Source organism: Clostridium sp. CTA-19, assembly GCF_054767855.1.
The window spans coordinates 115,343-173,013 of the sequence record NZ_BAAABH010000001.1 but is presented as its reverse complement, the minus strand read 5'-3'; the positions used below and the strand labels follow the sequence as shown (position 1 = coordinate 173,013).

The window sequence follows — 57,671 nt, the reverse complement described above, 5'->3', positions numbered from 1 at the left end:
TCTATATCCATAATTTCGTCCTTTATAGCCCCAGTAAAAGCTAAATCAAGCCCTACAGTTTCATCCTCAAATTTAGGCCATAACACCCCTGGAGTGTCCATAAGCTCTATACCTATTTTAGTTTTTATCCATTGCTTATTTCTAGTCACTCCTGGTTTATCTCCTGTTTTAGCTATATTATTTTTAGCTAATTTATTTATAAATGTAGATTTTCCTACATTTGGGATTCCAACCACCATTACTCTAGTAACTATATTAACTACACCTTTACTTCTTAAATTATCATGCTTTTCCTTTAACATTTCATCTAACGCAGGTTTTATATTTTTAAGTCCTAATCCTTTTAAACAATTTACACTTAAAACTTTTGTATGTTCATTAGACAATTCCTTAACCCATTGCTTTGTCACTTTTTCTTCACTTAAATCACTTTTATTTAACAAAATTATTCTAGGCTTATTTTGACAAATATCTTCTATATCCGGATTAGCGCTAGATTTCACTATTCTAGCATCTCTTATTTCAATTACTGCATCAACAAGTTTTAAATTTTCTTTTATTTGTCTTCTTGTTTTAGCCATATGTCCTGGGAACCAGTTTATACTCATAAATACACCTTCTTTATCTAATATTGTATTAAAATTTATTTTATCTTTTATAGATTTATAAACTTAAAATGTAATTTATACCAACCAAATAATTTTTATGAAAATAGCTAGTAGTAACTATTACTCTTATTTTGTAAGCTCTCCTTTACATATAAGTCAAATCTAAAATGTTTCTATAATAATAATCTATAATTTTTATAATAAAAAAAGGGACACTAACGCCCCATTTTTTTACAAAATTATCTTATTAATTCTTTAACCTTAGCAGCTTTTCCTACTCTGTCTCTTAAGTAGAATAATTTAGCTCTTCTTACTTTACCTCTTCTTACAACATCAACTTTCTCTATTACAGGAGAGTTAACTGGGAAAGTTTTTTCAACTCCTACACCAGAAGCTACTCTTCTTACTGTGAAAGTTTCTCTTGCTCCACCGTTTTGTCTTTTAAGAACTGTTCCTTCGAAAACTTGGATTCTTTCCTTGTTTCCTTCACTTATTCTGATGTGAACTTTAACAGTATCTCCTACATTGAATTCTGGTAAATCAGTTCTGATTTGTTCTGCTTCGATTTGTTTTATTATGTCTAACATTGTGCGTTACCTCCTAAAATTTATTTGACGTTCTTAATCATATGTAAATGACAGAGGACCGCCCAGCACAAAAATGATTTTATCATATAAATTTAATGTTATCAACTTATTTTTTAGTTTTGTAGTGATTTTCTAACATTTTTTTATCTTCTTTTGTAAGTTCAATATTTCTATATAAGTCATTTCTTTGCTTTTTTGTTATTAATAATGATTGTAGTCTTCTATACTTTCGTATATTTTCATGATGTCCTGAAATTAATATTTCTGGAACTTTTTTTTCTTCAAATTCAAAAGGTCGTGTGTATTGAGGATATTCTAAGAGTCCATCATAAAAAGATTCATCCATAAAACTTTCGTCACAGGATAATACATTAGGTATCATTCTACTTATACTGTCAACAATAGGGATGCATGCCATTTCGCCACCAGTTAATACAAAATCCCCTAATGATACTTCCATATCTATATAATCATAAATTCTTTCATCAATCCCTTCATAGTGACCACAAAGGAATATTATTTCTTTTTCTTTACTAAGATCCTTAGCCATTTCCTGATTAAAAGTCTTTCCTCTTGGTCCCAAAAACACCACTTTACCATTATTAACTTTTTTAACATCTTTTATGCAATCAACTATTGGTTGTGGCATCATCACCATTCCAGCACCACCACCATATGGATAATCATCAACTTTTTTATGCTTATTATTTGTATAGTCTCTTATATTTACACATTCTATATTTAAAATACCTTCCTTTTGTGCCCTTCCTAAAATACTGTGATTCAATACATCAAACATTTCTGGGAAAAGAGTCAATATATGTATTTTCATTATTCACTCCAAACCTTCACAGGTTTTATTACAATTTCACTTTTTTCAATATTAATACTAACTATTATTTCTTTTAATGCAGGTATTAAAACTTCCTCTTTTCCACCTTTTACCCAATATACATCATTGCTACCTGTTTCTAAAACATCATACACTCTGCCAAGCTCTATTCCATCAGTATCAAAAACCTTGCAATCTATCAAATCAGCAACATAGTAGCTATCTTCTTCAAGCTGTTTTGCATCACTTCTATGAATTTTTAAATATTTATTTCTATATTCTTCTGCTTCATTCATAGAGCCTATACCTTCAATTTTTAATATTGCTCTATCACTTTGTAGTTTACATGATGTTATTTTTCTTTCAACACCATCTATATAAACTTTTTCTAACTCTCTAAATTCCTCTAAACTATCTGTAAGCGAAAAAACTTTAACCTCACCTCTAACTCCATGAGGTTTAGTTATTTGTCCTATACTCATAAACTCCTTCATTCTAAGAGCCTCCTAATAATATATTTGGGATACTTTATAAGAATTAACGTCATTAACTTAGTTGTATCCCCTAACGATCTGATTTTCAATTGTCAATTTATATATTAAATTATGTTTTTATTATTATCAACAAAAATATAATTTATTTAATTTTAATCTATATTTTAACTTTCTAAGTTAAAATTCAACACTGCATTTTGTATAAAAACATTTTAAAGTTATTGAATAAATCTAAATTGAAGCTTCTTTCCATATATTAATAAAAATTTATATTAAAATAAGAGTTAGGCTAACCTAACTCTTATGATTCTATTATTTCTACAACAACTCTCTTGTTTTCCTTAACAGCTGCTGCTTTTACAACAGTTCTAATAGCTTTAGCTATTCTTCCCTGTTTTCCAATTACTTTCCCCATATCAGCTTTATCAACTTTTAATTCCAAAATAATTGAATGATCACTTGAAACTTCATTTATTGACACTGCCTCTGGGTTATCAACTAAAGATTTAGCAAGTACCTCTAGTAATGTTTTCATGGAATGCGCCTCCATTCAATTCAACAAGAATTATTTTATTCCAGCATTGTTGAAAAGTCTTTTTACAGTCTCTGTTGGTTGTGCTCCATTTTGAACCCATTTGTTTGCTTTTTCTTCATCGATCTTAACTGTAATTGGTTCAGTTGTTGGATTGTAGTATCCTATTTCATCGATAAATCTTCCATCTCTTGGAGATCTTGAATCAGCTACGATTATTCTATAGAAAGGAGCTTTTTTAGCACCCATTCTTTTTAATCTTATTTTTACTGCCATGTGTATTTCACCTCCTTAAAAAATAAATTGTATGTTAAAAAGGTAATTTTCCAAATAACCCTTTTTTCATCTGTCTTTGCGTATTTTTTTGCATACCCTTCATATTCTTCATCATCTTTTTCATTGTTTCATAGTGCTTTAGCAATTTATTAACTTCTTGTATAGTTGTACCTGCACCATTTGCTATTCTTTTCTTTCTTGATGGTGAAGATGCTATTAAACTTGGTTTTCTTCTTTCACTTAATGTCATGGAATTTATCATTGATTCTATCTTTGACATTTCTTTTTCACCTTGTGACAAATCTAAGTCTTTTAATTCTTTAGTATTTGCACCTGGTAACATTTCTACAATTTTTCCTAAAGGTCCAAGTTTTTTCATTTGATGAAGCATATCTAAGAAATCTTCAAAGTTAAATTCTTGACTTAACATTTTATTTCCTAGTTCTTGTGCTTTTTCTTCATCTATTGCAGCTTGTGCCTTCTCTATTAAAGAAAGCATATCTCCCATTCCCAATATTCTAGATGACATTCTTTCAGGATGGAAAATTTCAAGATCTGACATTTTCTCTCCCATACCAACATATTTAATTGGCTTTCCTGTCATTGCTTTTATAGAAAGCGCTGCTCCACCTCTAGTGTCTCCATCTAATTTAGTAAGAATAACACCTGTTACATCTAACTGCGAGTTGAAACTCTCTGCTACATTAACAGCATCCTGACCAGTCATAGAATCTACAACCAAAAGTATTTCATTTGGGACTATATTTTCTTTTATGTCTTTAAGCTCATTCATAAGCTCTTCATCTATATGAAGTCTTCCAGCTGTATCTATTATAACTATATTACATCCTTCGTTTTTTGCATGTTCAATAGATGCTTTTGCTATATCAACCGGACTTGTTTTATCTCCCATAGTAAAGACTGGTATGTCTATTGACTTACCTACTACCTGCAATTGTTTTATTGCAGCTGGTCTATAAACATCACAAGCTACTAAAAGAGGTTTTTTATTATTTTTTCTAAGGTTAAGCGCAAGTTTACCCGCCATTGTAGTTTTACCAGCACCTTGTAATCCAACAAGCATAATCACAGATATTCCATTAGGATTTAACTCTAATTTACTTTCTGTATTTCCCATAAGTTTTGTTAATTCATCATTAACAATTTTAATAACTTGTTGTCCTGGAGTTAAGCTTTCTAAAACTTCATTCCCTAGGCATTTTTCACTAACATCCTTTACAAAGTTTTTTACAACCTTATAGTTAACATCAGCTTCTAACAAGGCTAATTTTACTTCTCTCATGGCTTCTTTTATATCTTTTTCTGAAAGTTTGCCCTTACCTTTTAACTTCTTAATGGTTTCTTGTAATTTAGAAGCTAATCCTTCAAAAGCCATAGCAGACCTCCTAAATTTCGATAATATTTTTTATAATATCACCTATTAATATAGAATTTTTTTCACTATCTATTTTTACATTCTTTAGTTCTTTTATAATCTTTTGCTTAATACTCTCACTTTTCATACTCTTTTCTAAAAGGTTAAGCTTTTCCTCATACTCTACCAAAAGATTTTCACACCTTTTAATTATATCATGAATTGCCTGCCTACTAGTTTTTGTAATTTCTGATATTTCCTTTAAAGATAAATCCTCATTAAAGTAAAGATCCATTACATTTTTTTGTTTTTCCGTAAGCAATGGTCCATAAAAATCTAAGAGTAAAGATAATTCAAATCTCTTTTCCATAAAATCACCTAACTCACAAATGATATATTAGCAAAAAGATTTATGCCTGTCAAGTATTTTTACTTAACATCTAATTATAAAATTAATATTTTACTTTTCAAAATTTTTTAAAATAATGCCTCAACAAATTCTTTTGAATTAAATTCTTGAAGATCATCAATCCCTTCACCTACACCTATAAATTTTACAGGTATGTTTAATTGATTTTTTATAGATATTACAACCCCACCTTTTGCTGTACCATCTAATTTGGTAAGTATTATACCATCAATAGGACAAACCTCCATAAATTGTTTTGCTTGTATAACTGCATTTTGTCCTGTAGTAGCATCTAATACTAATAATGTTTCTCTGTGAGCTTCACCAAATTCTCTATCAATGACTCTATTAATCTTTGAAAGTTCATCCATTAAATTCTTTTTATTATGAAGTCTTCCTGCCGTATCACATATTAATACATCTACATTCCTAGCTTTAGCAGCCTGCACTGCATCATAAATTACCGCTGCCGGATCAGAACCTTCCTGATGTTTTACTATATCTACTTTTGCTCTTTTACTCCAAATCTCTAATTGATCTATAGCTGCTGCTCTAAAAGTATCTGCTGCAGCTAATAAAACTTTATAATTTTCATTTTTTATTTTTGTTGCTAATTTACCAATAGATGTAGTTTTACCTACCCCGTTAACTCCTATTACAAGCTTAATTTCTGGAGTTTTTTCAGGTGATATAGTACTAACTTCCTCACCCATCATTTCTATTATTACTTCTTTCATACATGGTTTTACCATAGCTACATCTTTTATTTTTTCTTCTTTTATTTTTTCTTTCAATCTTTCTATTATTTCTACAGATGTTTCTACTCCTATATCACTTATTATTAACGCTTCCTCAAGTTCTTCGTATAAATCATCATCTATAGTTACAGCTAGATTTAAAACATCTGATACAGCAGAACTTATACTATCCCTTGTTTTTGTTAATCCTTCTTTTAATTTATCAAAAAATTTTCCAAACATGGTTAATTACCTCCATTAATTTTATCTTGTAAAGTCAACTGATACAACTTTAGATACACCTTTTTCTTCCATGGTTACTCCATACAACATATCACTTGCTTCCATTGTACCTTTTCTATGTGTTATTACTATGAACTGTATATTAGTTGAAAACTTCTTTAAAAATTCTGCATATCTTATTACATTAGCATCATCAAGAGCTGCCTCTATCTCATCCAATATACAGAATGGGGTAGGTTTCATTTTTAATATAGCAAATAATAGTGCTATTGCAGATAAGACTTTTTCTCCACCGGATAACAAATTTATATTTTGTAATTTTTTACCTGGTGGTTCCACATTAATTTCAATTTTAGATGTTAATTCATCTCCATCTTTTAAAATTAGATCTGCACTTCCACCCTTAAACAATTGCTTAAAAGTCTCATTAAAATTTTTTCTAAGCTTTATAAAGTTTTCTTTAAAAACTTCTCTCATTTTAGCTGTCATTTCATCAATTACTTTTATAAGTTCATTTTTAGCATCAACTAAATCTTCCTTTTGAGATACCATAAATGTATATTTCTCTTTTACTTCCTTATATTCTTCAATAGATCCTACATTTACAGTTCCTAAATTTCTAATTTCTTCTTTTATAAATAGTGCTTCTTCCTTCACTTTAGATATATTTGTTATAGGTTCTTTAAAATCTAAAGCTTCTGCATAAGTCAAATTAAATTCTTCATTTAATTTTGAAAGAAGATTTTCTTTCTCTGTTTCTATTTTAGCTAATGTTACTTGATATTTATGTAATTCTTTTTCTGTATTTTCAAGTTCTAAACTTATATCTTCTTCTTGTGATCTTATTTTATTAATTTCATCTTTAATTTTTATTTTTTCTAACTGACTATCTTCTATAAATTTTTCCATGTTTTCTATTTCAGTTATTATATCTTTTACACTATGTTTATTATTTTTTAAAATTTCTTCATAGTTTTTCTTGTTAATTTGTAATGATATTACTTCCTTTTGTACATTTTCTTGTTTTTCTCTTAATACATTTATTTCATTTTTTATTCTTTTAATATCATTTTCTCTATTTATAACAATTTCATCTATTTTTGCTTTTTTAATTTTCAGTTCTGTTAAAATATCTTTATATTTTTCCACTGAAGCTTCACTTTCTGTTATTTTTTCTCTCAAGCTATTTTCTTCAATTTCTAATTTATTAATTTCACTATCCATAGATTTAAAATTTTCTTCTAAAATTTTAATTTCTTCTACCAATTTTTTTCTTTCTACTTCTTTTGCACCTAAATTCTTTTCATTTTCATTTAAACTACTTTTCAATTTAATTGTATCATCTTTTAAAGAATTAATTTTTTCATTTATCTTTGTCTTCTCTATATTTTCAAAATGCACATAATCTCTTAAATTTAAATTTTCTTCATCTAATTCTTTTATCTGTTCATTTAAACTTTTTAATAATATATTTTTCTCTTTAACTTCTTTATTTAATACATCAAATCTAATTTTCAACTCTTCTATCTCTCTTTTTCTACCTATAATATTATTAGATTTATTGTAAATACTACCACCTGTCAATGCTCCTCCAGGATTTATAACCTCTCCAGATAAAGTAACTATTTTTTGTCTATAGTTAAGTGCTCTTGCTATTTTTATTGCATTATCCATATTATCGCATATTACAGTTCTACCTAAAGCATAATCTATTATACCCTTAAATTTACTATCATAACTTAAAATTTCGCTAGCTATCCCAATAAAGCCATTCATGGATTTTATATTGTTTCCGAGTTCTATAACTCTACCTTTCACTGTATTTAAAGGTAAAAATGTTGCTCTACCCAAAGAATGTTTTTTTAAATATTCTATAAGAATTTTAGCTCCATTTTCATCTTCAGTTATTATATTAGATAAACTAGAACCCAATGCTATTTCCATAGATGTTTCAAATTTTTTATCTACTTTTATAATTTCACCCAAAATATAACATTTGCCTTTAAAACTACCTACTCTATTATTATCTATGTGCTGCATTAAAGTTTTCACTGATTTATTATAACCTTCATACTGCTTTTCTAAATTTATAAGCATATTTAAATTAGCATCAACTTTATTAGATGTAGCTAAAAGTTCTCTTAGCTTTTTCTCTTCTAATGTTTGATTATGTCTTAATTTTCCTATGCTTATTTTGTTTTCTTTTATTTCATTGTTATAATCATCAATCTTTTTTAGTATTTTAATGCCTTCTTCATTAAGTACAGCTTTAGTAGTTTCATTTATTTTCACGGAATTACGTATTCCTTCTATTTCGGTTTTAATGCTTTCTAATTTTTGTTCTATTCCATCTATATTATTATTTAAAATAATAATATTATTACCTTCATCATTTTTTTTCATATGTAATGAATTTTTTATGTTTTCAATTTCTTTTAATCTAGAGTTTTCTTTTAAATTATTATTGTAAATTTCTTCAACCAGTTTTTCATTTGATTTAATTTTTTCCTTTAAATCCTCATGAGAATTTAAAAAATCTTTTAATGCAATTTCAAGCTCTTTTATATTTTCTTCTAAATTTCTTACTTTATCTATTAAAGTTAACTTTTCATCATCAATTTTAGAAATAGAACTCTTTATAATTTCTATTCTTTCTTCTAAAATTTTAATTTCAGATAAAACTTGTTGGTGTTTAGACTTATTATCATAAAACTTTTGCTTATCTTTAGATATCTTACTTTCAAATTCTTCTAGTTTTAAACTATTTTCTTCTAACTTAGTTTTTAATATTCTTCTTTTGTTTATCTTACCTTGTAGTTCTTTGTTTATAATTTCACATTGAGACTTATAACTAGAAATTTTTATGTAGTTCTTTTCTATGAAATCAATTATAATATTTATTTCATTTGCTTTTAACTGCTTAGAAAGTTCTAAAAATTTATTTGCCTTATCGCTTTCGCTTTTTAAAGGTTCTAATCTCTCCTCATATGTACCTAATATATCATCTATTCTTATTAAATTCTGATTAGTATTTTCTAGTTTTCGTTCTGATTCTTCTTTTCTTGTTTTATACTTTACAATCCCAGCAGCTTCCTCTAGTAACTTTCTTCTTTCTTCTGGCTTTCCGCTTAATATTGCGTCAATTTTACCTTGTCCTATTATAGAATATCCTTCTTTTCCTATTCCCGTATCCATAAAAAGATTTTGAACATCTTTAAGCCTACATATTGTGTTATTTATTAAATATTCACTTTCTCCAGATCTATATAATCTTCTTGATATAACTACTTCTGAATATTCAACATCTAGCTCTGCATCAGAATTATCTAAGATTAGAGAAACCTGTGCAAGTCCAACAGGCTTCCTAAATTGAGTTCCCGCAAATATTACGTCCTCCATTTTATCTCCTCTTAGAGTTTTAACACTTTGTTCTCCTAAAACCCATCTTACAGCATCAGATATATTACTTTTACCGCTACCATTAGGACCAACTACTGCAGTTATACCTTTTTTAAACATAAGCTCTGTCTTATCTGCAAAGGATTTAAAACCTCTTATTTCAATAGATTTTAAAAACATCCATTCACTCTCCTACTATCTTATAATAAGTGGCAATACTATACCTAAAACCATAAATACAGATATACATATTGCTAGTATTTTTGTTAATTTATCTCTTTGTTTTTTATTCATAAAAAACACCTCTCTTTTTATTTATATTAATATAATTAACTCCATTTTTACCGTAGTTCACTAATGTAAGTTTATATTATTTTTATATAAAATTCAAACCATAATTTATTTTCATATTATCATCTTAAACCATTAAAAACCGTGAAATCACGGTTTTTAATATTTTTGTAAATATTCATTTATACAGATTTTTATTGTCTCATAATTAAATTGTAAATTAATATTACCTCTATCTAAATTACTATCTTGATAAACTTTTATTTTTTTAATCCCTAACACTGATAACGCTTCTTTGAAATACATTTTTTTATTAGCATATAATTTAGATATATCCTTAGGATTTATAGATAAACTTTTTATTTCACCTTTTTTATTAAAATATTCAATTAGTATATCTTTATATATAGAACCTTCAACAAGCTCCCTAAACGCAGGATGGAATGGCCCCTCAACAAATTCTTTACCATAATTTATTTCCTCTGTTGGTTGCAATCCAATTCTTATTACATTTATTCCACTTGCAGTATACATACCATATAAAACTTTACTTGTTTCAACAGCTTCCTCTAAAGTATATGGCCTATATTCTTTTCTCTCTAAAAGCTGTTCCATAGGAGTTTCTCTTATAACAAGTGCTGGATACAATCTACATATATCAGGATTCATCTCTATGCTCTTTCTAGCTGTTTCAATATCCTTCTCCATTGTGTCACCTGGAAGTCCTAACATTATTTGATGTCCTAATGTTATTCCATATTTTTTTATAAGCTGTGAGGCCTTTTTAACAGATTCTGCATCATGCCCCCTACCAGATTTTAAAAGAACTTCTTCATCTAAAGATTGAACTCCTAATTCTATTATATCAGCATCATACCTTTTTAAATTTGTAAGAATAAAATCATCTATATAATCTGGCCTAGTTGACATTCTTATATAATCTATTTTTCCTAAATCTTTAAATTCTTTCGCTACTGCCAATAATTCTTTTTGCTTTTCAATATCTATAGCTGTAAATGTACCTCCAAAAAAAGATACTTCTACTATAGCATTTTCTCTATTTATTGTTTCTAAATATTCCTCTATAGTATTTCTAACAAAGTTACCATCAATTTTAAAACAACTTCCTGTAATACTGTTTTGATTACAAAATACACATGTATGCGGACATCCCTCATGAGGAACAAAAATAGGTATTATGTAATGAGACTTATCCATTATTCTTCTCCTTAACTAATACAACTTCTTTAGCTGCATTTTGTTCTGCTTCTTTTTTGCTATATCCTATACCATTTCCTTTTGAAACCCCATTTACAAGAACTTCTACAAAAAACTGTCTTCTATGTGGCGGTCCTTCAAATTTTACTAAATTATATACTATACTTACCTCACCATTTTTCTGAAGTGTTTCTTGTAATTTAGTTTTATAATCTATAATAATCTCATTTCTTAATGCTTTTTCTATTACAGTTTCAAAATTACCCAGTATAAATTTTTCTGCAATCTCTAATCCTTGATCTAAATATATAGCTGCTATTATAGCCTCTACTGCATCAGATAGTATAGAAACCCTTGTTCTTCCTCCCGTAAGTTCTTCTCCTCTACTCATTGTTAAGTAGCTTCCTAAATCCCACTTCTTAGCTATTTCATATAAAGAATTTTCGCATACAATTAGTGATCTAACTCTAGTTAAATATCCTTCACCTTTTTTTCTGCAACTATTATATAAATACTGTGATATTACAAGTTGTAATACAGAGTCTCCTAAAAACTCTAAAGTTTCATTATACTCAACACCTTTTTTTTGATTAGCATAAGAACTATGGGTAATTGCTGTTTGAAGTAATTTTATATCTTTTATATCCACATTAAGTTTTTCTTTTAATTCAATAGTAGTATTTCTTATTTTCATAATTCAGCTCCTTCTTAGGAGTGTATTCCTCAGCTTATTATAATTAATAGGCTTAATTTAATAAGTTGAGGAAAAAACTCCAATTATTAATATTTATTTAATTTAAATAAAGTTCCGCATAGATGCGGAACTTTTATTATTCATCTACACGTGTTTTTATGTATTCAACTACATCGCCAACTGTAGATATTTTTTCTGCATCTTCATCTGGAATTTCAATATCAAATTCCTCTTCTAAAGCCATAATTAACTCAACTATATCCAATGAGTCCGCTCCTAAATCATCTATAAAAGAAGATTCTAATGTAATATCATCCTCATCCAAGCTTAATTGTTCTGATATTCTTTTTCTAACTTTTTCAAACATATATTCCAGCCTCCTATAAATAAATCATATGATAATAATATTATATTAATAGTATTATCAAAAGTAATCAACATATATTTTAAATATTTAATTCTTTTTAATAATATACTTAAATTTATTAATTTTATACACTGTTTACAATTTATTTTTATTTTCTGTTGTCTTTTCTATTTCTTCCATTATTTTCTCTATGATGTTATTATCATAAACCTTTTTTGCCTGTCTTATTGCATTTTTAAAAGCTTTAGCATTAGAGCTACCATGTGCTTTTATGCATATACCTTTTACCCCTAAAAATGCTGCTCCACCATATTCAGTATAGTCAAATTCTTTCTTTATTTTTTTAAAGGCAGGTTTTGACATAGCTGCACCTATTTTTGTTGTTAATGATGACATTAAATTCTTTTTAATCATAGAAAATAAGTTAGATGCTACACCTTCATACATCTTTAAAACTGTATTTCCGACAAATCCATCACATACTAAAACTTGAACATCCCCATCAGTAACTTCTCTTGGCTCAACATTTCCTATAAAGTTTTTATTAGACTCTTTTAAAAGTTTATGAACACTTTTAGTAAGTTCATTTCCTTTTTCTTCCTCAGAACCAATATTTATTAATCCAACTTTCGGATTTTCATGCTTTAATACACTTTCAAAATATATTTTACCCATAAGTGCAAATTGTTCTAAATAATGTGGTTTACAATCAACATTCGCACCTGCATCTATAACCATAAATGGACCATTTAGTCCTGGCATTATAGGTGCCAACGCTGGTCTATCTATTCCCTTTATTCTACCAACTATTAGTGTACATCCAGCTAAAAAGGCACCAGTACTTCCAGCAGATACTATTCCATCTACTTCTTTTTGCTTAACTAACTGCAAAGCTTTATTTATGCTGGAATCTTTCTTTTTCTTAATAGCCATTACAGGGTGTTCATTAGTACTTATGACCTCAGTTGCATCTAGTATGGTTATCTTTCCTTTTTCATACTGATATTTATCTAATTCATCCTGTATAGCCTGTTGTGGTCCTGTAATAACAAGTTCTATATCACTAAAATCATTTACAGCCATAACAGCACCTTCTACAACTGCTGAAGGTGAATTATCTCCACCCATTCCGTCTACCACAAATCTCATTATCAGACCCTCGCTTATTTTTATAAATTACTTTTTCTTAAGTCAATGATTATTTTGTGTAAACTTTTATAATTTACACATCACTTAATATTATATCTATTTTGCATTAAAAATACTATCATATTTTTTTATGTTATGTGAAAATATTATATAAAAAATAAAAGAAAGTCAAGTGACTTTCTTTTATTATTTCTCAGTTGAAACAACTTCTCTATTTTTGTAGTATCCACAGCTTTTACAAACTCTGTGTGCAAGTTTCATTTCATGGCACTGAGGGCACTCAACTATTCCTGGTAAACCAAGTTTAAATGTTTGCGCTCTTCTTGAATCTCTTCTAGCTTTAGAAGACTTTCTAGCAGGATTTCCCATAATTACACCTCCTTACGAGTTAGAAAATAATTCTTTTAATTTTGCCAACCTCGGATCAACTTCATTCTCATTGCAATTACAACAAGATTGGTTTAAATTCGTTCCACATTGTTGGCATAACCCCTTACAATTTTCATTGCAAAGTCTTTTTATAGGAAACTCTATTCCTATATTATTTTCTATAATTTGATAAATATCTAATTTATTACTATCAAGTGAGATAATTTCTCCATCAATATCCTCAACAGTATGCGAAAATTTCTCTTTTATATCAAACGATATATCATAAGCAAAATCTTCACTACATCTTGAACATGCTAATAATACTTTAGTGATAACTTTCCCAGTTAAATAATAAACATCATCAACTAGTCTTAACGTTCCATTAAAATTTATCGGCTTAAGAAATTTGACCACTTCACCGTTATCATTAAAACTTTCCTTAGATATTTCTAAGTTTAATTCTTTACGTCCATAATTCTTGTTTTTTAATTCCGAAAGGTCTATGTACATATTATATACTCTGGAAGTTTTTTCCTCATATGGACGAATCCATACATAATGTGACATAAATCACATAGCTTGAGTAAAAGCTGCTACACCCCTCCTTATTTTCATTCAAGACTCTACTATTTCAAACATTAATTATTATATAAATTATGCTATTAAAAGTCAAGAACAATTTATTATTTTAAAACAACATTTCAGAAGGATATAGCAGTTTTATAGTTTTATACTATTTTGCAGTTAAAGTTTTAGTATCTCTAGCTATCATTAATTCTTCGTTTGTCGGAACAACAAATACTTTAACTGTAGCATCAGTAGCACTTACTTCAACAGCTTTTCCTCTTACATTGTTCTTTTCTGAATCAATTTTAATTCCCATGAATTGTAATCCTTCACAGATTGCTTCTCTTGTTGTTGGAGAATTTTCACCAAGACCAGCTGTAAATACAACTGCATCTACTCCGCCCATAGCTGCTGCATAAGCACCTATCATTTCTCTTACTCTGAAGTTGTAAACATCTAGTGAAAGCTCTGCTCTAGCATTTCCTTCTTTAGCAGCGTTTTCTATATCTCTAAAGTCACTACTTACTCCTGAAATTCCTAAAACACCTGATTTTTTGTTGAATAAGTTATCAACATCATCAGCTGTCATGTTTTCTTCTCTCATTAAGAACATAGCTATAGCTGGATCTATGTTACCACATCTTGTTCCCATTGCTATTCCTTCAAGTGGAGTGAATCCCATACTTGTATCAACAACTTTTCCACCTTTAACTGCAGCTAAACTAGCACCATTTCCTAAGTGACAAGTTATTATGTTAACATCTTCTATATTTTTTCCCATCATTTCTGCTACTTGAGCTGAAACGAACTTATGAGAAGTTCCGTGGAAACCATATTTTCTTATTCCATGTTTTTCATATAATTCATATGGTAATGGGTATATATATGCTTGTTTATCCATTGTTTGATGGAATGCTGTATCAAATACACCTACCATTGGAGTTTTTGGCATTAATTCTTTGCATGAATTTATTCCAATTATATTTGCTGGATTATGAAGTGGTGCAAGTTTTGTGCACTCTTCTAATTGAGCCATTACCTCATCATTTATAACAACTGATGCTGCATATTTTTCTCCGCCATGAACAACTCTGTGTCCAACTGCGTTTATTTCATCCATGCTTGTTATTACACCATGTTCTTTATCTGTTAAAGATTCAATAACATGTTGTATAGCTTCTTTATGAGTTGCCATAGGTTGTTGAACTATGTATTTATCTCTTCCTGGAACCTTTTGAGTTAATATTGATCCCTCAATTCCTATTCTTTCAACTAATCCTTGTGCTATAGCTTCTTCATTTTCCATATTTATTAATTGGTACTTTAATGAAGAACTTCCACAGTTAATTACAAGTATTTTCATTGTAATTCCTCCTTAAATATGATTCTCTTAGTAATTTAAAATTTATTTAGTATGATCTTAATAAATTATAAGACCTGTATTTTTTAGTATATAATATTTTTTCTACTTATTGCAAGCATTTTGAGCTTGAATAGCAGTTATCGCAACAACATTTACTATATCATTTACGTTGCATCCTCTTGATAAGTCGTTTATTGGTTTTGCAAATCCTTGACAAACTGGTCCTATTGCTTCAGCTTTTGCAAATCTTTGAACTAATTTGTATCCTATATTTCCAGCTTGTAAATCTGGGAATACTAAAATATTTGCATTTCCAGCAACTGTACTATTTGGAGCTTTTTGTTTAGCAACTTTTTCAACTATTGATGCATCTAATTGTAATTCACCATCTATTGCAAGATCTGGTCTTTGAGATTTTGCAAGTTCAGTTGCAGTTCTTACCTTATCTACATTCTCATGCTTAGCACTTCCCATTGTTGAAAAAGAAAGCATAGCAACTTTTGGATCAATTCCGCATAAAACTTTAGCATTTTCAGCTGTGCTTATTGCTATTGACGCTAATTCTTCTGCATTTGGATTTGGGTTAACTGCACAATCTGCAAATAATAAAGTTCCATCTGCACCATATTCACAATTTGGAACTTCCATAACAAAGAAGCTTGATACAACTTTTATTCCTGGAGCTGTCTTTATTATTTGAAGACCTGGACGTAATAAATCTCCTGTACTATGAACTGCACCTGATACTAATCCATCAACGTCATCCATTTTAACCATCATAGTTCCAAAATAAACAGGGTCTTTAACTGTTTGTAAAGCCTTCTCTATAGTAACACCTTTATTTTTTCTTAACTCATAGAAAGCTTCAGCATATTTTTCCGTTTTATCAGAAGTTGCTGGGTCAGCTATTTCTATTCCTTCTATGTTTACACCTAAATTTTTAGCGTTATTTCTTATTGTTTCTTCATTTCCAACTAAAACAACTTGTGCTAATTTATTTTCAGTTATGATTTGAGCAGCTTTTAAATTTCTCTCTTCATCACCTTCTGGTAAAACTATTTTTTTTACATCTTCTTTGGCTAATTTCCAAATTTTATCTACAAAACTCATTTCAAAATTCTCCTTTCGAGTAAGAAACTTTAATATACCTTATTAATATACCCCTTTTTAAGTATAATTTTCAACCTTAATTGTTAAATTTATTAACATTGACATTATATAATTAAATTTTATTACATAGAAATGAGAAATCTTCATTATTTATCGTCAAAAAAATAAATTTCCTGAATTTTCGTCCACTAAATATGGGAAAAATGTATTTTATACTTTATACATAAAATTCATCATTTTATCTATTAATTAAAATAATAACCAAATTTATAGTTATTATTACTTAAATCTTAATTATATGTAAAGTTAAATTACTGTATACTCATAATAAATTATACAAGTTTTTTCAATTGTTTCTTAGCACTTACCAAATATATTTTACATATTATTTGTATGGTTACAAATTTAGTTTTTCGATCTTAATAAGTCCCATAAAACAACTTTTAAATATTCACTCTTAACTCTTAACTAAAATAAACATTAATTAACAGTAAAATATTAATTTTAGATTTTCTTATTTTATAAATTTAAAATTTAACTTGGGTACCAAAAATAGCGAGACATACTCCAAATCACTTAGAATTCAACACAATACCTTCCATGAAAATATTTTAAGATTATTGAATAAATTTAAATTTGAGCTTGTTTCCCTATATATGGTTCCAAGTTGACTTTTGAAATTATCCATTCCAAAACTTGGATACCTAAAATAGTGAGACATGCTCCGAATCATTTAAAATTCAACACTGTATCTTGTGTGAAAATATTTTAAAGTTATTGAATAAATTTAAATTGGAGCTTGTTTCCCTATATACGTGGCATATTTTCTATAGGCAATTGCTTATGCATTAATGTAGTTATATTACCATAAGTACTTGTAACAGAATTTTAATATCATTATTCAAAATCCAATTTTGAATATACTCAATTTTCTTTATTTTGACTTTTAAGTTTTATTTATTTCTATTTTCAATAAATTTATTCATTTATTTTATCTAACTATTTCAATATTAAATTTTAGTACCTATAACCAATTATGACAAAAATAAATTTTATAGTATACTATATGGATATAAGTTTAAACTTTAAATAATCTTTTAGGCATACAATAAATTTATATTTATTTTGATTGGAGTGATTTTTTATGAATTTAGCAGGTATAATAGTTGAATATAATCCAATGCATAATGGACATATACATCATATACAAAAGACCAGAGAACTTACTAAATGCGATGGTTTAATAGCAGTAATGAGCGGGAATTTCAATCAAAGAGGTATACCTTCATTAATAGATAAATACGAAAAAACTAATATGGCATTACATAATGGTGTAGATTTGGTTTTAGAACTTCCTACAATTTATGCCCTTTCTTCAGCTGAATTTTTTTCCTATGGAGCACTAACTTTATTAAATAATTTAAATGTAGTAAATAGCCTCTGTTTTGGTAGTGAACATGGTAATATTGACACTTTAAAGGTAATTTCAAAAATTTTATATGACGAACCTATTGAATTTAAAGGATATTTAAAAGAAAAACTCAAGGAAGGGGAACTGTATCCTAAAGCAAGAACCTATGCAATTAAAAAATATTTAAATGAAAAAGATATTTTCATTTCAAACTTAGAAGATATATTAAATTCTTCAAATAACATCTTAGCTATAGAATATTTAAAAAGTATTATAAAATTAGATAGTACTATTATTCCCTATACTATTAAAAGAGAAGGTGGAAGTTATAATAGTAGTGATTTCAATGCCACCTTTTCAAGTGCTACTTCTATCAGAAACCATCTAAAGAGTACTGACTCTTTAGACGAGCTTGTTAATCACATTCCTAGCTATAATTTTAAAAGGCTAAATGAACTAGACTCACTTGGATACAATTTTACCTTTGAGGATAGTATGCTACCTTATATAAAGTATAAAAACTACTCTAAATTTAATTTATTAAATAAAATTCCTGATGTATCTGAAGGTCTTCATAATAAAATAGAAAAAAGTATTAATAACTTGTACAATTATAATGATATACTTTTAGATATAAAATCTAAACGTTATGCTCTAACTCGTATAAGTAGAATTCTTTGTCAATTCTTTATAGGGTTTGAAGATTTTAACTGTGACCATTTAAGAAAAGAGCCTGCTTCTTATGCAAAAGTTTTAGGGTTTAATGATAAAGGAAAAAATATTTTAAAATCTATAAAAACCAATTCTGATTTTCCTATATACACTAAAGTTCCTAGGATACAAAACGAAAGCTTAAAATTAGATTTACAAGCATCTAAAATGTATAGCTTATTAAATAAGAATTATAAGTATAATGAAGATTTTCTTAGAGGACCAATAATTATAAAATAGTATAAATAATTTTAAAACAAAAGATGCATCTTAAATTTTAAAACCTATTTTAAGATACATCTTTTTCTTATTATAATTATAAAAAATTTACTCATATATATCTATCCTATAAATATAAATTAATTAAGACATTAATTTTCGGAGGGTATATTGATGGTTTACTATTTTATTTTTATTATTATAATTTTACTAAGTTTTATTTTTATTAAAAAATATAAATTTAATGGTTTTTTTACTTTATTATGTACTTTAACAATACTATACATAATTTCAGATCCGAAACATTGTATAGAGCTTACAATTTTAGGTTGTAAATTATTTTTTTATTCAGTGTTTCCATCTCTTTTTCCCTTTCTAATACTTGTAAATATGATTATTTCCTGTGGCGGAATAAATATATATTCCAAAATATTAGGTAATTTTATATGTACTCCCTTACACTTACCTAAAAATTGTAGTTTAGCTCTATTAGTAAGTGTATTTTGTGGATACCCTTTAGGTGCTAGATATGCAACTATATTATATAGTGAAAAATTTATAGATTTTAAAACCTACGAAAGACTTTTAAATATTGCTTCAAATGGAAGTCCTCTTTTTATTGTTGGTGCTGTAGGTACTTCTATGCTTTTAAATCCTAAAATAGGCTATTTATTACTACTATCTAATATGCTCTCTTGTATAGCTATGGCCTTTGTATTACCTAATAAAATTAAATCCAACAAAAATTTGTATACTAATAAAACATTTACAAATGTAGCAAGTAACCATTCTGTAAATCTTGGACAATCCTTTATGGCTGCTGTAGAAGATGCGATTAAGACATCCTTGTCCATAGGTGGATTTATAGTGATTTTTTCTGTATTAATAGGCATAATAAACGACAGTGTATTATTCAACACTGTCGTAAACAAACTATCAAATATATCAAATATTCCTTTGGATGTTTTAAAAGGAATATCTCTAGGTATTTTAGAGTTAACTAATGGCTGCAATATAATTGCTAACGGAACTCTTTCTTTAAATAATAAATTAATTTTAATAAGCTTTTTAATAGGATTTAGTGGTATATCTATAACATCACAGGTTTATTCTATAATTTCTAAATTCAATGTAAGTATAAAAAAATACTTATTTTTAAAATTAATTCAAGGTGTTATAAGTGCCTTTTTCACAGCTTCCATTTGCAAAATACCACTATTATCACCTGTGTTAGAGACTTTTAACACTAATCCATATTTTAATAATATAAATTCTCAACTTTATATCTTAATATCTATGTTTATACTTATCCCATTTTTAGCTTTTAATATAAAAAACTTATTTAAACGCATTTAGTTCTTTTATATTTTCAACAATAGTGGATGTAGTGCTTTGAAAATCTTCATATATACCTCTAAGCATAATATCCACTTCTTTATTTACCCTTAAAACCATCTCTTCACTTTTAGTATCTATCTCTCTTTGTAATTTTGTTAATACCTCATCAACATAATTAACTGTCCCTAGCCTTAATTCCTTTGAAAACTTATTAGCATCAGCCTTTATTTTTCTCGCCTCCATATTAGCTTCATCTAACATTTGTGCAGCTTTTACTTCCGCTTTTTTTAAAACCTCTGCATTTTCAAATTGTTTTTGAATTATTATAGACGCTTCTTGCTTCATTTCCTCAGCCTCTCTACGTGCTGCTAAAAAAATTTCTTCTCTTTTATCTACAATAGTCTTTGCATCATTAAATTCCTGTGGTAAATTTTCTTTTAATTCATTTATAAGACCTAATAATTCTCCTTTATTTATACTAACTTTCCCCAATAAATTACTAGATGTCTTAGCAGTTTTTTCAAGATAATCTACAAGTTCTAAAACGTTGCTAATACTTTTATCCAAAACCTATTCCCCCCTTTTTACTTTAGCCCTAGCCTTCACTTCTTCTTGTGTAACCTCTGGAACTAAATCTTCTAAACACCCTCCAAATAATGCTACTTGCTTTGTTGACGATGAACTTAAATAGGAATATTTAGAGTTTGTCATCATAAACAAAGTCTCTTTAGTTTTGTCTAACTTTTTATTCATTAAAGCCATTTGAAATTCATAATCAAAATCTGACATAGATCTTAACCCTTTTACTATTACATCTATTTCTTTATCATTCATAAAGTCAACTAAAAGTCCACTAAAACTTTCAACTTTAATATTAGGCATATTAGCTGTTACTTTTTTTATTTGTTCAACTCTCTCTTCTATAGTAAACCAACCTTTTTTATCTGGATTTATCAAAACAGCTACAACAACTTCATCAAAAATATATGAAGCTCTTTTTATTATATCTAAATGCCCTTTTGTAATAGGATCAAAACTTCCAGGATACACTGCTTTTCTCATTTTACTTCTCCTTGTAATCATAGAAACAAACTGTAGTGTTTCCATACTTTCTTTTATCAAATAAAGCTATTTCATCATTACCTTCATAAATAACTTCACTTGTATCTATTTTTGTAACTATTAATCCATCCTTTTGTAATAACTTATATTTTGAAATTAACTCTACTGCTGGAGGTATCATTTCCTTAGCATAAGGAGGATCTATAAATATAATATCAAACTTTTTATCTTCTTTATAGAACTGTTCAAGAAATTTATAACAATCTCCATTTAAAGTTACGCATAAATCCTGAAATTTTAGATTTTCAACATTCTTTTTAAGAAGACTATAACTACTATCTCCCATTTCTATTAAATAACTTTTCTCTGCACCCCTACTAGCAGCTTCTATTCCTAAACTTCCTGTCCCTGAAAATAAATCTACAGTAACAGCTCCCCTAACTCTATGCTGTATTATATTAAAAATAGATTCTTTAATTCTATCTAATGTTGGTCTTGTTCCCATTCCTTCTGGTGGAAGTAAATTCCTTCCTTTTGCTATTCCGCCGATTACTCTCATAGTTTTTGCTCCTTTTCATTCACAAATTAAAATTCATCTTATATTCTTATTTTTTATAAATATTTTAAATTACATTCTCTAATTAAAGCAAATATATTTAGAACTTCTTTCTAATTTATCTTTAATTTCAATCTTTACTTTTTTATCTTCACTGCTTTCACTATTTACAATTTCTTTTGCTTCCATATTAGCTGCTTTAAATATCCTAAAATCCTCAACTAAATCAGCTAAAAGGAAATTATTTTCCCCAGACTGCCTAAATCCAAATAACTCTCCACCACCTCTTATACGTAAATCTTCCTCCGCTATATAAAATCCATCATTACTATTTTTCATAGTTTCCATACGTCTTTTAGTTGTATCACTTTTTATATTAGCAATTAATATACAATAAGATTTGTGACTACCTCTTCCTACTCTTCCCCTTAATTGGTGTAACTGAGAAAGTCCAAACCTTTCAGCATTTTCAATTATCATAACTGTTGAATTTGGTACATTAACTCCAACTTCAATAACAGTAGTAGAAACTAATACTTTTATATTCCCATTTTTAAACTCTTCCATTATAGCATTTTTTTCTTTGTTAGGCATTTTTCCATGAAGAATTGCAACTTCAATATTTTTAAAATATCCATTTTTAAGTTCATTATATAAAGTTTCCACCGAGCTTAATTTTAAGTCTTCATTCTCTTCTACCAATGGACAAACAATATAAACTTGTCTTCCCATACTTATTTCTTTTAAAGTAAAATCATAAGCTCTATTTTTTTCTTTCTTATCTAAATAATATGTATCTACCTTTTTTCTTCCTGGTGGCAATTTATCTATAACAGATACATCTAAATCTCCATAAAGACATAACGTTAATGTTCTTGGTATAGGTGTAGCACTCATAACTAAAACATCAGCATTCTCAGATTTAGCACTTAGTTTATTTCGTTGATTAACACCGAATCTATGTTGCTCATCTGTTACAATCATACCTAAATTTTTAAAAACAACATCCTCTTCTATAAGGGCATGAGTTCCTATTAACAAATCAATTTTTCCTTCTTTTAAATCATTTTTTATAATTTCTTTATTTTTAGCAGTAGTGCTACCTGTAAGCAACTGTATATTTATTCCAAACTCTTCGAAAAGAGTTGTTGCTTCAAAATAATGTTGCTTTGCCAATATTTCTGTAGGCGCCATCATAGCTGCTTGATAACCATTTTTTATAACATTAAATAAACTTATTAACGCAACTATAGTTTTTCCACTACCTACATCACCTTGGACTAGTCTATTCATAGGAACATTTCTTTTTTCATCAATTAATATTTCTCTTACAACTCTACTTTGAGCTTCAGTTAATTGAAATGGCAATTTGTCTTTTAAATTCCTAAGTTCATGTGTCATTTTAAATCCTATTCCTAAACTACTTTTATTCAATTCTTTTAACATAAAAATTTTCATAGAGTAAGCAAATAGTTCTTGAAATTTCAATCTTCTTCTAGCTTCTTCCAAGCTATATCTGTCTTTTGGACTATGTATATTTCTTATAGATTCATCTAAAGGCATAAATTGATATTTTTCTACTATTTTAGCTGGTAAATTTTCTATTATCCTTACCTGTGATAAAACATCACTAATTATTTTGTTTAAAAAACTATTATTTAGATTGTCCTTCAATGAATACTTTGCTAGTATTTTATTTTTATCTATACTAGTGTTTTTTAATATTTTAGGATTACTCATTCTGTATTCACCATTAAACTTTTCAACTTTTCCAGTTATAACATATGTAGAATTAACCCTAAAACTATTTTTAGCATAAGGTTGATTAAACCATTGACCTTTAAAATTGTTATTGCCACAGTTAAATATAACTGTAGATAAAATCTTGTTATTTTTAGTTCGAATATCCCTTAATATACTTTTCACAGTACATTCTAATATAACTTTTTCTTTATCTTCAAATTGCTCTATTGAACTTCCTATTTTAACCATATCATAATCTCTAGGAAAATATAATAATAAGTCTAACACATTATATATACCACACTTATTAAGTTTCTCCCCCATCTTAGGACCTACACCCTTAACAAATGTTATGTCGTCATATATATTCACATTATCACTCCATAAACCATTTTTAATTATATAATATAAATTAAATTAAACTGAAATCATATACAAAACTTTTAAAATATACAAATAAGTATCTATATAATAGAAAAAAGCCCTAAGGCTTTTATTCTACTGCTGTAATAAAATAATATAATGGTTGTTTTCCATCAAAGCATTGGATATCCATATCTGGATATTTTTCTTCCAGTTTTTCTACTAACTCATCAACCTTGTTTTTATCACAATCTTCACCATAGAAAAGAGTTATTATTTCACTATCTTCGTTTATCATATCCTTTATTAACTCTTCACAAACAGCGTAAACATCTTTTCCTACTTGTTTTATATCTTTCTCAAGTATTCCTAGTATGTCTCCTTCACTAATGATTTTGCCATCTTGTTCTGTGTCTTTTACAGCATATGTTACTGAACCAGATATAACATTGCCTATTGCTTCAGACATAATGTCAAAATTTTGATTTGCATCATCTTCACTGTTAAACATCGTTATAGCTGTTACCCCTTGTGGTATAGTTTTTGTAGGAATGACTACTACTCTCTTGTCTTCAACTAATTCCACAGCTTGATTTGCTGCCATAATTATGTTTTTATTATTTGGAAGAATAAATACAGTTTCTGCATTTATTTTATTTATGCTATTTACTATATCTTGTGTACTTGGATTCATCGTCTGACCACCTTCAATAACTACGTCTACGCCTAAATCCTCAAATATTGCTTTTATTCCTTCGCCTCTTCCTACTGTAACAAATCCATATTTCTTTATAGGTTCTTTATTAACTGTCTCTATTTTTTCAATAGCCTTTTCTTCATCTATACCAAGCAAACTTCTATGTTGTTCTCTCATATTTTCAATTTTTAATTTTGAAAGTTCACCAAATGTTAATGCTTTAGAAATTATTTCTCCTGGATCATTTGTGTGCACATGAACCTTGACCATATCATCAAGACCAACTACAACTATAGAATCCCCTCTTTGCTCCAAATAATTTTTAAAAGCCTCTGTGTCAACTTTGCATGATAAAATCATAAACTCTGTACAATATCCAAACTTAATGTCCTCAGTGTTTATTTCTGTTTGTGAACTAGGCATTTCATAAGTTTTATTTTGTAAAACTTCTGTATTTAATTCAACTTTCATTTCTTCTTTTAAAGCTTGATACATTCCTTTGAATAGAATTAATAATCCCATTCCACCTGCATCTACAACTTTAGCTTGCTTTAACTGTGGCAACATTTCCGGTGTCTTTTGTAGCATTGCTTCACAATTATTGCATATCTCTTCAAATAAAGTAGTTACATTTTGTGCTGTACTTGTTTTAACACCTTCTGCCGCCGCTCTAATTATTGTAAGTATTGTACCTTCTGTAGGTCTCATAACTGCTTTATACGCAAAAATTGAACCTTGAACTATACTTTCCTTTATATCAGTAACTGTGGCCTCTTTTTTTCCTTCTAAACCTTTAGCTATTCCTCTAAATATTTGAGAAAGTATAACACCAGAGTTTCCTCTTGCTCCCATAAGAGCACCTTTAGCTAACTTTTTTCCTATTTCTCCTATGTCTTCATTATCTAATCCATCTACTTCACTAACAGCAGCCTTGAATGTCATTGACATATTTGTGCCTGTGTCTCCGTCTGGAACAGGAAAAACATTTAACGAGTTAACATAATCTTTTTCTTCTTCTAATTTATTTGATGCATTTTTTAGCATGTTGCAAAAATCTTGCCCATTTATTTTTAAGTTTTCCAACTTTAATACCTCCTAGACTCTGACACCTTGAACATTCACTATAACTTGTGAAACCTTAAGTCCTGTAAAGTTCTCCACATTATATTTTACTTTTTGAATTATATTATTAGCTATGACTGAAATTTTAGTTCCATATTCTACTATTATATATAATTCTACACTTAAAGATTCATTTTTCATGTTTACCTTAACACCTTTACTAAGGTTCTCAGCTTTTAAAAGCTCCCATAGACCATCCTTAGCGTTTTTAGAAGCCATTCCAACAACACCATAACATTCCATTGTTGATACACCTGCTATATTCGCTAAAACTTCTTCTGAATAAAAAATATTACCTACCTGATTAGTTATACTAGCTTTCATACTATAACTCCTCCTTAATAACACCATATAGTTTATTTTATATTATAAAATAGATTAATTCAAGAAATTAATATATCATCTATTGATTTTTCCCTAAACTGTATAATTTTATAATATAATTTATGTATTATTTTTAGTTTTTACTTGCATAAAATATAATTATTATGGTAAAATAGCTTATGTTTGATTTAAACATTAAATCATTGTGATTATAAGGAGGTGTTTGAATTGTCAAGAAGATGCGAAATTTGTAATAAAGGTGTTGTATCAGGTACTCAATACAGCCACTCACACCGTCAATCAAAAAGAACATGGGCTCCTAACTTAAAAAGAGTTAAAGCTATAGTTAAAGGTTCTCCTAAGACTATACATGTATGTACAAGATGCTTACGTTCAGGTAAGGTTGAGCGTGCTTAATCTTTAGCTTGTTATATAGCTATAAAAGAGTGCCAAAGCACTCTTTTTAAATAGTACCTAATATTTTTTAGATACTTTACATATAAACAAGATATTTCAATTCAATGATATACTGATGAAAATCTTAAGATTTTCTTAAAAATGCAACTTTTAACTTAAAGTTGCATTTTTATTTTATAAATATTAATTATTATATAAATTTTATTATTCATTTTCTAATTTTAAATTTACCTTTTAATTTAAAATTAACTTTGTAAAATTGTAGGGAAACAAGCTTCAACTTAAATTTATTCAATTTTCATACAAGATGCAGTGTTAAATTCTAAGTGATTCTGAGCATGTCTCACTATTTTAGGTATCCAAGTTTTGGAATGGATAATTTTAAAAGTCAACTTGGAACCCTATAATCATATATCAAGCTAATTATGTATTTTATATTTTAAGCTTGATTTTTATTTTTTATTCTTTTCTTACGAAAAGCTTAATTATTTTAGATAAAAATTTTGGAAGTTTTATAGCTACTATTTTCATTTACTCACCTCCTTTGAATTACTTCTCCATCACTTTCCATCCTGCACTAATAATTCCTAATCCTATTGCAATAATCCAACCCCAAAATGGTATTACAATCCCTAAAATCACACCAAAAGCTATAGACCCTACAACCTTCATATCTGTTGTTTCTTTTTTCTTTTTACTTTTTTTATTTTTTTTAGCCATTATCTCACCCTGCTTATAATTTTATATTAATATACTTTCTATCAATTACACTTCTTGTTACCATATTATGTATTAAATTATCTTTTGACACTGTTTTTAACTCTATATAGATATGCACCTTAGAATTTAAAGTTATCTATCAAATCTTTTTTATCAGCTTTTAAAAAACAAATACAACTACGGTTAGTTAAATATTAGAGTTAAAATTAACAGATTAAACTAAAAATCAGTTTTTTGAACTAATTTATATAATTTTTTATATAAAAAAACTAGCGTTTAATTAAACGCTAGTTTTTTGCTAGTCTACAGATCTTATAATCATCAATGTCCCTGATAAAAACTCTAAGTGAACTTCATTTTCAGCAAATTCATTTGATACAGTAAGACTGTCTTCTACTTCTAAATCATAATCCTTTAATTCATATTTTGCATTTTTTACAGACAATTTTTCAACTTTTTTATTAAATGCAAAAACAGAAAAAAACTCTCCTCTTTTTCCATAAATAGTTTTAGATTCACTTGTCATAGTTATTTTATTATTTTCATCAACTATATAAGCTTCTACACCTCTATTTATAGCTTTATTAAGTATACATAAGTTACCTATTAAATGGTCTATTCTAGTTCCTGTACAGCCTAGAAATACTATTTTTTCAGCACTTAGTTCAATAGCTTTTTCTAGTGCAATTTCCGTATCTGTATAATCCTTCTCTTTAGGATATTTAGTAATTTCACATTTATCTTTAAAATATTCTAATACCTTTTTATCTATTGAATCAAAATCCCCAAGCAATATTTTCGGTATTATATTATATTTATAAAGAGAATTAGCCCCACTATCAGCTGCTATAATACAAAATCCATCATTTGTATATTTAAGTATGGTTTCTTTTTTTGGTGGTGTACCACCAGATATAATTAACCATTTCATATTAAAAACCTTCTTTTAGTCCTCTTATATTTTTTTCAATTTCATTATTTTTAAATACTGCAGAGCCTGCTACTATAACATTTGCTCCGCAATTCACTATTTCTTTTATGTTATTTTTATCTACTCCACCATCAACTTGAATCATTAAGCTTTTATTATAGACATCACTTATTTTTTTTACTTCTTTTATTTTCTCATTACAGTATTGTATGTACTTTTGACCTCCGAAACCAGGATTAACAGACATCACAAGAACCATATCTACTATTGGGATTAAATGTTTTATACTTTCCACTGGTGTAGCTGGATTTATAGCTATTCCTGCTTTAACACCTAAACCTTTTATATAGTTCACAGTTCTATCTAAATGTTTATCTGCTTCTGCATGTATAGTTATTATATCCGCACCAGCTAAAGCAAAATCTTCTACATATCTTGCTGGGTCTTCAATCATTAAGTGAACATCAAATGTAAGTTTAGTACATTTTCTAATAGATTTTATTACAGGTATACCAAATGATATGTTTGGAACAAAGGCTCCATCCATAACATCTACATGAACCATGTCTGCTCCATATCTTTCTAATTCCTCAACCGCTTTTCCTAAATTGGAAAAATCAGCAGATAATATTGACGGTGATAATTTCATCATCTTTTATTCCCCCTATTATTCGTTATATCTTCTAAAGTTTTTATATAAAAATCATATCTTGCCTTATGAATTTTTCCTTCATTTACAGCCTCTTTAACTGCACAACTAGGTTCTTTATGATGAATACAATTATTGAATTTACATTTATCCCTATATGGTTCAAACTCTTTAAAGCAGTATTGCAATTCATCTTTAGGTATGAAATCTAACTCTAAAGATGAAAAACCTGGTGTATCAACTAAATATCCATCTTCAAATTCAATTAATTCACTATGCCTTGTAGTATGTTTTCCTCTTTTCAATTTATCACTTATTTCTCCAGTTTCCATCATTTCTCTTCCAATAAATTTATTAAGTATAGTAGATTTTCCTACTCCTGATGGACCACAAAATACGCTTATATTATCTTTAATTTTTTCTTTTAGTTTTTCAAGTCCTAAATTATTTTTAGCTTCTAAGTATAGAACCTCATAACCTGCTGATTCAAGTTCTTCTTTTACTTTATCAATATTTTCATTTTCAAGATCCATTTTATTAAAACAAACAATGGCATTCAAATTATTATATTCACATAGTAACAGGAATTTGCTAAGCAAATCCCTGTTTAAATCAGGATGTCTAAATGCAAATATAACAAAAGCTTGAGTTACATTGGCAACAACTGGTCTTATAAGTTCAGTTGTTCTTTCATATATTTTTTCTATTGTAACAGAATTACCTTCTATCTTAATTTCTACATTATCACCTATCATAGGTGATAAATTACTATATCTAAACTTTCCTCTAGCTTTGCATGTATATGTGTTTCCTTCACTCTTTACATAATAAAGACCACCAATACCTTTAACTATTATTCCTTGCATATATCCTCCAAATCTATTGTTGATTTTCTCCTTCATCAGGTTTTTCAGGTTTTTCAGGTTTTTCAGGTTCCTGTTTTTTAACAGTGACACTTATATTTTCACCTTTATTAACTTTAGTTTCTGCTTGTATGCTTTGACTTTCAATTATATCACTATCTTCTCCTGAACCACTTACATTCAATCCTAGGCTATTAGCTAAATTTTTAGCATCACCTAATGTCATACCTACAAAATAAGGCACAGAAACTTTTTCTGGTTCAGGTTCTTTATATTTATAATACTTAACATCTACTGCCGTTTGTTCATTAACTTTTGATCCAGATGATACACTTTGATAAAATATTTTTCCATCACGGCTCTTATCAGTAGTTGAAACTTCCGTAGTTGCTCCTAATTTTAAATTAGCTGCGCTTAGAACATTAGATGCTTCATCTACAGTCATGTTAATTAAATCTGGAGTCTGAGAATATTTAACAGCTGATCCTTTACTTACAACTACATCTATAGTGTCTCCTTTTTTAGCTGCAGTCCCTGGCTGTGGGTCTTGTCTAATTACAGTTCCTTCACTATAAGTTTCATTATTTTCCTCTATAACTTTTCCAACTTTAAACCCCATATTTGCAATTTGATTTTGTGCTTCTTGTAAAGTTAAATTTCCTAAATCAGGTACAGTTACTTCTTCAGGTCCTGAACTTACAATAACTTTTACTTCGGATTTCTTTTTCACTGTAGTTCCTTCATTAGGAATACATTTTAATACTTCCCCTTTAGGTTTATCACTTTTTTCTTCACCATCAACTTTAAATACAAGTCCTAGTTCTTCAATGATAGTTTTAGCATTTTCTTCGCTTTTTCCTACAATTTGTGGTATTTTAACCTCTTTTTTACTAGAACCAGCATCTGTAGACGGCTTCATTGATAACGTTATTGCAAAAGCTCCAATTAGAACTATGAATATTCCTATAGATACTAATATCAATTTCATTTTCTTATTTTTGGATCTTTTTTTCCTTGGCTTAACTTCATCTTCTTCATCGTCATCATATTCTTCATCATCGTAATCTTCATCATCATAATCTTCTTCATCATCATTTTTTCCATACAAATTATAATTATTGCTATCTTCATATGATGTTTTTGATGATTTATCTTCATCAATATTTATAGGACTCATTATTCTTGTAAATTCTTCAGTATCACCATTATTTTGAGGTATATTATAACTAATATTACTTCTTATTTGTCTTAAATCATGTAATATCTCTGTAGCACTTTGATATCTTTTAATAGGCTCTTTCTCTATAGCCTTTAATATTAAGTTGCTAATATTTAATGGTATATCGTATTTTATAGCAGTTGGAGGTATTACTGGCTCCTGTATATGTTTTAAAGCTATAGATACAGGACTATCCCCATCAAAAGGCAATTTACCAGTAGCCATTTCATAAAGTACAATACCTAAAGAATATATATCGGTTCTAAAGTCTACAACTTTCCCTTTCGCCTGCTCTGGGGAAAAATAATGAGCTGAACCTATAACTTTTGTTGTATGGGTTATAGTGTCGCTATTAGAAGCTTTAGCTATACCAAAATCCGTAACTTTAACTACCCCATCTTCTTTAACTAAAATATTATGTGGCTTTATATCTCTATGAATAACACCATTTCTATGCGCACACTCTAATGCTTGTGCTATTTGTATTCCAAATTCCACTACTTGATCACATGGTAAGCTACCATTTTCACAAATTACTTGCTTTAATGTTTTCCCCTCTACTAACTCCATAACAATATAATTGTATTTTCCCTCTACTCCAACATCAAATATGTTAACTATATTATTATGTGAAAAACTTGCTGTAGCCGCAGCCTCTTTTCTAAACTTATCCATAAATTCAATATTAGAAGTATATTGCTCTTTTAGTATTTTCACTGCAACATACCTATTTAAAAGTCGACATTTAGCCTTATAAACTATAGCCATGCCACCTTCACCGATTTTTTCAATCAGCTCATATCTACTCCCCAATATGGTTCCAATCATCTCCACACGCTCCTTTAAATATGATAACTGAGATGTTATCTCTTCCGCCTCTATCTTTACTAGCTTTTATAAGCTCATCACAAACATCTTCTTTATCTGTAATAATAATATTACAAATTTCCTGTTCACTTAATTCATTTGTTAGTCCATCAGTACATAAAAGTCCTTTATCAAATTCATTTAAATTTAGCTCATAAATATCAACATCTACAATTGGTTTAGTTCCAATAGCTCTTGTAATTACATTTTTATTAGGATGATTTTGAGCTTCTTCTTCACTAATAGTGCCATTATCCAAAAGTTCTTGAACTAAAGAATGATCCTTTGTAACTTTTACTAATTTGTCTTTACAGATAACATAGCATCTACTATCTCCAACATTTGCAACTAAGCATTTTTCATCTTTTATATAACAAATTGTAATTGTAGTTCCCATTCCACTATATTCATCCTTTAATAAGGCAGCCTTATATATATGATGATTTGCCAAATTTACTGCTTTAGTTAATGCTATTCTACCTTCTTCATCTTTGTTCTTCTTTAAATAATCTATAACTGTTTCTAAGGCCATCTTACTTGCTACTTCACCTGCATTATGCCCGCCCATACCGTCTGCTATGGCAAATATAGCAATATCTTCATATTCAAAATATTTAACAAAATCCTCATTCAAAACTCTTTTATTTCCCACATCAGATTTTATTCCTATTAATCTCCCCATTGTTACAACTCCTTTTTTTCTAAATAACTTCTTCTAAGTTGTCCACAAGCTGCATTTATATCTAAGCCCATCTCTTTTCTAACAGTTGTCTCTATGCCATTTTTTATTAAAATATCCTTAAATTTATTTATATCGTCTATATTAGCTCTTTTTAGTTCACTTTCCTTTATTTCATTTATCGGTATTAAATTCACATGGCAAAGCATACCTTTTAAAATTTTAGACAATTCTAATGCATCATCTTCTCTATCATTAAATCCTTTTACCAATGCATATTCAAAAGTTATTCTTCTATTAGTTTTATCTATGTAATAATTGCAAGCTTCTAATAATTCATCTATATTAAAAGCTTTAGCTATAGGCATAGTTTGTTTTCTCATTTCATTGTTAGGAGCATGAAGCGAAATAGCAAGGGTTATCTGCATATCTTTATCTGCTAATTCCTTTATTTTAGGAACTATACCACAAGTAGATAATGTTATATGCCTTTGCCCAATATTTAATCCATAATCTGCATTTACAAGTTCTAAAAATTTAATGACATTGTCAAAGTTATCAAGTGGTTCTCCACTTCCCATAAGAACAACATTTGATATTCTCTCACCTAATTCTTCTTGTGCTTTTATTATTTGTCCTAAAATCTCTCCGCTAGTTAGATTACGAACAACACCATCTATTGTAGACGCGCAAAACTTACATCCCATTCTACAACCTACTTGAGTGGATACACATATAGAATTTCCATGTTTATATTGCATAACTACAGATTCTATTAAATTATTATCCTGCATTTTATATAAATATTTTCTTGTATTCCCATCAACAGAATTGTATTTTTCTAATACTTTAGGAACTCCAATATAAAAATTATTTTTTAATTTTTCCTTAGTAGATTTTGATAGGTTTTTCATATCATCAAAATTATATACATATTTATAAATCCAAGAAAAAACTTGTTTTGCTCTAAACTCACTTTCCCCATTTTCCTTCATCCAAAGCTTTAATTCTTTAACGTTTAAGTCCAATATATTTCTCACAATTGCACCTACCCAATCCTACGTATTTTAACAATAAAGAAACCATCCATAAATTTATTAGGTAATATAGTTACCTCTCCACTATCACCATAAATTATATTATCAACATTACCATAAAATAAAGGTTCTAATCTAAAATTAGGATGATTTTTTAAGAACCACTGAATATTTTTTTCATTCTCTTCTTTATTCAAAGTACAAGTGGAATATAAAATAACTCCATCTTTTTTTACATATTTTGCTGCGTTATTCATTATATTTCTTTGAATTTCAACTATTGATTTTAATTCTTTTTGATTTTTAGTATATTTAATTTCTGGTTTTTTTCTTATAATTCCTAGCCCAGAACAAGGAACATCTATCAATACTCTGTCTGCATATTTGTTAAATTCTTTTTTATATACAGTAGCATCTAAAGTTTCACATTTAATATTATCTATATAAAGTCTCTTTGCATTATCTTTTATAAGGGATAATTTATTTTCATGTATATCAAAAGCTAAAACTTCTCCTGTATTGTTCATAATCTCAGAAATATGTGTTGTTTTTCCTCCTGGTGCACTACATAAATCTAATACTTTCAAATCATTATCAAGTTCCATTGATGGAGCTACTAACATAGCACTTTCATCTTGAACAGTTACATAGCCTTCTTTGAATAAAAGATTATCTTCAATATTTCTTCCATTTACAATTCTAATGGCTTCTGGAGCAACATATCCTTCAGACACTTGATATCCTTCATTTTCCATGTTATTATAAATTTCTTCATATTCGCCTTTTATTTCATTGACCCTTACAGTTAGTGCAGGCCTTTCATTTAATCCTATTAATATTTTTTCAGTTGTTTTTTTACCGTATTGTTTTATAAAATGTTCTACTAACCATCTTGGAAAAGAATATTCAAAACATAATTTTTCAATAGGATCCTCTCCACAATAACTTTTTTCTAAATTCCTTAAATAATTTCTTAATACTCCATTCACTAATTTTGATGCACCTAAAGATGAATTTTTCTTTGTTAAATTTACAGCTTCATTTACTGCAGCAAATGGAGGTATTTTATCTAAATACTTTATTTGATATATAGATATTCTTAAAATATTTAGTACAAAATCCTCTAGTTTTTTAAAGTTCTTTCCAGTAAAACTTTGTATTATCTTATCTATCGTATATTTATATTTTATCGTTCCATAAACAATTTCAGTTACCAAGCCTTTATCAACATCACTTAAATCACTTTTATTAAGTTCTTTACCTAATACAATATTAGAATAAGCCTTATTATTAAAAACTTGTGTTATAACATCTACTGCTATTTGTCTAGCATTATTCATTTTTTTACCTCATTAAAATTTATTCATTTCTGTCTCTAATTGCTAAAAGTCTTATCAATTGTGATACTGCAGTTATAACTGCTGCAACATAAGTAAGAGCTGCTGCATTTAATACTTTCTTAGCACCATTTACTTCATCTCCTACTAGTATTCCTTTAGACCTGATTATTTCTATAGCTCTATTGGATGCATTGAATTCAACTGGCAATGTTACAAGTTGAAATAATACTGTAGCTGAAAATAATATAATACCTATATTTATTAATGGGTTTATACTAAAAATTATACCTAAGAAAAATAAAAACCAAGATGCATTTGATCCTATATTAGCAATAGGTACTAATGCACTTCTAACTTTTATAGGTCCATAACCTTCTTTATGTTGAATTACATGACCTATCTCATGTGCCGCTACACCTATTGACGCTATTGATGTACCACTATAAACATCTCTTGAGAGTCTAACAACTCTTCTTTGTGGATCATAATGGTCTGTTAAATTTCCTCCTATCATCTCTATAGGAACATCAAATAATCCATGTGCATCTAATATCATCCTAGCTACATCCTTACCTGTATACCCCATTTTACTATAAACCTTGGAATACCTAGCAAATGTAGATGAAATATTCATCTGTGCCCACATAGAAATCAAAAGAGCTGGTATAAGTATTAACATTGTAGAATCAAAATAGAATGGATACATAATCAGCAACCTCCTACATCTTTTATTTTATAGATTTTCATAATTTATTTATGTAAAACTATATTTTCTTCTATTGAATTTCCTTTTATATATTCTGACACTTTCATAGCTTTTTTATTAGGGAATTGAATTTTTTTTGCTAACAGAATACCATTTTTTGTTGATATTCTCATTCCCTCCTTATCAACTTTTAGTATAGTTCCAGGAGTTTTTGTAGACTTTTCATTTAAAACCTCTGACTCTAAGATTTTCATCATCTTATCTTCATGATAACTATACGCAATAGGAAATGGATTTAATCCTCTTATAAAATTATGCACTTCTTGAGCACTTTTATTCCAATCAATATTAGCCATATCTCTATTTAACATATGAGCATAACAACTTAGATCATCGTCTTGCTTTTCTGGTGTCAATTCATTATTGGCTAATTTCTTTAAGGTTTCTATAAGCAACGGTGCTCCTGTTTCCTTTAAAATTTCATATAATTCTCCTGCTGTCATGTTTTCAGTAATTTCAACTGTATTTTTCAAAAGCATATCTCCAGTATCAAGACCTACATCCATTAGCATAGTAGTATTTCCTGACACCTTATCTCCTGCCATAACAGAATAATTTATAGGTGCTGCTCCTCTAAATCTCGGAAGCAATGATCCATGTAAATTTATACAACCATATCTAGGAATATCTAATACTTCTTTTGGTAGTATCTGTCCAAAAGCTACTACTACTATAAAATCTGGCTCTATAGCCTTTATTTTATCTATAGTTTCTTGATCTTTTCTAATTTTTTCTGGTTGATATACTTCTATATTATGTTTTAAAGCAACCTCTTTAACTGGAGACATTGCTAAAGATTTTCCTCTTCCTTTTGGTCTATCCGGTTGAGTGATTACAGCTTTAACATCAAACTCTTTTACTAATTCTTCTAAAGAAGGAACTGCAAAATCTGGCGTTCCCATAAATACTATTTTCATCTTTGACATATTATCACCTACATTTCTATTTTATCTATATAAAGGATTCCATCCAAATGATCTATTTCATGACAAAATGCTCTTGCTAAAAAATCTTCCCCTTCCACAGTAAACCATTCACCATTTTCATTCATAGCTTTCACCTTAACATATTGTGGTCTTTTAACTTTTCCATGCTCATTAGGAACACTTAAGCATCCTTCTAAATCAATTATTTCTCCTTTTGATTCAAGTATTTCAGGATTTATTAATACAATAGGACCTTCTCCTATATCTACTACAACAACTCTTTTCAATATTCCTACCTGTGGAGCTGCAAGTCCAACACCATTAGATTCATACATAGTCTCTTTCATATCTTTAATTAATGTTAACAACCTATCATTTATTTCATTAACTATTTTACATTTTTTCCTTAAAACTTCATCTTCTTGTGTTCTAATTTGTCTTAACGCCATAATAATTCTCCTTTTCTTTAACTTTAATCATTTTTATAAAAATTAAAATTGTATTTTATCCATATAAAATTCTATAACATATTATTGGGATTTATATCTATGCTAGTCCTTATATCATTATAAACATTTTCTAACTCTTCATAAACAAATTTTTTTATATTCATTGCTAAATCTTCTGTTATCTTTCCCTTAATAATTATTTGCCATCTATAATAATTTTTTATTTTAGATATGCCACAAGGGCACGGCCCTAATATAGATACCTCTTGATTTTTTTCTAATAAATTTTTTAATTTATAACCTAATTGTTGAACATTATCTATAAGAAAATTCTCTTTTTCACTACTGAAATTCATACTCATCACTTTGGAAAAAGGTGGATAATTTAAACATTTTCTAAGTTGCAATTCTTCTTTCAAAAAACTCAAATAATCATTGTTTGCTGCATAATTTATACTATAATTATCAGGATTGTATGTCTGTACAACTACTTTCCCATCTTTTTTATCCCTGCCAGCTCTACCAGCTACCTGAGTTATTAATTGAAAAGTTCTTTCTGTTGATTTATAGTCTGGTATATTTAATGATAAGTCCGCAGCAATTACCCCTACTAACGTAACATCTGGGAAATCTAATCCTTTAGCTATCATTTGAGTACCTATAAGTACATTAGCACCTTTATTTTTAAATTTACTATACAATACTTCATATGAATTTTTTTCTCTTGTTGTATCAAAATCCATTCTTATAGCTTTGGCATTTGGAAACATTTTGTTTACTTGATTTTCAAGTTGCTCAGTCCCTATTCCAAAATGCTTTACATATTTACTACCACATTTAGGACAAATTTTAGGTTTTTGAACTTTATTTCCACAATAATGACAATTTAAAGATGACTGATTATTGTGATACGTTAATGATATATCACATCTATCACACTTAAAAACATATCCGCAACTTCTACAAGATACAAATGTTGAATATCCTCTTCTGTTTAAAAATAATATTATCTGTTCATCCTTACTCAAAGCTTCTTCAATGCTTTTATAGAGCTCATTACTAAAAATACTTCTATTTCCATTTGCAAGTTCTTCTCTCATATCTGAAACAAAAATTTCTGGCAATTTGTTATTTGCAGCTCTATTATTTAGTGTAATTATATCATACTCCCCTATAAGACCTTTATAGTATGTTTCTATAGAAGGTGTAGCTGAACCTAAAACTAATTTACAATATTCAAGTTGAGTTTTGATTTCACCAATTTCTCTTGAAACATACTTAGGATCACTTTCTGATTTATAGCTAGCTTCATGCTCTTCATCTATAACTATAAGCCCTAGATTTTCAAAAGGTAGAAACAATGCAGACCTAGCACCTATAGCAAGTTTGACTTTCCCCATTTTAACTCGCATCCATTCATCAAATCTTTCTCCATCATTTAATTTACTATGAAAAATTGCAACATCTTTTCCAAATCTTCCTTTAAATCTTTCTACCATCTGTGGAGTAAGAGAAATTTCTGGTATTAATATTATAGAGTCTTTTCCATTATTCATCATACCTTCTACTAGATTCATATATATTTCTGTTTTTCCACTACCAGTTACCCCATGTATTAAAAATTGTTTTTTTGATGAATTCAAAATATTGTCTACTGCATTTTTTTGATCTTTGTTCAATACTTTTTTTTCATATTTCTTATATTCTTTTACATTATACCTATCTACTATGCTTTCTTCACACTTTAAAAAATCATATTTTATTAAAGTATTTATAGATGATAAGGAAAAACCATTTTCTTTTGACAATTCTGACTTACTATAAATTCCGTTATTAACCTTTATAAATTCATATATATTTATATAATTTTCTTTTAAATATTTTTTTTCCAATGGTTTAGACACCATAACTACTAATTTAGTTTTAAATTTTATCCCTTTTGTGATAGACGTAGGTATTATTACTTTTATAGCTTCCAGATAAGTACATAAATATTTTCTTCTCATTATCTCTATAAGCTTTATATCAGTATGTTTTAATAATGGCAACTCATCGCATATAGATTTTACACATTTAATTTTTTTTATATTTTTTTTATCTATATCATCTTCTTTATAAAAACTTATAACAAATCCATCTATGAATTTATTTCCAAACCCAAAAGGAACTTTAACCCTATGACCAATCAACATGTCATTCTTCAAGTTGTCTGGGACTTTATAAGTAAATATTTTATCCAACTTTACCGCTTCATTATTTACTATTATCCCAACATAATCCTTCATATGTACCTCTCTTTCATACTAATATATAAATATTAATATAAGGTTCTAAATTTAAAATTCAATTTATTTTCTTATGAAATGGAAATTTTTCATCTTAAACAAAACTATTAATATTTAAAATTTCCTGTATAAGCTGAATATTAATCTTATAACCCTATAAAAATTAACTTTTAATATTATACCATAATTTCAAAACCAACTACTATTTTGCCCTTATATATTTATATATAAAAATAAAAAGCGACAATGTCGCTTTTTATTTTAAATCTTTAATTACAATATCAAATAAACTTCCAGCTACTTTTTTCTTATCCATTACTTCTAAAGGAATCAAAGTCTCATCTTTTTTAATAATTGTAACTTTATTAGTATCTTTAGCAAATCCAGCATCATTATCAGTTATGTCATTAGCCACTATGTAATCTAAATTCTTATTTTTTATTTTACCTTTTGCATTTTCAATTAGATTATGGCTTTCTGCTGCGAAACCAACTAATATTTGATTTTTTTTCATTTTGCCTAAAGATTTTAATATATCATTATCTCTTGTAAATTCTAAAATTAAATCTCCAGAGCCTTTTTTTATTTTTTCTTCTGAATAGCTTTTTATCTTATAATCTGCAACTGCTGCTGATTTTACAATTATATCACTATTTCCAAATCTTTTTAATACTTCATCATACATCTCTGAATTGCTTTGTATTGATATAAATTCTATTCCAGTTGGTGGTTTTAAATTGGTAGGTCCACTTATTAAAGTAACCTCTGCACCTCTATCTCTTGCTTCTTCTGCTACAGCATACCCCATCTTACCACTTGATCCATTTGTTATGTACCTTACTGGATCAATTTTTGATATAGTTGGACCTGCCGTCACTAATACTTTTTTACCATCTAAATCTTTTTTACTGTTTAATTTACTTAATATAAATTCTGCAATGCTTTCTGTATCAGCAAGCTTTCCATCACCGACATCACCACAAGCTAATCTTCCACTTTCAGGTGCTATAAATTTATATCCTAAACCTTTTAACTTAGATATATTTTCCTGAACTATTGAATTTGTATACATATTTGTATTCATAGCTGGAGCAAAAACAACTGGCGCCTTAGTTGCCATTATTGTTGTAGATAACATATCATCTGCAATTCCATTTGCAACTTTTCCAACTATATTAGCTGTAGCGGGAATTATAGCCATAAGATCTGCTTTTTTAGCTAAAGATACATGTTGTATTTCCCATGCTTTAGGTTCTGCAAACATATCAGTAATAACCATATTTTGACTTAATGATTGAAAACTAAGAGGACTCACAAATTCAGTAGCTGATTTTGTCATTATAACATGTACATTAACGTTTTTCTTTTTTAATCTACTTATAACATCTAAAGCTTTATAAACAGCTATTCCGCCACATACTCCTATAACTACTGTCTTTTCTTTGTTCATCTTACTTTAAGCCCTCTTTCACATCTTGGCTTTCAGATAATAATACATCTTGATTTATTTCTTTTATAGCTATAGTAACTGGTTTTGTACTTTCAGTTTCTATTAATGGCTCTGAACCATCGATTATTTGTCTTGCTCTTTTAGAAGTTGCTACTACTAATGAGTATCTGTTTTCAACCTTATTTAATAAATCTACTATTGATGGGTTAATCATTGAACTATTGTTACTTTTCATATATTAGAACCTCCCTAATATTTCATCTTTTATTTTATAAACTCTACATTTTTCAGCCATTATTATGCTTTCAATTTTCTTTACAGCATCTTCAACTCTATCATTAACTACTGCATAATCATACTTTGATGCAAAAGAAATTTCATCATAAGCGGCATTTAATCTAGTTTTTAATGATTCTGGTGTTTCACTACCTCTATTTGTTATTCTTGACTCTAATTCTTCCATTGATGGAGGAAGTATAAATACAAACACTCCATCTGGATAAGCAGACTTTATTTTAAGTGCACCTTGTATATCTATTTCTAATATTACATCCCTACCATTTTCAAGCATTTCAAAAACTTTACTTTTAGGTGTTCCGTAAAAATTACCATATACTTCAGCATACTCTAAAAAATCATCATTTTCAATTTTTTTTAGAAAATCCTCTCTTGGTGTAAAAAAATAATTTATTCCATCAACTTCTCCTGCCCTAGGAGATCTTGTAGTTGCTGAAACTGATATCCATATATCATTTTTCTCTAATAAAGCCTTACAAACAGTACCTTTTCCAGCCCCTGACGGACCTGATATAACTAATAATTGCCCTTTAACTCCCATTTTATTCATCAACCTCATCTATATGATGGTCGTCTTCTTTTGATGATAATCTATGAGCAACAGTCTCTGGTTGTACTGCTGATAATATTACATGATCACTGTCTGTTATTATTACGGCTCTTGTTCTTCTTCCATATGTAGCATCAATAAGCATACCTCTATCTCTCGCTTCTTGAATGATTCTCTTTATTGGTGCTGATTCTGGGCTTACAATTGCAACTAACCTGTTAGCTGAAACTATGTTTCCAAATCCTATGTTTATTAATTTTATACCCATTAGTGTCCTCCTATTTACTCTATATTTTGAGCTTGTTCTCTAATTTTTTCTATTTCACTTTTAATTTCTAATGCTAAATTAGTTATACTTAAATCTGTAACCTTAGATGCTATTGTATTTGTTTCTCTGTTCATTTCTTGAATTATAAAATCAAGTTTTCTACCGATAGGTCCTTCTATTTTTAAAGTTTCTTTTACTTGACATATATGACTGTTTAATCTTACTATTTCTTCGTCAATTGCAGTTTTATCTGCAAGTAGTGCAACTTCCATAGCAAATCTATTTTCTTCTATTTGAGTATCCTCTAAAAGTTCTTTAAGTCTTTTCCTTAATTTTTCTCTGTACTCTAATATTGTGCCAGGTACTCTTTCACCTATCTCATTTACATAACCTAAAACTAAATCACATTTCTTTTCTATGTCTTGTCTTAGCTTTTCTCCTTCTTCTAATCTCATAATTAAAAGAGAATCCATTGCAATATTTAAAGAAGCTTGTAATTCTTTCCAAACTTCTTCTAAATTTTCTTCCTTCTGTTCAAGAGTAATGGCTTCTGGAAGCCTCACTAAACTCATAGTTGAAATGTCATCTCTTAAATCATACATATTTTGAACTTTACTTAAACAATTCATATAACTTTTTATTAGTTCTTCATTCAAAACAGCTTCTACATTTTCTTTTTCAAGTGTCTTTTGAGTTATAAATACGTCTACTTTACCTCTTTTTATTTTTTCACTTAAAATTTTTCTTATACCATCTTCTAATGAGATTAAAGCTCTTGGCATTCTTACATTTAGTTCAAAATATCTGTGATTAACACTTTTTATTTCTACAATAAAATTTGAGTGCCCATTCGGTACACTCCCACGCCCAAAGCCCGTCATGCTTTTTATCATTTATCAACGCATCCTTCCGAGTTCTTTGTAAAATTCTTTATTCACTATTATACAAAATTTACATTATCAATTTCAAGTTAAAAATATATGTATTATTTAGCATTTTGAATTATTTAATAGGAAATTAAAGAAAATCTGATTTTTTAAAGAGTAAATAGAGGCAAAACAGCCTCTACTTTTCAAATTTGTTAAACTTTATACATACTATCATTTTTATAACTTTTATTCATATTTGTCAAGACTTGAAAGAGAGTTTTCAATTATATTGTATGGTTGTGTTAATGCTATTCTAAAATAATCATACCCTAAAGTACCAAAAATATCTCCTGGTGTAACTATAATTCCATGCTTATTTAAAAGTTCTAAGCAAAATTCATAAGTTGTGTATCCTTTAGGTGTCTTGCACCAAATATAAAATGTAGAATAACTATCAAAAAATTTAATATTTTTTTCTTGTAATATTTTTTTTACCAAAACTCTTCTTTTGCTATATTCTTCTTTTAATTGTTCATTATATTCATCGCCTAGTTTCAAAGCATTAATAGCAGCATATTGTATTGGCATAAACTGGCCAGAATCTAAGTTACTTTTTACTTTAATTAAATTCTTAATTACTTCTTTATTTCCCACAGCATATCCAATTCTAAAACCAGTCATATTATACAACTTAGAAAAACTTCCAAATTCTACAACTGTTTTTTCTTTATCAAATTGTAATATGCTTATAGGTTTTATATCTTGTTCTATTATTTCACAATATGCAGCATCATTGCAAACAATTATATTTTTTTCTTTAGCAAATTTAACTATTCTTTCAAAAAATTCTTCCGTTGCACTTGCTCCAGTTGGATTATTGGGGTAATTAATAAACATTAACTTAGCTTTAGATACTGTATTTTCTGGTATATTATCTAAATCTATCAAATAATTATTTTCCTCTTTTAATGGTACTGTGCAAGGAAAACAACCCCATAATTTAGATGCTATATAATAAACTGGATATCCTGGTTCTGGTACTAAAACAGTATCTCCTATATCACATACTGAAGGTATTACGTTACTTATTCCTTCTTTTGATCCTATTAATATAACTACTTCCTCTTCTTCTAATTGTACACTAAATTTGTCTTTATAATACTTTATTATTTGCAATTTTAATTCTTCTAACCCATCATAAGGAGGATATTTATTAAAACCCTTTTTATTCATACCTTCAATTAATCCTTCCTTTATGTTTTCATCTACTAGTAAATTAGGATCTCCTATACTTAAATCTACTACTTTTTTGCCCATAGATATCCTTTTTTCTCTTATATAATCCAGATTTTTAAAGTGGTATTCACCTATACCATTTAATCTATTATTTATCTTCATAAAATCACCTTGCAAATTACTAATATAACTTATGGTATTCTCATATGTCATAAAATGTTCCAATGTTATATATTTTTACATAATGTACAAAATTAATTTAATTTATTCTTTTATCTTTCATATAAATTTAATCATATAAGTTATAAACTTGTCATTCTCAATTGATAATGCATTTTTTCTGTTATTGATTAAATCTAAATTTTAATATATATCTAAATTATAAAAAAGTTTATTTTCATATTTATGTAACTATAAATTTACGGATTATAATTTAATACCATATATTCTCATTGTACATAATTTGTAGATTATAATCTCAGTAATTATTTAAATAAATTTAAATTTATATAAATATCGATTGTCTTGTCTTGAAATCTTTAACCATAGTATAACTATGGGGTATATTACTGTTAACTATCAAATTTTTAGTTCGGATTGTTTCTTTTTATGATATAAAAGTATTTATCTATTTCTTTGCTTATACCACACTTTTTAACTTGTTTTCCTCTTTTACGAGAAGGTCTTGGCATATTTGCAGGTTTAGTTCCTTTATATGAGTAAGCAAAGAAAACTTTGTCTGCTTCAACTACGCCATCAACAGAGCCTAATAAATACTTTATCTTTAATTTTCCTATTGTTTAATTAAACTATCTTTCTAAACTTAACTTTTTTAAGTTAACCACCATTTTTTAATATAGTTACTTTTTTAAAATCATTTTAAACTTATTCTTATATTTATATAATTTATACGTCTTATAACCTGTTCATTTTATCATTTGATAACATTTTTCACTTATCCCACTTACCCTGTATATCTATATATACATAAACTTTTACATTTCATATTTTAAGAATATCTGAAAAATTTTCAATTAAGATTATTGTTTAAATTGAATTTTTACAATAAAAAACAAGTAAATCTTTAGTAAAGCAATTATTACTTTGAAGATTTACTTATTCTATATATTAATGTTAATATTAATGAGACGCTATAATTTTTATTAAAAATACTATTGCCAAAATATACATTACTGGTGAAATTTTCTTCTTTTCTTTACTTACTATGTTACTTATAAAATTCATACTAGCGTAAGCTAAAACACCTATTGTTAATCCATCTCCTATGCTATAAGTTAATGGCATCAATGCTAATGTCAAGAAAGCAGGTACCCCTTCTGTGAAATCCGAAAAATCTATATTTTTTATACTATCAATCATATAGAATCCAACTATTATAAGAGCTGGTGCTGTAGCTGCTGATGGTATTGCTATAAATATCGGTGAAAAGAATAATGCTATTAAAAATAAAATTCCTGTAACAACTGAAGCTAAGCCCGTTCTTGCACCTGCTGCCACTCCTGCTGAACTTTCAACATAAGTTGTAACAGTAGATGTTCCTAAAATAGAACCTACAGTAGTTCCTATAGCATCAACTAATAATGCCTTACCTGCATTTTTAACTTTTCCATCTTCATCTACCATACCTACTTTAGACGCTACCCCTACCAACGTTCCAACGGTATCGAAAAAGTCTACAAATAAAAATGTAAATACTATAGTTATAAATTGCATAATTTGCGCTTTAGAGTTAAAAAAAGAAAAATCTAATTTAAATGCTATAGGTTTTAATGATTCATATTTAAATATTCTCTCTGGTAATGATATTCCATAAGATAATGCTGATTCTGGCGATATAATAGCATATCCCCATGCGACAATAGAACTAATCAAAATACCCCAAAGTATAGCACCTTTAACATTTTTTTTAGAAAGTATAACTATTATCAATACTCCAACAACAGCTATTAACACAGTTGGACTAATTAAATTTCCCATAGCTACAGTTGTAGCATCACTTTTAATAACTATTCCAGCATTAATAAATCCTATAAATGAAATAAATAAGCCTATACCTGCTGTTACTGCATATTTTAAATTTGTAGGAATAGCATTCACAACCATTTCTCTTACATTAGTTAAAGATAATAAAATAAATATAATACCCTCTACAAATACAGCTGTTAATGCTACATGCCAAGATATCCCCATACCTAAAACTACAGAAAATGCAAAGAAAGCATTTAATCCCATACCTGGTGCTAATGCAAAAGGCAGCTTTGCATAAAGCCCCATAAATATAGTTGTTAAGCCTGCTGTTAAGCACGTAGCAGTAACTATGGCACCTGGTGGCATTCCCACTCCCTCAGCTCCTAAAATATTAGCATTTACAGCTATTATATAAGCCATAGTTAAAAATGTAGTTATTCCACCAACGACTTCTTTTCTTACATCTGTTGCACTATCTTGTAATGCAAAATAATTTTCCATCTCCTACTCCTCCTCTTAACATTTAAAATATAAAAAGTTTTATTTTTCGTATCATTGCAAACTTTATTTTTAATTTTTATTTTTTATTTCGTGTATTCTTCATCTTTATAATATCAGCTTATTTAAAAACAGTCAATGAATTTTACGTATATTTTTTTATTTTTTTATTTTTTCGTTCGTATTAATTGATTTTCATGCATCTACTTTTAGATTATTGCTTTAAATCTATCTATGGTATTATATATAACTCACTTTTATAAAAAAATAAGCCACCTCAAATTCTATTTGAGGTGGCTTATTTTTCAAATCTATTTATTATTCGTATTAATCTTACCATCTTTTATTTCTATAACCCTATCGCTAAAGGATGCAGCATATTTATCATGTGTTACCATTACTATAGTCTTTTTATCATTTATATTTAATGCCTTTAATATTTCTAATACATTGTTACCAGATTCGGAATCTAAGCTCCCTGTAGGTTCATCTGCAAATATAATTTTGGGATCAGTAATCAAAGCCCTAGCTATAGCTACTCTCTGTTGCTGTCCTCCTGACAATTGATATGGATAACACTTTCTCTTTTCATATAAACCAACTTTATTTAGTAAAAAATCTAATCTTTCTTTATATATTTTTTTAGGCACTCCATCATATTCAAATATAATTGATATATTATCTTCAATATTTAAATCTTCTATTAAATTATAAAACTGAAAAATAAACCCGAAGTTTTGTCGTCTTAACTTACTTAGCTTTGCATCTTTCATATTAAATATATCATTACTCTCAAATAATATACTACCTTCACTTGGTGTATCTAAAGCACTAAGAATATATAATAGCGTACTCTTACCCGCCCCAGATTGACCCATTATACTTAAAAATTCACCTTCATTAACATCTAAATTAATACCTTTTAATATTTCATAAGAATTATCACTTACATTAATCTTTTTTTTGATATTAATAGCTTTTAATATACTCATAATCAATCCCCTTATCAGTCATCTGATTTTATTTCATCTATTATATTTATCTTAGATATTTTTCTTATAGGATATATATAACTAATAATACTCATACTTATAGAAATTAAAACTAGTATTACCATCAATTCACCATTCTTAATAAAAATCATATCTCCAATATAATAAGACAAAATTTTATTAATATAATTGCTTAATATAGCGCCTAATCCAACTCCAAAAACTCCACTATAAGTTCCCAAAATTATAGCTTCAAATAAAATACATTTACTCAAATACCCTTTAGATATGCCTAGTGCTCGTTTTGTAGCATATACCTTTTTTCTAGATAAAATATTAATAGTAATGTTATTGCTCATACTAATTATGCATATTAAAGTAGAAATGCATATTAAAACATTCACTATATTAAATATTTTTTCATTATTATCATTATTCTGCTTATTAAGAACTGATAACTCTTGTATAGAATATTTATTTTCATATTTATTTTTAAACAGCTTTTCTATTTCATATATTATAGTTTCTATTTCATCATCATTTTTAACTTTTATAAGACACATATCCTTATCTTTTACCTTTATATCCTGTTTAAAATTATCCTTAGATATAAATAATACTTTTCCCATATTTTCAAAACTACTAACAACTCCAATTACATTATAATTTACATCTTTAATTTTTAATGAATCTTTTACTTTAATACCAGTATTTTTACTAAATGTAGTTGTTATTATAATATTTTTTCCATCATCAAGTTTTTCAAATATATCCGATCCACCCTGTTTAATTATTTCCGTTGAAAAATTTCTTTTGTAATCAATGCCATCTATTCCAGCGATATCAACTTTAACATCTTTAATAATTTCTGTTGTTCTTGATTGAAATAAAGAGTTATTAATATATTTTATACTCATAATTTCATCATGAAAATCCTCTTCCACCGAACCATCTATACTTAACATTACATCTGCAGTCCTATATATATTCATTACTCCATTATTTATCATTGTTTTAAGTGCAACACTTATATACATTGATGAAATAATTATTGAAATAATAACTACTATATCTAATATATTAATGAACTGCATTATAAACTCTTTAAACAAAATACTAATTGAACCTTTAAATATAGAAAGAATTTTCCCCAAAATCCCATTAACTATTATTAGTAAAACTTTTACTAATAAAATAAAAGCAGCAATAAGTAAAAGAGAACCTAAAATTAATAAAAATACTCCATTTTCACTTTTATATTCTCTAATTAAAATTACTATTGACAGTGATAATGATAAAACTCCACAAAGATATTGGAACATTTTTTTTCCTTTACTTCTATAAGATTTCTTACCTATACCTTTTAAAAGATTTATAACAGACATCTTCAGTATATTCTTTAAAGAAATTACTATTACCATGATGCTAAAAAGTACAATTAAGACATCTATGTATAAAAATTTCACCAAACTTAAATTAAAATAGCCATCTTGTACTATATAATTTAAAACTACTTTTACAAACGGAACAGTCAATATACTTCCTATAACTATTGAACTTAGAACTATAAGTAAGTTTTCCACTATGACACTTATTGCAATATCTTTTCTTGATATTCCTAAACTTCTTAATATACCTATTTGATGTAACCTTTCATAAATTATAAGTGAGAATGTTGAATATGTTAAAAATAGTGTGATAAATATAGATAATATGCCAATTATCTTTAATGCCATATCTATAGTACCTACGTATGATTTAAAATAATCTATATCATATCTTTGTTGAATTATAAAATCAGATGAGATTTTAGAATGTACTTCTTCAATCATATTATTTATATTATCTAGATTTTTTATTGTTATTCCAACTGAATAAACATTTTCATTTTGACTTAAAAGATATTGAGCATCACTAATATTAATCATTGCAGTGTTCATATTTGAATTAAACACTCCTGTATTTTTAGCTATTCCACTTATAATAAATTCTTCTTCCTTATCTTGAATTGATAGTTTCACTTTAGACCCTACCTTTAAAGAATTTTCATCTGCATATTTTTCATTAATTATGATTTCGTTTTCCGTATCTTTAACTTCATACTCATCTATTAATTCTATTGGGAATGCAGCTTTTTGTTTAGTAAAATTAACTCCAATAACATTTACATTCTTTAAAGTTTTAATGTCTTTTGCTATACCTCCTATTCTAGGCACAACATGACTTATTCCTTCTATATCTTCAATAGACTTTATAATATCTTCAGGGTTAAAAAAAGGATTTTTTTCATCAGATTTTGTTATTAACAATTGACTATTTAAAGTTGTTTTTCTAAGTTGATCCTCTCTAATTTTAATAGCAGAATCTTTTATTATAGATGTAGCTAACATAATAATTGTAGATAAAACTAATGTACATGTTAGTAATATGTATCTAACCTTGTTCTTCTTTATACTGTTAAATGCTATTTTTAAAAACAACCTCATATTTCTCTTACCATTCGTGTTTTGTATTTAGATACACCTACTCTTTTTAACAACCTAACTATTTTTTTATTATGCTCAAAAGCATCTGACACCACATAGTCCTTTCCCTTGCCTATAGACCACTCCTCAGCACTTTTATAAAGACGGTATATAATAGAAAATATGTTTCCTACAGCCCTGCTTTTTTCCCTTACATAATAGTGCAATATATATGCATAATCATCATTTTCAAAAGCAAAATCCTTTCTATTTATCCATACCTCTACAAATCCGTGAATATCTTCACCAGATTCTACAACAAACATTCCACAATTATCATTTAATATAGACTCTTTAATTTGATTAGTACCACAATTAAATTCTAAGTTTCCTTTATAGTAACTATCTTTTCCTAATTGATCTACAGATAACTCTCTCCATAATTCCAATATATTATCTAAATCAGATAATTTGGCTTCTCTAATAACAAAATTCATAAGCATACCCCCAAATTTCATTCTAATTTTCTATATTTATATTTCCTACTTTAGCATTTATATCAAATATTGCTCCGTCTTGATCAACATTTATTCCATCTTTAATTTTAATTTTTTCAGCCATAGAACCTATAGCTTTAATCTTAATTCCTTTTGGTATTTTAATTTTTGCATTTACAACTTCACCATGAATATCATAACTATAATCACTATTTAAGTTTTGTAGATTCAAATTAACATTTCCAATTTTTGAAAATATGCTTCCTTTTTTTAAGTTTCCAGTGTATGATATTTCTCCATTTTCTATGTCAATTTTTAAAGCATCATAATTGCCTGCTATATTAATATCTCCAATGTTGTTTTCTATACTTATTGACTGAATACTGCTTGGAACAATTATAGTAGTTTCTATGTTTATTGAATTTACAGCAGAATTGTCTTTCCAAGTTGAATTGATATTAACAACTCCATTTTCTAAAGTACAATTCATACTATCTAACACATCTTGCAATTTATCCTCACTTTTTCCACCAACAAGTTTTTCCATCCTAATCTTAACTTTATCCACATTACCTTTCTCTATTTTTAAGTTTCCACAATCATTCTTTATTCCAAGTGAATCACCTTCTATTTTATAAGTGTAATCACTGATTTCTTCTTTACTATATGGAGCACTTTCCTTATCAAATTTTATTTTATTTTTATTTTTTTGAACACATGAAGTTAAAATTAAAGTAATTATAATAACACTTACAAATCCTATAACCATTTTTTTCATTACAATCACCTCTTTACTAACTTTATCTTATAAACAATATTTATTTCTAAGCTTGTACACCAATTACTTATATTACTTGTTAGAAAGCTCTTTCATAAGTTTAGAAAAATATGAGTCTTTTTCAGTTAAATATTCATAATTTCCTTCCTCAACTATTTCACCTTTTTTCATTGTATAAATACAATCAGCCTTATTTAGTAAACTCAAATTATGAGTTATTATAATTACAAGACTCTGTTTTGATAACTCTTCTAATATGTCTTTTACTCTTTTTTCATTTATAGTATCCAATGCGGCTGTCGGTTCATCAAAAATATAAATTAATGATTTTTTCACCAATGCTCTAGCAATAGACAACCTTTGTTTTTCCCCACCAGATAAATTAACTCTTTCATTAATTACAGTGTCATAACCTAATTCTAACTTTTTTATAGATTCTTCTAAATTTAAATTTCTTATAACTTCCTCTATCTTTAAATCTTCTATATCTCTACCCATTTTTATATTATTTTTAATAGATTCATTTAATAACTCTATATCTTGTGATACTAAACTTATAACACTTCTAACATCTCTTACTCCATATTCTTTTAGCTCTTTCTTATTTATTCTTATTTCACCTTCATAGGAATCATAAAAAGCACTTAATAACTTTATTAAAGAACTTTTACCTGCACCAGAATCTCCAACTATTGCAAAAATACCATTTGATGGTAATCTTAAATTAATATTTTTTACCGCTTCACTTCCATTGCTATACTTAAAACTAACATTTCTTAATTCTATCTCTTCAATATAAAGAATTTCATTTTTTTGCTTACTAGCTCTTTCAGTTTTTAAATTCATATATTCATTAATTCTATTAAATATAGGTATTATTGTATGTATGTCTATATTGCTATTCAACAACTCATATATCGGTTGTACTAATAACTGAAAATATAACCCTATAGCTACAACTGTTCCTATTGTTATTTTTCCATCCATTACAAGTAAACTTCCTACTCCATATACAATAGACAATGATGTTATCATTATTCCATTGCTTATACTATTCATTAACATACTTAATTTTCTAAACTTTAAATTGTTCCTATAATTTTTCTCTATTATTTCCTTAAACTCTTTTTTAACTTTATCCTCTTGGTTAAATGCTTTAATAGTATTAACCAATCCTACGCTCCTATTAATTTTTATGCATATTTGATCATAGCTTTCCTGAATATCCTTGGACATTGGATTAAACTTATGAGATATTTTCCAGTTAACAAAAAAATATATTTCATATAATAAAATAACTATTAAAGTAATTTCTTTAGATAAAATTAACATTCCAATAATAATCATAATTATTAGCACTATATTTTTTACAACAACAACGAAAAAGTTAGTAATAAATTCACTTACATTTCTACCGTCATTACTTATTCTAGATACAATCGCTCCATTATTACATCCATCAAAAAATTCCATAGGTGCATTTATTACTTTATTAAACATCTCTTCTCTAAACATTATTGTTATATTTTCACTTATTTTCATAAATACTTTATTTTTTATGTATCCAAATATAGGTTGACATATACATCCTCCAAAAAATATTAATATTCCTATTTTCAGCTTATCAAGTGAATTGCTTGGGATAACTTCATCAATCAAATATCTAGATACAATTGGAGATATAAATACAGCAATTGTATATAAAATAGTAAAAATTAAACCTATTAATTCTTGCCATTTGTATTCTTTTGCTACTTCCCATATATTGTTTAATATTTTTTTCATAATTTCTCCCTAAATTAGATTATTTAATTTAAACAGTTTTTATTTTCTTACATAATCTATGCCTATAACTTTTCATATGATTTTTTTCTAGTATTTCCCTTAATTCATATTCTTTACTAAGCACATCTGCACATATGTACTTAAAACCATATTTTTTCATTTCTATTATTGTGTTATCAAATAATTTTTTAGTAACACACTCTATCTTATACTCATCTTGTAAATAATCTGTATCTACATATAAATAATTTATATAAATAAATTTATCTGCAAAAAACATATAGTTAGGATTATTAAATGAAAAATTTAACATTCCTATCAATCTTTTATTTTTCACAGCAATAAATATCATTTCATCCTTATTACCTTTTAATACTTCTTCTAAAGAACTTCTAGAATGATAGATTTTATAATCATCATATTCTGTACTTTTTGCTCTTAAATCATTAATACAAAACATAATATCATTTATTCTATTTATATCACTTATATTTGCTTTACGTACTTCTATGTTTCCTTTCATTATTTGCATCCCCTTTTTATTTATCATTAAGAAATGATAAATAGTTATATTAACTACTACCCATTCCAGAACTAATTTTCATAAACTTAATTTTATTTTTATTTTTAAAATAAACTTAGCAAGTTCTTGTTATTTAAAATCTCACTTTGCTCAAAATTTTTAGTTTTTAAAGCTTTATCAACAATACAATCTATGCCATATTTATCAATTAATTTAATAACTGTATATACTGATATGTGATAAATTTCATTATTATTGTAATCAATCTTATAAAAATCAAAATTCTCACCTATTTTAGGAACCTTATTTATATAAGAATTATATTGATCAGCAAAATACATTGCTAAGCCTTCATTCAACCAAATTGGCAATTTAATTTGTGCTTTTGAATTTAATACTACATGAATAAATTCATGTAGTATTAAATTGTCAACAGTTTCATTATTTAACTTTCTCCACTTATCATGATCTAATATTAGAATTACATCATCAAAGCTTGTACCAATAACCCAATCTGGTACTTTATTGCCGATTATTTTTGATAATTCATCTAATCCATCTATAACATCTATAGTAACTTTATTATTAAAATGAAATATATTTCTTATATTTCTTATTCTATAATAAAAGTTAAAATAATCGGTTATATCTCTTAACACCCTTAAATCTTTAATATCAAGATTAAGGTTATTCACAGCAACATCCCCTATCACATCCAACTTCACTACTTTGATTATATGTTGCTATTATTGTTTCCTCTAAATTATATATCCATTTCTCACATTCTGGCTTTTCATTCATTGTTCCTTTATAAGGACACCCACCCATACATATTGGTAATATGCTACACTCTCTACATTCCTCATATTCAAAAGGTGACCATAATATATAATCCATATTACGAGCATACATTTTTTCATCTACTTTAGTTTTAATTGTAGTCACATTTCCTACAGCCTTATCAATATTTCCTACATCATTCCAACATTTGTACATATATCCTTCTGCATCAACTACATAAGCTCCAACATTATCAGCACAACAGTAATTTGCTTTTATACTTGGATAAAATGGATATGCTCCTGAAACTTTATACCCTCTTTCAAATAATATTTTCTGATATTTGCTATCACTTTTTGCATATTCTTCTGTATTTAAACAGTTATTTGCTATACCATTGCAAGTATCTGTGTATGCAGTAACATGTCCTAAATTTACAATAACATCTTTCAAACCATTTTCTTCTAATATATCTAATAATTCTTCAACATGATTAATATTTGTTTTATCTACATTTATTCTAATAGCTATATTTTTTATTCCACCATCTATAAGCTTTTTCACATTAGAAATTATTGTAGTAAAAGTTTCCTCATCTGAATTCTTTAATTTTCTTCTCTTATTATGAATACTAGGAGGTCCATCTACTGTAATTTGAGCTCCTGTTATTCTGGCTATTTTCATATTTTCAATAGTTTCTTCATCTATTAAATATCCATTTGTTACAATATATGAACTATATTTAACATTTTCTTTTTCACATATATCTATAGCTCTTTTTGAAAAATCAAATATCATATCTTTAGCTAATAGTGGTTCTCCACCATACCATGTTATACTTATACTATTTTTATTTTTTGCATTTTCTTCTATCATTTCTATTAAACTATCTTGAACCTCTTTAGTCATCATTCCTGATTTAGGAGTTTCATAACAATAAGGGCAAGCAAAATTACAAGCTAATGTAGGTGCAATAACTAATCCCAAAGATGAACTTGAAAATTTTCCATTATAATTCCTATACTTTAATAATTTTAATTCATCCATGTCATTATGAACTATATAATTTCCTTCAGACATATCCTCAACTAATTCTTTCATCTTTCCACTCAAGTTTTCAGTATCTATATTCTCGATGTTTTCTAGTACATTCAAAAATTCATCCTCTACTTCTGCTAATGCACAAGTAACACTATTAAAAGCTATTGTTTTCCCATTTTCCAATTTAATTATCTTATTATATTTTGATTTTTTCATAATTCCTGCCCCCTAATATGTAATTTTTTACAATTAAATTTATTTGTTTTATATCATAGAATGATATACCTCGCAATTATTGCAATTTTCACACACATTACAATCTGAACAATAGCAATACCAATTCATATTCTTTGATTTTTTTATTATATACTTCATGACCCCCTCCTAATTCATTGAATTTATATAAATTGACTTCTCTTTTCATGTTATAGGGTTCCAAGTTGACTCTTAAAATTATCCATCCCAAAACTTGGATATCCCAAATAGTGAGACATGTTCTGAATCACTTAGAATTCAACACTACATCTTGTGTAAAAATATTTTAAGATTGTTGAATAAATTTAAATTTGAGCTTGTTTCCCTATAATATTACGAAAAGAGAAATCAATATTTAAATTTAATATATTACTGTTAATTTTATATACTTTAATGTAAGACACCAAAAAACTTATCTATACATACGTATGATTTAGAAATTTAAGCTATATACCACACAAACATCAATGCAACCATCTTCTAGACATACTTCCGCACAAGTTCGTTTAGGACAATTTTTACAAAGACAATAGCCATCTTCATTTTTTGATTTTCTTATTATATATCTCATAAACTCCTCCTATTTTCTTATTAATATATAAATTAATTTTTAATTATTAATAAAATCAATATTACAAATTAACATATTATCACTGATTATATATTTTAAGATATAATCCTAAGACAAGTCTTAAATAACTTACTTAGTATGTTAAACTTATAAATTAAAAATTTGGAGTATATTTTTAAGTAAAATCATATTATAAAATAGTGTAGAACAAAATTACTTTTAATTTATAATAAAGTTAAAACTTAAGATTATAACAGATTATTTAATAATAATATGTCTTACATTGATTTCCACAATTTTCATGACAATCACTACAATTGCTACAATAACAATAGCCTAAACTATATCTTAATTCCTTCTTTCTATAAATTACATATTTCATGATAAAATCTCCAATCAAAACACTTGTTGTATTACTTTTATATTAATTTCCGTTAATTGGACAATCCACGACACAAACTCTTGTACAATTGTTTACACATACCTTACTGCAACCTTTGTCTGAACACCCTATGACACAAAATCCATCTTTATAGTTCATATTTTTAATAATATATTTCACCTATCAGCCCTCCCTTTTTATGCCCTTAAACTACGAATTATATGATATTTTTATAACGCTTACTATAATTCTTAAAGCTATTGTTATAATTTTCTGAATTTTATTGATAAATTTTTAATATTTATTTAAATTTCTAAGAATGTATCTTCTTATTAATTAAATGCATATTGACATATAGTTTGTCCTACGCAGTCATTTATACAATTTCCTGAACATATTAAACAATATCCTTTAGAAAATTTTTCAGCTGGTTTTTTCACATATTTCATAATTTCTCTCCCCTCATAGTATCTACTATATTGAGTTAATCATATAGCCACTCTAAATTTTATAAATTCATCAAAGCTATGCTAGTTTTTCTTGAAAAGTTATTCCCTATAAAAGAAAGAAATTAAAGAATTTAATTTGAAATTTATCAACAAGATAGTTTCCCTATAAAATTTAATATAACAATTATCAATAAAATTACTATACTATTTTATATTACGTATAAATTCCACATCTACTAGCACATTTTAATGAACAATAATCGCACTGATCACAATAGCATAAACCATTTTTAAAATTTTTAGGCTTAATTATAAATTTCATATACTACTACCTCTACTATCCATTATTTATGCTTTTAAAATTACTATATTTATATAAACTCTAATTACAAACTTAAATTAATAATTACGTTATACAATTGTTAAATGTTATATTTTGCTTACTGTATTTAAAATTAATTACTTTCATTGTATGATGTACAATAACCACATCCAGCTTGTTTAGAACAATCGTTATGACAATTTTCTGAACATGCATTGCAAAAACCTAACGCATATTTTTCTGATGGTTTTCTTATAAATTTCATTTATTCCACCCCCACTTAATCAATTTTGATATTTTTTATTAACTATTGCTACTAGGATCCATAACTATACATTGATCTGCACATCTGTTGTC

At 27.4% G+C, this 57,671-nt stretch carries 63 protein-coding genes and 1 pseudogene (2 of these 64 running past the window's edge); 3 read left to right on the top strand and 61 right to left on the bottom strand.

Features of this window, described 5'->3' with window-relative positions:
• The 18 genes from ylqF to pta form a co-directional block, all read right to left on the bottom strand.
• Positions 1 to 608: the 5' portion of a ribosome biogenesis GTPase YlqF gene (ylqF, locus tag ACYUE0_RS00835; RefSeq protein ID WP_061995046.1), read on the bottom strand. The gene continues 241 nt to the left of window position 1, outside the view; the window shows 608 of its 849 coding nt (coding positions 1-608); it begins with the start codon at positions 606 to 608; its stop codon lies beyond the left edge, outside the window.
• Between the two features lie 239 nt (positions 609 to 847).
• Positions 848 to 1,195: a 50S ribosomal protein L19 gene (gene rplS / locus ACYUE0_RS00830; protein WP_010292772.1), complete on the bottom strand. Its 348-nt coding sequence runs from the start codon at positions 1,193 to 1,195 to the stop codon at positions 848 to 850.
• A 106-nt stretch (positions 1,196 to 1,301) separates the two neighbouring features.
• Positions 1,302 to 2,027, bottom strand: a complete 726-nt coding sequence (gene trmD / locus ACYUE0_RS00825) for a tRNA (guanosine(37)-N1)-methyltransferase TrmD (RefSeq protein WP_061995047.1) — start codon at positions 2,025 to 2,027, stop codon at positions 1,302 to 1,304.
• Positions 2,027 to 2,521, bottom strand: coding sequence for a ribosome maturation factor RimM (rimM, locus tag ACYUE0_RS00820; protein ID WP_061995048.1), 495 nt, complete (start codon positions 2,519 to 2,521; stop codon positions 2,027 to 2,029). The genes trmD and rimM overlap by 1 nt, the downstream gene beginning before the upstream one ends.
• 301 nt (positions 2,522 to 2,822) lie before the next feature.
• Positions 2,823 to 3,056 (bottom strand): KH domain-containing protein, encoded by a 234-nt coding sequence (locus ACYUE0_RS00815; protein ID WP_061995049.1) that lies wholly within the window; start codon positions 3,054 to 3,056, stop codon positions 2,823 to 2,825.
• A 30-nt stretch (positions 3,057 to 3,086) separates the two neighbouring features.
• Positions 3,087 to 3,329, bottom strand: a complete 243-nt coding sequence (gene rpsP, locus ACYUE0_RS00810; RefSeq protein WP_010292779.1) for a 30S ribosomal protein S16 — start codon at positions 3,327 to 3,329, stop codon at positions 3,087 to 3,089.
• A 34-nt stretch (positions 3,330 to 3,363) separates the two neighbouring features.
• Positions 3,364 to 4,725 (bottom strand): signal recognition particle protein, encoded by a 1,362-nt coding sequence (ffh, locus tag ACYUE0_RS00805; protein ID WP_460269162.1) that lies wholly within the window; start codon positions 4,723 to 4,725, stop codon positions 3,364 to 3,366.
• A gap of 10 nt (positions 4,726 to 4,735) precedes the next feature.
• Complete coding sequence (locus ACYUE0_RS00800) at positions 4,736 to 5,074, bottom strand: putative DNA-binding protein (RefSeq protein ID WP_061995051.1); 339 nt, start codon at positions 5,072 to 5,074, stop codon at positions 4,736 to 4,738.
• 107 nt (positions 5,075 to 5,181) lie between these two features.
• The gene (gene ftsY / locus ACYUE0_RS00795; protein WP_460269161.1) at positions 5,182 to 6,093 is read right to left on the bottom strand and encodes a signal recognition particle-docking protein FtsY; all 912 of its coding nucleotides are present in this window, start codon (positions 6,091 to 6,093) and stop codon (positions 5,182 to 5,184) included.
• Between the two features lie 21 nt (positions 6,094 to 6,114).
• Positions 6,115 to 9,672, bottom strand: a complete 3,558-nt coding sequence (gene smc, locus ACYUE0_RS00790; protein ID WP_460269160.1) for a chromosome segregation protein SMC — start codon at positions 9,670 to 9,672, stop codon at positions 6,115 to 6,117.
• Positions 9,673 to 9,942: 270 nt separating this feature from the next.
• Positions 9,943 to 11,001, bottom strand: a complete 1,059-nt coding sequence (locus ACYUE0_RS00785; RefSeq protein WP_061995054.1) for an elongator complex protein 3 — start codon at positions 10,999 to 11,001, stop codon at positions 9,943 to 9,945.
• A complete protein-coding gene (gene rnc / locus ACYUE0_RS00780; protein ID WP_061995055.1) occupies positions 10,994 to 11,695 on the bottom strand; it encodes a ribonuclease III in 702 nt (233 codons plus the stop codon). The genes ACYUE0_RS00785 and rnc overlap by 8 nt, the downstream gene beginning before the upstream one ends.
• A 136-nt stretch (positions 11,696 to 11,831) precedes the next feature.
• Positions 11,832 to 12,062 (bottom strand): acyl carrier protein, encoded by a 231-nt coding sequence (acpP, locus tag ACYUE0_RS00775; protein ID WP_010292791.1) that lies wholly within the window; start codon positions 12,060 to 12,062, stop codon positions 11,832 to 11,834.
• A 135-nt stretch (positions 12,063 to 12,197) separates the two neighbouring features.
• Positions 12,198 to 13,211 carry a phosphate acyltransferase PlsX gene (plsX, locus tag ACYUE0_RS00770; RefSeq protein WP_061995056.1) on the bottom strand — a complete coding sequence of 338 codons (1,014 nt, stop codon included), beginning with the start codon at positions 13,209 to 13,211 and terminating at the stop codon, positions 12,198 to 12,200.
• Positions 13,212 to 13,397: 186 nt separating this feature from the next.
• Positions 13,398 to 13,580 (bottom strand): 50S ribosomal protein L32, encoded by a 183-nt coding sequence (gene rpmF, locus ACYUE0_RS00765; protein ID WP_010292793.1) that lies wholly within the window; start codon positions 13,578 to 13,580, stop codon positions 13,398 to 13,400.
• Positions 13,581 to 13,592: 12 nt separating this feature from the next.
• Positions 13,593 to 14,150 carry a YceD family protein gene (locus tag ACYUE0_RS00760; protein WP_460269159.1) on the bottom strand — a complete coding sequence of 186 codons (558 nt, stop codon included), beginning with the start codon at positions 14,148 to 14,150 and terminating at the stop codon, positions 13,593 to 13,595.
• 166 nt (positions 14,151 to 14,316) lie between these two features.
• Positions 14,317 to 15,513 (bottom strand): acetate kinase, encoded by a 1,197-nt coding sequence (locus tag ACYUE0_RS00755; RefSeq protein ID WP_460269157.1) that lies wholly within the window; start codon positions 15,511 to 15,513, stop codon positions 14,317 to 14,319.
• Between the two features lie 102 nt (positions 15,514 to 15,615).
• Positions 15,616 to 16,623, bottom strand: coding sequence for a phosphate acetyltransferase (pta, locus tag ACYUE0_RS00750; RefSeq protein ID WP_010292799.1), 1,008 nt, complete (start codon positions 16,621 to 16,623; stop codon positions 15,616 to 15,618).
• Between the two features lie 1,144 nt (positions 16,624 to 17,767).
• Between pta and ACYUE0_RS00745 the strand changes: the two genes are divergently transcribed.
• Both ACYUE0_RS00745 and ylbJ read left to right on the top strand, forming a co-directional pair.
• Positions 17,768 to 18,985, top strand: a complete 1,218-nt coding sequence (locus tag ACYUE0_RS00745; protein WP_460269155.1) for a nucleotidyltransferase — start codon at positions 17,768 to 17,770, stop codon at positions 18,983 to 18,985.
• Positions 18,986 to 19,138: 153 nt separating this feature from the next.
• Entirely contained in the window at positions 19,139 to 20,320 is a 1,182-nt protein-coding gene (gene ylbJ, locus ACYUE0_RS00740; RefSeq protein WP_460269154.1) for a sporulation integral membrane protein YlbJ, read from the top strand.
• Here the strand turns inward: ylbJ and ACYUE0_RS00735 are convergent.
• From ACYUE0_RS00735 to ACYUE0_RS00710, 6 genes are all read right to left on the bottom strand, one after another.
• Positions 20,303 to 20,869 (bottom strand): hypothetical protein, encoded by a 567-nt coding sequence (locus ACYUE0_RS00735; protein ID WP_061995060.1) that lies wholly within the window; start codon positions 20,867 to 20,869, stop codon positions 20,303 to 20,305. The two genes, ylbJ and ACYUE0_RS00735, sit on opposite strands and share 18 nt — an antisense overlap.
• A gap of 3 nt (positions 20,870 to 20,872) precedes the next feature.
• On the bottom strand, positions 20,873 to 21,364 hold the full coding sequence (gene coaD / locus ACYUE0_RS00730; protein WP_061995061.1) for a pantetheine-phosphate adenylyltransferase: 492 nt from the start codon (positions 21,362 to 21,364) through the stop codon (positions 20,873 to 20,875).
• 1 nt (position 21,365) lies between these two features.
• A complete protein-coding gene (gene rsmD, locus ACYUE0_RS00725) occupies positions 21,366 to 21,923 on the bottom strand; it encodes a 16S rRNA (guanine(966)-N(2))-methyltransferase RsmD (protein WP_460269152.1) in 558 nt (185 codons plus the stop codon).
• Between the two features lie 78 nt (positions 21,924 to 22,001).
• Positions 22,002 to 24,035: an ATP-dependent DNA helicase RecG gene (recG, locus tag ACYUE0_RS00720; protein WP_460269151.1), complete on the bottom strand. Its 2,034-nt coding sequence runs from the start codon at positions 24,033 to 24,035 to the stop codon at positions 22,002 to 22,004.
• Between the two features lie 121 nt (positions 24,036 to 24,156).
• Positions 24,157 to 25,806 (bottom strand): DAK2 domain-containing protein, encoded by a 1,650-nt coding sequence (locus ACYUE0_RS00715; protein WP_061995063.1) that lies wholly within the window; start codon positions 25,804 to 25,806, stop codon positions 24,157 to 24,159.
• Positions 25,807 to 25,818: 12 nt separating this feature from the next.
• Positions 25,819 to 26,169 (bottom strand): Asp23/Gls24 family envelope stress response protein, encoded by a 351-nt coding sequence (locus ACYUE0_RS00710; RefSeq protein WP_010292811.1) that lies wholly within the window; start codon positions 26,167 to 26,169, stop codon positions 25,819 to 25,821.
• A gap of 228 nt (positions 26,170 to 26,397) precedes the next feature.
• Between ACYUE0_RS00710 and rpmB the strand changes: the two genes are divergently transcribed.
• Positions 26,398 to 26,586 (top strand): 50S ribosomal protein L28, encoded by a 189-nt coding sequence (gene rpmB / locus ACYUE0_RS00705; protein WP_010292812.1) that lies wholly within the window; start codon positions 26,398 to 26,400, stop codon positions 26,584 to 26,586.
• Positions 26,587 to 27,045: 459 nt separating this feature from the next.
• On the opposite strand, the gene spoVM is transcribed toward rpmB, so the two are convergent.
• The 37 genes and pseudogenes from spoVM to ACYUE0_RS00520 all read right to left on the bottom strand — a co-directional run.
• Positions 27,046 to 27,117: a stage V sporulation protein SpoVM gene (gene spoVM / locus ACYUE0_RS00700; RefSeq protein ID WP_157450855.1), complete on the bottom strand. Its 72-nt coding sequence runs from the start codon at positions 27,115 to 27,117 to the stop codon at positions 27,046 to 27,048.
• A gap of 18 nt (positions 27,118 to 27,135) precedes the next feature.
• Entirely contained in the window at positions 27,136 to 27,306 is a 171-nt protein-coding gene (locus ACYUE0_RS00695) for a hypothetical protein (RefSeq protein WP_199868706.1), read from the bottom strand.
• Positions 27,307 to 27,604: 298 nt separating this feature from the next.
• The gene (locus tag ACYUE0_RS00690) at positions 27,605 to 28,237 is read right to left on the bottom strand and encodes a thiamine diphosphokinase (protein WP_460269150.1); all 633 of its coding nucleotides are present in this window, start codon (positions 28,235 to 28,237) and stop codon (positions 27,605 to 27,607) included.
• Position 28,238: 1 nt separating this feature from the next.
• Positions 28,239 to 28,889, bottom strand: coding sequence for a ribulose-phosphate 3-epimerase (gene rpe / locus ACYUE0_RS00685; RefSeq protein WP_460269149.1), 651 nt, complete (start codon positions 28,887 to 28,889; stop codon positions 28,239 to 28,241).
• Positions 28,886 to 29,752, bottom strand: coding sequence for a ribosome small subunit-dependent GTPase A (rsgA, locus tag ACYUE0_RS00680; protein ID WP_460269148.1), 867 nt, complete (start codon positions 29,750 to 29,752; stop codon positions 28,886 to 28,888). Before rsgA ends, rpe begins: the two co-directional genes overlap by 4 nt.
• Before the next feature lie 13 nt (positions 29,753 to 29,765).
• The gene (gene pknB / locus ACYUE0_RS00675) at positions 29,766 to 31,796 is read right to left on the bottom strand and encodes a Stk1 family PASTA domain-containing Ser/Thr kinase (RefSeq protein ID WP_460269147.1); all 2,031 of its coding nucleotides are present in this window, start codon (positions 31,794 to 31,796) and stop codon (positions 29,766 to 29,768) included.
• Positions 31,771 to 32,517, bottom strand: a complete 747-nt coding sequence (locus ACYUE0_RS00670; RefSeq protein WP_061995068.1) for a Stp1/IreP family PP2C-type Ser/Thr phosphatase — start codon at positions 32,515 to 32,517, stop codon at positions 31,771 to 31,773. The genes pknB and ACYUE0_RS00670 overlap by 26 nt, the downstream gene beginning before the upstream one ends.
• A gap of 2 nt (positions 32,518 to 32,519) precedes the next feature.
• Positions 32,520 to 33,554, bottom strand: coding sequence for a dual-specificity RNA methyltransferase RlmN (rlmN, locus tag ACYUE0_RS00665; RefSeq protein WP_061995069.1), 1,035 nt, complete (start codon positions 33,552 to 33,554; stop codon positions 32,520 to 32,522).
• Between the two features lie 8 nt (positions 33,555 to 33,562).
• Positions 33,563 to 34,891: a 16S rRNA (cytosine(967)-C(5))-methyltransferase RsmB gene (rsmB, locus tag ACYUE0_RS00660; protein ID WP_460269146.1), complete on the bottom strand. Its 1,329-nt coding sequence runs from the start codon at positions 34,889 to 34,891 to the stop codon at positions 33,563 to 33,565.
• 19 nt (positions 34,892 to 34,910) lie between these two features.
• The gene (locus ACYUE0_RS00655) at positions 34,911 to 35,597 is read right to left on the bottom strand and encodes a zinc metallopeptidase (RefSeq protein WP_199868699.1); all 687 of its coding nucleotides are present in this window, start codon (positions 35,595 to 35,597) and stop codon (positions 34,911 to 34,913) included.
• A 44-nt stretch (positions 35,598 to 35,641) separates the two neighbouring features.
• Entirely contained in the window at positions 35,642 to 36,574 is a 933-nt protein-coding gene (gene fmt, locus ACYUE0_RS00650) for a methionyl-tRNA formyltransferase (RefSeq protein ID WP_199868929.1), read from the bottom strand.
• A gap of 17 nt (positions 36,575 to 36,591) precedes the next feature.
• Entirely contained in the window at positions 36,592 to 37,032 is a 441-nt protein-coding gene (gene def / locus ACYUE0_RS00645) for a peptide deformylase (RefSeq protein WP_061995072.1), read from the bottom strand.
• 71 nt (positions 37,033 to 37,103) lie between these two features.
• Positions 37,104 to 39,317, bottom strand: coding sequence for a primosomal protein N' (gene priA / locus ACYUE0_RS00640; protein WP_460269145.1), 2,214 nt, complete (start codon positions 39,315 to 39,317; stop codon positions 37,104 to 37,106).
• A gap of 256 nt (positions 39,318 to 39,573) precedes the next feature.
• Positions 39,574 to 40,767 carry a bifunctional phosphopantothenoylcysteine decarboxylase/phosphopantothenate--cysteine ligase CoaBC gene (coaBC, locus tag ACYUE0_RS00635; RefSeq protein ID WP_460269144.1) on the bottom strand — a complete coding sequence of 398 codons (1,194 nt, stop codon included), beginning with the start codon at positions 40,765 to 40,767 and terminating at the stop codon, positions 39,574 to 39,576.
• 1 nt (position 40,768) lies between these two features.
• Entirely contained in the window at positions 40,769 to 41,002 is a 234-nt protein-coding gene (gene rpoZ / locus ACYUE0_RS00630) for a DNA-directed RNA polymerase subunit omega (RefSeq protein ID WP_460269143.1), read from the bottom strand.
• 3 nt (positions 41,003 to 41,005) lie between these two features.
• Positions 41,006 to 41,614: a guanylate kinase gene (gene gmk / locus ACYUE0_RS00625; RefSeq protein ID WP_199868696.1), complete on the bottom strand. Its 609-nt coding sequence runs from the start codon at positions 41,612 to 41,614 to the stop codon at positions 41,006 to 41,008.
• Entirely contained in the window at positions 41,607 to 41,882 is a 276-nt protein-coding gene (gene remA, locus ACYUE0_RS00620; protein ID WP_010292837.1) for an extracellular matrix/biofilm regulator RemA, read from the bottom strand. The genes gmk and remA overlap by 8 nt, the downstream gene beginning before the upstream one ends.
• A gap of 14 nt (positions 41,883 to 41,896) precedes the next feature.
• On the bottom strand, positions 41,897 to 42,775 hold the full coding sequence (locus ACYUE0_RS00615; protein WP_460269141.1) for a YicC/YloC family endoribonuclease: 879 nt from the start codon (positions 42,773 to 42,775) through the stop codon (positions 41,897 to 41,899).
• A gap of 222 nt (positions 42,776 to 42,997) precedes the next feature.
• Positions 42,998 to 44,149 (bottom strand): aminotransferase class I/II-fold pyridoxal phosphate-dependent enzyme, encoded by a 1,152-nt coding sequence (locus ACYUE0_RS00610; protein WP_460269140.1) that lies wholly within the window; start codon positions 44,147 to 44,149, stop codon positions 42,998 to 43,000.
• Positions 44,150 to 44,619: 470 nt separating this feature from the next.
• Positions 44,620 to 44,754: pseudogene (locus ACYUE0_RS00605) on the bottom strand (IS1595 family transposase); the annotation flags it as partial.
• A gap of 373 nt (positions 44,755 to 45,127) precedes the next feature.
• Positions 45,128 to 46,477, bottom strand: a complete 1,350-nt coding sequence (locus tag ACYUE0_RS00600) for an NCS2 family permease (protein WP_460269139.1) — start codon at positions 46,475 to 46,477, stop codon at positions 45,128 to 45,130.
• A 308-nt stretch (positions 46,478 to 46,785) separates the two neighbouring features.
• Positions 46,786 to 47,466 carry an ABC transporter ATP-binding protein gene (locus ACYUE0_RS00595; protein ID WP_061995498.1) on the bottom strand — a complete coding sequence of 227 codons (681 nt, stop codon included), beginning with the start codon at positions 47,464 to 47,466 and terminating at the stop codon, positions 46,786 to 46,788.
• Between the two features lie 14 nt (positions 47,467 to 47,480).
• Positions 47,481 to 49,952: an ABC transporter permease gene (locus ACYUE0_RS00590; protein ID WP_460269136.1), complete on the bottom strand. Its 2,472-nt coding sequence runs from the start codon at positions 49,950 to 49,952 to the stop codon at positions 47,481 to 47,483.
• Positions 49,949 to 50,428 carry a GNAT family N-acetyltransferase gene (locus ACYUE0_RS00585; RefSeq protein ID WP_061995496.1) on the bottom strand — a complete coding sequence of 160 codons (480 nt, stop codon included), beginning with the start codon at positions 50,426 to 50,428 and terminating at the stop codon, positions 49,949 to 49,951. The genes ACYUE0_RS00590 and ACYUE0_RS00585 overlap by 4 nt, the downstream gene beginning before the upstream one ends.
• Before the next feature lie 22 nt (positions 50,429 to 50,450).
• Positions 50,451 to 51,206, bottom strand: coding sequence for a hypothetical protein (locus ACYUE0_RS00580; protein WP_460269135.1), 756 nt, complete (start codon positions 51,204 to 51,206; stop codon positions 50,451 to 50,453).
• Positions 51,207 to 51,278: 72 nt separating this feature from the next.
• Complete coding sequence (locus ACYUE0_RS00575; RefSeq protein ID WP_460269134.1) at positions 51,279 to 52,991, bottom strand: ABC transporter ATP-binding protein; 1,713 nt, start codon at positions 52,989 to 52,991, stop codon at positions 51,279 to 51,281.
• Between the two features lie 28 nt (positions 52,992 to 53,019).
• A complete protein-coding gene (locus tag ACYUE0_RS00570) occupies positions 53,020 to 53,514 on the bottom strand; it encodes a GNAT family N-acetyltransferase (protein ID WP_460269133.1) in 495 nt (164 codons plus the stop codon).
• A gap of 104 nt (positions 53,515 to 53,618) precedes the next feature.
• Positions 53,619 to 54,209 (bottom strand): gluzincin family metallopeptidase, encoded by a 591-nt coding sequence (locus ACYUE0_RS00565; RefSeq protein WP_460269132.1) that lies wholly within the window; start codon positions 54,207 to 54,209, stop codon positions 53,619 to 53,621.
• Positions 54,202 to 55,551 carry a radical SAM/SPASM domain Clo7bot peptide maturase gene (ctpM, locus tag ACYUE0_RS00560; RefSeq protein WP_460269131.1) on the bottom strand — a complete coding sequence of 450 codons (1,350 nt, stop codon included), beginning with the start codon at positions 55,549 to 55,551 and terminating at the stop codon, positions 54,202 to 54,204. The genes ACYUE0_RS00565 and ctpM overlap by 8 nt, the downstream gene beginning before the upstream one ends.
• A gap of 48 nt (positions 55,552 to 55,599) precedes the next feature.
• Positions 55,600 to 55,710 carry a Clo7bot family Cys-rich peptide gene (locus ACYUE0_RS00555; protein WP_157450873.1) on the bottom strand — a complete coding sequence of 37 codons (111 nt, stop codon included), beginning with the start codon at positions 55,708 to 55,710 and terminating at the stop codon, positions 55,600 to 55,602.
• Between the two features lie 313 nt (positions 55,711 to 56,023).
• A complete protein-coding gene (locus tag ACYUE0_RS00550) occupies positions 56,024 to 56,161 on the bottom strand; it encodes a Clo7bot family Cys-rich peptide (RefSeq protein WP_157450872.1) in 138 nt (45 codons plus the stop codon).
• Between the two features lie 262 nt (positions 56,162 to 56,423).
• Entirely contained in the window at positions 56,424 to 56,543 is a 120-nt protein-coding gene (locus tag ACYUE0_RS00545; RefSeq protein ID WP_081496222.1) for a Clo7bot family Cys-rich peptide, read from the bottom strand.
• Positions 56,544 to 56,585: 42 nt separating this feature from the next.
• Positions 56,586 to 56,723 carry a Clo7bot family Cys-rich peptide gene (locus ACYUE0_RS00540; RefSeq protein WP_082761202.1) on the bottom strand — a complete coding sequence of 46 codons (138 nt, stop codon included), beginning with the start codon at positions 56,721 to 56,723 and terminating at the stop codon, positions 56,586 to 56,588.
• A 152-nt stretch (positions 56,724 to 56,875) separates the two neighbouring features.
• Complete coding sequence (locus ACYUE0_RS00535) at positions 56,876 to 56,992, bottom strand: Clo7bot family Cys-rich peptide (protein WP_081496223.1); 117 nt, start codon at positions 56,990 to 56,992, stop codon at positions 56,876 to 56,878.
• 214 nt (positions 56,993 to 57,206) lie between these two features.
• The gene (locus tag ACYUE0_RS00530; RefSeq protein WP_082761201.1) at positions 57,207 to 57,314 is read right to left on the bottom strand and encodes a Clo7bot family Cys-rich peptide; all 108 of its coding nucleotides are present in this window, start codon (positions 57,312 to 57,314) and stop codon (positions 57,207 to 57,209) included.
• A 133-nt stretch (positions 57,315 to 57,447) separates the two neighbouring features.
• Complete coding sequence (locus ACYUE0_RS00525) at positions 57,448 to 57,579, bottom strand: Clo7bot family Cys-rich peptide (RefSeq protein ID WP_082761200.1); 132 nt, start codon at positions 57,577 to 57,579, stop codon at positions 57,448 to 57,450.
• 38 nt (positions 57,580 to 57,617) lie between these two features.
• Positions 57,618 to 57,671, bottom strand: the final stretch of a protein-coding gene (locus tag ACYUE0_RS00520) for a Clo7bot family Cys-rich peptide (protein ID WP_082761199.1). Its footprint extends 69 nt past the window's final position; the window shows 54 of its 123 coding nt (coding positions 70-123); its start codon lies beyond the right edge, outside the window — the gene reads right to left on this strand; it ends in the stop codon at positions 57,618 to 57,620.

What these genes read in the sequence shown, in the direction of transcription:
- rplS (WP_010292772.1), bottom strand. Translation starts at nt 1,195, where the DNA reads ATGTTAGACATAATAAAACAAATCGAAGCAGAACAAATCAGAACTGAT.
- trmD (WP_061995047.1), bottom strand. Translation starts at nt 2,027, where the DNA reads ATGAAAATACATATATTGACTCTTTTCCCAGAAATGTTTGATGTATTG.
- rimM (WP_061995048.1), bottom strand. Translation starts at nt 2,521, where the DNA reads ATGAAGGAGTTTATGAGTATAGGACAAATAACTAAACCTCATGGAGTT.
- ACYUE0_RS00815 (WP_061995049.1), bottom strand. Translation starts at nt 3,056, where the DNA reads ATGAAAACATTACTAGAGGTACTTGCTAAATCTTTAGTTGATAACCCA.
- rpsP (WP_010292779.1), bottom strand. Translation starts at nt 3,329, where the DNA reads ATGGCAGTAAAAATAAGATTAAAAAGAATGGGTGCTAAAAAAGCTCCT.
- ffh (WP_460269162.1), bottom strand. Translation starts at nt 4,725, where the DNA reads ATGGCTTTTGAAGGATTAGCTTCTAAATTACAAGAAACCATTAAGAAG.
- ACYUE0_RS00800 (WP_061995051.1), bottom strand. Translation starts at nt 5,074, where the DNA reads ATGGAAAAGAGATTTGAATTATCTTTACTCTTAGATTTTTATGGACCA.
- ftsY (WP_460269161.1), bottom strand. Translation starts at nt 6,093, where the DNA reads ATGTTTGGAAAATTTTTTGATAAATTAAAAGAAGGATTAACAAAAACA.
- smc (WP_460269160.1), bottom strand. Translation starts at nt 9,672, where the DNA reads ATGTTTTTAAAATCTATTGAAATAAGAGGTTTTAAATCCTTTGCAGAT.
- ACYUE0_RS00785 (WP_061995054.1), bottom strand. Translation starts at nt 11,001, where the DNA reads ATGGATAAGTCTCATTACATAATACCTATTTTTGTTCCTCATGAGGGA.
- rnc (WP_061995055.1), bottom strand. Translation starts at nt 11,695, where the DNA reads ATGAAAATAAGAAATACTACTATTGAATTAAAAGAAAAACTTAATGTG.
- acpP (WP_010292791.1), bottom strand. Translation starts at nt 12,062, where the DNA reads ATGTTTGAAAAAGTTAGAAAAAGAATATCAGAACAATTAAGCTTGGAT.
- plsX (WP_061995056.1), bottom strand. Translation starts at nt 13,211, where the DNA reads ATGAGATTTGTGGTAGACGGAATGGGTGGAGATAATTCACCTTCAGCA.
- rpmF (WP_010292793.1), bottom strand. Translation starts at nt 13,580, where the DNA reads ATGGGAAATCCTGCTAGAAAGTCTTCTAAAGCTAGAAGAGATTCAAGA.
- ACYUE0_RS00760 (WP_460269159.1), bottom strand. Translation starts at nt 14,150, where the DNA reads ATGTCACATTATGTATGGATTCGTCCATATGAGGAAAAAACTTCCAGA.
- ACYUE0_RS00755 (WP_460269157.1), bottom strand. Translation starts at nt 15,513, where the DNA reads ATGAAAATACTTGTAATTAACTGTGGAAGTTCTTCATTAAAGTACCAA.
- pta (WP_010292799.1), bottom strand. Translation starts at nt 16,623, where the DNA reads ATGAGTTTTGTAGATAAAATTTGGAAATTAGCCAAAGAAGATGTAAAA.
- ACYUE0_RS00745 (WP_460269155.1), top strand. Translation starts at nt 17,768, where the DNA reads ATGAATTTAGCAGGTATAATAGTTGAATATAATCCAATGCATAATGGA.
- ylbJ (WP_460269154.1), top strand. Translation starts at nt 19,139, where the DNA reads ATGGTTTACTATTTTATTTTTATTATTATAATTTTACTAAGTTTTATT.
- coaD (WP_061995061.1), bottom strand. Translation starts at nt 21,364, where the DNA reads ATGAGAAAAGCAGTGTATCCTGGAAGTTTTGATCCTATTACAAAAGGG.
- rsmD (WP_460269152.1), bottom strand. Translation starts at nt 21,923, where the DNA reads ATGAGAGTAATCGGCGGAATAGCAAAAGGAAGGAATTTACTTCCACCA.
- ACYUE0_RS00710 (WP_010292811.1), bottom strand. Translation starts at nt 26,169, where the DNA reads ATGAAAGCTAGTATAACTAATCAGGTAGGTAATATTTTTTATTCAGAA.
- ACYUE0_RS00695 (WP_199868706.1), bottom strand. Translation starts at nt 27,306, where the DNA reads ATGGCTAAAAAAAATAAAAAAAGTAAAAAGAAAAAAGAAACAACAGAT.
- ACYUE0_RS00690 (WP_460269150.1), bottom strand. Translation starts at nt 28,237, where the DNA reads ATGAAATGGTTAATTATATCTGGTGGTACACCACCAAAAAAAGAAACC.
- rpe (WP_460269149.1), bottom strand. Translation starts at nt 28,889, where the DNA reads ATGATGAAATTATCACCGTCAATATTATCTGCTGATTTTTCCAATTTA.
- rsgA (WP_460269148.1), bottom strand. Translation starts at nt 29,752, where the DNA reads ATGCAAGGAATAATAGTTAAAGGTATTGGTGGTCTTTATTATGTAAAG.
- pknB (WP_460269147.1), bottom strand. Translation starts at nt 31,796, where the DNA reads ATGATTGGAACCATATTGGGGAGTAGATATGAGCTGATTGAAAAAATC.
- ACYUE0_RS00670 (WP_061995068.1), bottom strand. Translation starts at nt 32,517, where the DNA reads ATGGGGAGATTAATAGGAATAAAATCTGATGTGGGAAATAAAAGAGTT.
- rsmB (WP_460269146.1), bottom strand. Translation starts at nt 34,891, where the DNA reads ATGAATAATGCTAGACAAATAGCAGTAGATGTTATAACACAAGTTTTT.
- ACYUE0_RS00655 (WP_199868699.1), bottom strand. Translation starts at nt 35,597, where the DNA reads ATGTATCCATTCTATTTTGATTCTACAATGTTAATACTTATACCAGCT.
- fmt (WP_199868929.1), bottom strand. Translation starts at nt 36,574, where the DNA reads ATGAAAATAGTATTTATGGGAACGCCAGATTTTGCAGTTCCTTCTTTA.
- def (WP_061995072.1), bottom strand. Translation starts at nt 37,032, where the DNA reads ATGGCGTTAAGACAAATTAGAACACAAGAAGATGAAGTTTTAAGGAAA.
- priA (WP_460269145.1), bottom strand. Translation starts at nt 39,317, where the DNA reads ATGAAGGATTATGTTGGGATAATAGTAAATAATGAAGCGGTAAAGTTG.
- coaBC (WP_460269144.1), bottom strand. Translation starts at nt 40,767, where the DNA reads ATGAACAAAGAAAAGACAGTAGTTATAGGAGTATGTGGCGGAATAGCT.
- rpoZ (WP_460269143.1), bottom strand. Translation starts at nt 41,002, where the DNA reads ATGAAAAGTAACAATAGTTCAATGATTAACCCATCAATAGTAGATTTA.
- gmk (WP_199868696.1), bottom strand. Translation starts at nt 41,614, where the DNA reads ATGAATAAAATGGGAGTTAAAGGGCAATTATTAGTTATATCAGGTCCG.
- remA (WP_010292837.1), bottom strand. Translation starts at nt 41,882, where the DNA reads ATGGGTATAAAATTAATAAACATAGGATTTGGAAACATAGTTTCAGCT.
- ACYUE0_RS00615 (WP_460269141.1), bottom strand. Translation starts at nt 42,775, where the DNA reads ATGATAAAAAGCATGACGGGCTTTGGGCGTGGGAGTGTACCGAATGGG.
- ACYUE0_RS00610 (WP_460269140.1), bottom strand. Translation starts at nt 44,149, where the DNA reads ATGAAGATAAATAATAGATTAAATGGTATAGGTGAATACCACTTTAAA.
- ACYUE0_RS00600 (WP_460269139.1), bottom strand. Translation starts at nt 46,477, where the DNA reads ATGGAAAATTATTTTGCATTACAAGATAGTGCAACAGATGTAAGAAAA.
- ACYUE0_RS00595 (WP_061995498.1), bottom strand. Translation starts at nt 47,466, where the DNA reads ATGAGTATATTAAAAGCTATTAATATCAAAAAAAAGATTAATGTAAGT.
- ACYUE0_RS00590 (WP_460269136.1), bottom strand. Translation starts at nt 49,952, where the DNA reads ATGAGGTTGTTTTTAAAAATAGCATTTAACAGTATAAAGAAGAACAAG.
- ACYUE0_RS00585 (WP_061995496.1), bottom strand. Translation starts at nt 50,428, where the DNA reads ATGAATTTTGTTATTAGAGAAGCCAAATTATCTGATTTAGATAATATA.
- ACYUE0_RS00580 (WP_460269135.1), bottom strand. Translation starts at nt 51,206, where the DNA reads ATGAAAAAAATGGTTATAGGATTTGTAAGTGTTATTATAATTACTTTA.
- ACYUE0_RS00575 (WP_460269134.1), bottom strand. Translation starts at nt 52,991, where the DNA reads ATGAAAAAAATATTAAACAATATATGGGAAGTAGCAAAAGAATACAAA.
- ACYUE0_RS00570 (WP_460269133.1), bottom strand. Translation starts at nt 53,514, where the DNA reads ATGAAAGGAAACATAGAAGTACGTAAAGCAAATATAAGTGATATAAAT.
- ctpM (WP_460269131.1), bottom strand. Translation starts at nt 55,551, where the DNA reads ATGAAAAAATCAAAATATAATAAGATAATTAAATTGGAAAATGGGAAA.
- ACYUE0_RS00555 (WP_157450873.1), bottom strand. Translation starts at nt 55,710, where the DNA reads ATGAAGTATATAATAAAAAAATCAAAGAATATGAATTGGTATTGCTAT.
- ACYUE0_RS00550 (WP_157450872.1), bottom strand. Translation starts at nt 56,161, where the DNA reads ATGAGATATATAATAAGAAAATCAAAAAATGAAGATGGCTATTGTCTT.
- ACYUE0_RS00545 (WP_081496222.1), bottom strand. Translation starts at nt 56,543, where the DNA reads ATGAAATATGTAATTTATAGAAAGAAGGAATTAAGATATAGTTTAGGC.
- ACYUE0_RS00535 (WP_081496223.1), bottom strand. Translation starts at nt 56,992, where the DNA reads ATGAAATATGTGAAAAAACCAGCTGAAAAATTTTCTAAAGGATATTGT.
- ACYUE0_RS00530 (WP_082761201.1), bottom strand. Translation starts at nt 57,314, where the DNA reads ATGAAATTTATAATTAAGCCTAAAAATTTTAAAAATGGTTTATGCTAT.
- ACYUE0_RS00525 (WP_082761200.1), bottom strand. Translation starts at nt 57,579, where the DNA reads ATGAAATTTATAAGAAAACCATCAGAAAAATATGCGTTAGGTTTTTGC.